We start from the raw sequence: 57,671 nt of genomic DNA, 5'->3' as shown, positions 1-57,671 counted from the left end.
TCGCCACCGCAGCTCATCAGCCTCTATGCCCTGACCCTGGCCCACAGCACGCCGTCGCCGGCTGCCCTGGCCCTGATAGAGAAAGTCACGGAAAACGCCCAGGCCCTGCTGACGGGCTAGAGCGTGGCGTCGTCGAAGAGGCGATACCAGAAAATCGCCACTTCCGCGGTGTGCGGGTCGATGCCGCGATAGCGCAAGTGGTCGATGCCGCCCACCACATAACCGCAGCGTTCGTATAGGCGGCAGGCGCCCAGGTTGTTGTTCTGGGTTTCGAGCATGATCCCCGGCAGGTTCTTCTTCTGGCTCCAGAACTGCGCCACGTCCAGCAATGCCTTGGCCACCCCGTGGCGCCGCGCCGGAGCGTGGACCGCCAACTCGTCGATATGGGCAAAGCCGTTCCAATTGGTGCTGATGACCAAGTGCCCCACGGGGCAGTCGTCCAGGTGCGCGACGAAAATCGCGCTGTCGGCGGCGCCGCGAAAGCTGTCGAACTCCTGTGGGTCGATGCCGTAGCACTTGCGGTAGGGGCTGACGTTCTCCAGGGGCCACTGCTCCACCGGCAAGCCGACCTGGGCCAAGCCGTGGGCGTGTACGTGGAAGCTGAAATCGCTGCCCCAGACATAGGGCGCGAACTCCTCGCCCGCCACCCGCACCGCGAGGCCAGGGTGCTTGGGGTTGATAACCGGTTGCATAAGCGTGAAGGTCCTCACGGGCGGGGCGCTCGACGGCCTGTTACTTCAGGGTAGATCACGCCCGATGCCCGTCAGCCCTTGGCCTCTTCCAATTGCGTCCAGAGCGCTGCTGCGCCCGCAGATTTGGCGATGGCCTCCAGGCGCACGCGGTGTTCGGCCAGGTCGGTTTCGCTGGCGCGGATGATGCGGGTGGCCGGGCGGTCGGCCGGCAGGCGGCGAATTTCACTGGGCCGGTTGCCCGAGCCTTCGGAACCGTTGCCATCGGAGGCGTTGCCCGCCAGGGACAGGCTGGTCTGCCCGCCCGTCATGGTCAGGTAGACGTCGGCCAGGATCTCGGAGTCGAGCAGCGCACCGTGCAGTTCGCGGCCCGAGTTGTCCACGCCATAGCGTTTGCACAAGGCGTCGAGGCTGTTGCGCTGGCCCGGGTGGCGCTCACGGGCCATCAACAGGGTGTCGAGGATGGTGCAGTGCTGGGTGATGTCGGCGCGGTCTTTCTGCCCGGCCAGGGCGAACTCGTTGTTGATGAAGCCGACGTCGAACGCCGCGTTATGGATAATTAGCTGCGCGCCCTTGATGAACTCGAAGAATTCATCGGCCACTTCAGCGAAACGCGGCTTGCCCACCAGGAACTCGTTGGTGATGCCGTGGACCGCAATGGCGCCTTCGTCGCTTTCGCGATCCGGTTGCAGGTAGACGTGGAAATGCCGGCCGGTCAGGCGCCGCCCGAGCAACTCGACGCAGCCGATTTCCACGATGCGGTGGCCATCGGTCACCGGCATGCCGGTGGTTTCGGTATCGAGTACAACGGATCTGGTGGCCATCAGGGTTCAGCTCTCAACGGTTCAATCGTGCAAAAAAAGGGCGATGTTAACACGCAAGGCCGATCAGCTCTGCTTGTAGCCGCGCACATCATCCACGCCACGGTTGGCCAACTGGTCGGCCCGTTCGTTGCCCGGGTGGCCGATGTGGCCACGCACCCACTTCCAGGTGACGTTGTGGCGGTTGACTTGTTCGTCGAGTTGCTTCCACAGGTCAGCGTTCTTGACCGGCGCTTTGGCTGCGGTTTTCCAGCCGCGTTTTTTCCAGTTGGCCATCCACTCGTTGATGCCCTTCATCACGTACTGCGAGTCGGTCACCAGCAGCACGTCGCAGGAGCGCTTGAGTTCTTCCAGGCCGCGAATGGCGCCCATCAGCTCCATGCGGTTATTGGTGGTGTTGGCTTCGCCGCCCCAGAGTTCCTTTTCCACGCCTTTGCACACCAGCAGCGCGCCCCAGCCGCCAGGGCCAGGGTTGCCCTTGCAGGCGCCATCGGTGAAGAGTTCTACGCTATCGCTCATTGCCAATCGATCCAGAAACGCTGGCCTGCCGGTCCGCGACCGACAACGCCAGAGACCGGGCAAGCCCGGTCAAGGTCAGAAAAAGGGGTTATTGCTCGCTGGGGCGGCGGTTGACCTTGGCCATCGGCAGCGGAATCAGCTTGCCCATGGTCTCGCGGCGCACCTGGCGCACCGGGCGCAGGCCGACCACGATCTTGCGCGCCACTAGCAGGTAAAAGCCGCCGCCGGACAACTGCCAGTCGCCGGCCTTGCGCTCCCACCCGGCCAACCGTGCCTGCCACAGCGGGGACGCAAGCGGCGGACGATAGCACCCGAAGCGGCGTTTCTCCAGCGCGAAGCCCAGCAGGTTGAGCCAGTCGGCCACCCGCGACGGCGAGATGCAGCGCGCCTGGCGCAAGCCATCGTGGGCGAACACATGGCGCAAACCCCAGGTGCTCCAGGGGTTGATCCCGACAATCAGCAAATGCCCGCCGGGGCGTACACTGCTGGCCGCTTCGCGCAGCAGGCCGTGGGGTGACAGGCAGAAATCCAGGCCATGCTGCAACACCACCACGTCGGCGGCGTGCTCACTCAACGGCCAGGCCTGTTCCTCGCAGACAATTTCCACCCCGGGCAGCGGCGCGCCCAGGCGAACATTACGCTGCACCTGCGGCGCCACCGGCGGGGTTTGCGCCGAGGGGCCGTAATGCACCAGATAGCCACCGAAAAAACGCCCCAACTCGTCTTCGAGCATGCGTCGCTCTTCATCCAGCAGCAATTGGCCAATGGGGCCCGCCAGCCAGTCACGGGCCGCGCCAATCAATGCCAGCCATTGCGGATCGGCCTGAGCGAAGGCTTTATCGGTCATTGCGTTCTCCAACTCGGCAAGAAGCGTCTAAGATGCGCCAATGTTATCCGCTTGGCGAATTCGACGATGATACAAATCAGTGCCCTGCCCGCCTTTACCGACAATTACATCTGGCTATTGCAGGATCACCGCAGCCAACGCTGCGCCGTGGTCGACCCCGGTGATGCCGCGCCGGTACTGGCCTGGCTCGGGCAACACCCGGATTGGGCACTGAGCGACATTCTTATCACCCACCATCACCACGATCACGTCGGTGGCGTGGCGCAACTCAAGGCCACCACGGGTGCCACGGTCTATGGCCCGGCCAGCGAAAACATCCCGGGGCGCGACGTTGCCCTGAGCGATAACGACCGGGTCACCGCACTGGGCTGGGAGTTCGATGTAATCGCCGTGCCCGGCCACACCCTGGGCCACATTGCCTATTACCATCACGGCCTGCTGTTCTGCGGCGACACCCTGTTCGCGGCCGGTTGCGGGCGCCTGTTCGAGGGCACGCCCGAGCAGATGCACCATTCGCTGTCGCGCCTGGCCGCACTGCCCGAAGGCACGCTGGTGTATTGCACTCACGAATACACACTGAGCAACCTGCGCTTCGCTCAAGCCGTGGAGCCGCACAACCCCGACATCGCCGAGCGCATGACGAAAGCCACCGAATTGCGGGCCGCCGGGCGCATGACCCTGCCTTCCACACTGGCCCTGGAAAAACTCACCAACCCGTTCCTGCGTACCGGCGAAACATCTGTTAAAGAAAAAGCGGACGAACGGAATGGCCAGGATAACCAGGCGCCCAGTGCGGTTTTTGCGGCCCTGCGGGCCTGGAAAGACACCTTCTAGAACGGGCCATCGAGGGGACGGCAACGGGCAATGGTTGACCGCACCCTATGCGCTTTCTAGAATCGCCCGACATTTTTGCCCGGAACTTACTTCCAGCCAATGTCGTCATCTATCCGTAAATCCATCCATTCAGACGCATTGACCCGCCTGGCCCAAGCCATTGCGGTGGCAGTGTCCGCTATCCTGGCGGGCTGCCAAAGCACCAGCCAGGTGCCGCAAACCAACGCGGCCCACATTCCGAATCTGTCCACCCCTATCAAGCAAAAGCCCATCTGGCTGAGCGAGAAACCCAGCCCGCAAGTACCCCAGGATGTCTGGGAACGCATGCGCCAGGGCTTCCAGTTGCAAGACGTCCCCGGCGTGAACCCGCGCATCGAGCAACAGCGCCTGTGGTTCGCCAGCAACCCGTCCTTCCTGGAGAGCGCCGGCGAGCGTGGCAGCCTGTATATCCACTACATCGTCGAACGCCTTGAAGAACGCAACATGCCGCTGGAACTGGCCCTGCTGCCGGTGATTGAAAGCGCCTACAACCCCATGGCGTACTCCAGCGCCAACGCCGTCGGGCTGTGGCAGTTCATTCCGTCCACCGGGCGCTACTTCAACCTGCGCCAGACCCGTTTCTACGATGGCCGGCGCGACATCACCGCCTCGACCACCGCCGCCCTCGACTACCTGACGCGCCTGCACGACATGTTCAACGGCGACTGGTTGCTGGCCCTGGCGGCCTACAACTCCGGCGAAGGCACCGTCAGCCGCGCTATCGAGCGCAACGAAAAACTCGGCCTACCCACCGACTACTGGAACCTGCCGCTGCCCCAGGAAACCCAAGCCTACGTGCCCAAATTGCTGGCCCTGTCGCAAGTGGTCCTGGCCCCCGAAGCTTACGGGGTGAACCTCAACCCCATCGCCAACGAGCCCTATTTCCAGGTCGTCGAGATCAACCAGCGCATGGACCTCTCCAAGGTCGCGGCAGTGGCCAACATCGACGAAGACGAACTGTTCCAGCTCAACCCGGCCTTCAAACAACGCACCACCATCGACGGCCCCCAGCACTTGCTGGTGCCCACCTCCAAGGCGCAGTTGTTGACCACCAGCCTGTCAACCATGCGCCCCGAGGAACTGATAAGCCAACGCACCTTCAAGCCAGTGTTCGACAACCTCGACAGCGGCCCGCGCCTGACCCGCAACTATCGGGTCAAGCGTGGCGACAACCTGGCTTCCATCGCCAAGGCCAACAAGGTCCAGGTCAAGGACCTGCAACGCTGGAACAAACTCAGCGGCCACAACCTGAAAGTCGGCCAGACCCTGGTCATGCAGGACACCGGCCGCAAAACCACCACCCTGGCCGCCAACAACAAGAAGCAGACCCGCTACAAGGTCAAGCAAGGTGATTCGCTGTACATCGTGGCCAAGCGTTTCAACGTCGAGATGCAACACCTCAAGCGCTGGAACCCACGGGTCGGCCAGGCGCTGAAACCAGGGCAGATGCTCACGGTCTACTCGCCACATTGAGGCCTTGGCCTGCCATCCGTCGCAAGGCCCCGCAGGCCTTGCCGGCGGCTTGGCTGGCAGCGATGCGCAGCGCTTTGATCCCCCACCTTTTTCCTGCCGATACAAGCTGTTACTGTGCCAGGCTAAAGCCCAAGCCGCATGGATCGAATTTCTGACTTGATGCGCCCTGTCCTCCTGCTTCTTATCAGCCTGGCCTTGAGCTTTCCCGCAAGCGCGACCATCAGCGAAAGCCACGGCTATGCGCAGTTCGGCACACTCAAGTACCCGGCCAAATTCACCCATTTCGATTGGGTCAACCCGTCTGCGCCCAAAGGCGGCACGTTGCGGGTGATGGCGTTCGGCACCTTCGACACCCTCAACCCCTATACCTTCAAGGGCACCAGCCCGGTGTCCACGGCCAATTTCCTGCAATACGGCATCAACGAACTCAACGAGCCCCTGATGGTCGGCACCGGCCAGTACGCGCCGTCGGGCGACGAGCCGACTTCCAGCTACGGCCTGATCGCCCAGTCGGTGGAATACAGCGAAGACCGCAGTTGGGTGGTGTTCAACCTGCGCCCTGAAGCGCGTTTTCACGATGGCAAGCCGATCACCGCCTATGACGTGGCGTTTTCCTATCGTCTGCTGCTCAAGGAAGGCCACCCGCAGTACCGCACCAACCTGCAAGAAGTGTTGCGGGTCGATATCCTCACTCCCCACCGCGTGCGTTTCGTGTTCAAGCGCGCCGGTAACCCGCTGTTGATCTTGCGCCTGGGGGAACTGCCGGTGCTGCCCCAGCACTACTGGAAAGACCGAGACTTCAAGGCCACCACCTTCGAGCCGCCCCTGGGCAGCGGCCCGTATCGGGTCCGCGAGGTGCAGCCGGGACGGCGTTTAGTGTACGAACGGGTTAGGGATTACTGGGGCAAGGACCTGCCGGTCAACCGTGGCAAGTACAATTTCGACCGCGCCGAAGTAGAGTTCTACCGCGACAGCGATGTTGCTTTCGAGGCGTTCAAGGCCGGTGAATTCGACATCTACATCGAGCACCAGGCCAAGAACTGGGCCAATGGCTATCGCTTCCCGGCGGTGGCGCGCGGCGACGTTATCAGGGCCCAGATCCCCCACCAAATCCCGACCCAGACCCAAGGCCTGTTCATGAACAGCCGCCGCAGCGCTTTTGCCGACGCCAAGGTGCGCGAGGCCCTGGGCCTGATGTTCGATTTCGAGTGGACCAACCGCACCCTGTTCAGCGACGCCTATCAACGGGCCATCAGCTACTACCCCAACAGCGAATTCTCCGCCAGCGGCGTGCCGGTGGGCCACGAGTGGCTGCTGCTCTCGCCCTACCGCAGCCAATTGCCGGCCAGCCTGTTCACCCAGCCCTTCAGCCTGCCGCGCACCGACGGCCGTGGCATCCCCCGCGACACCCTGCGCCGTGCCCTGGGCCTGCTGGGCGAGGCCGGTTGGAAACTCAACGGCCAGCGGCTGGTCAACAGCAGCGGCCAGCCGTTGAACCTGGAGATCCTGTTGGTCAACCCGAACCTGGAGCGCATCCTGCAGCCCTACACCGAGAACCTGGCGAGCATCGGCATCAACGCCCAACTGCGCACGGTGGACCGCGCCCAGTACAAGCAGCGCCTGGACCAGTTCGATTTCGACATGATCCTCATGACCCTCGACCAGACCTTAAGCCCCGGCCTTGAGCAGTGGCAGTACTTCCACTCCAGCCAGGTCGCGGTCAAGGGCAGCAAGAACTACGCCGGCGTGGCCAACCCGGTGGTCGACCACTTGCTGGAACAACTGCTCGCCGCCCAGACCCGCGATGCGCAACTGGCGGCCGGCCGGGCCCTGGACCGGGTCCTGCTGTGGCAGCACTACATCATTCCCAATTGGTACATCAACTATCATCGCCTGGCGTACCGCAACCGGTTCGCCTTCGTCGCCACGCCGCCCTATAGCCTGGGCCTGAGCGCGTGGTGGCTGAAGTCTTCGGAGAAAGTCCAATGATGCCTTTGCGTACCCTGATTGGCCTGCTGTTCGCGGGCGCCGCGCTGTTTGCCCACGCCGCCCCGCAACACGCCCTCACGCTCTACAACGAGCCGCCGAAATACCCCGCCGACTTCAAGCACTTCGCCTACGTCAACCCCGACGCCCCCAAGGGCGGCACCTTCCGCCAGGCCGGTTTCGGCGGTTTCGACAGCCTCAACCCGTTCATCAGCAAAGGCGTGCCGGTGGACGGCATCGGCGAGGTCTACGACACCCTCGCCAAGCAAGGCCTGGACGAGCCCTTTACCCAGTACGGCTTGATCGCCAGCAAGATCGAAAAAGCCCCCGACAACAGCTGGGTGCGCTTCTACCTGCGCCCCGAAGCGCGCTTCCATGATGGCCACCCGGTGCGCGCCGAAGACGTGGTGTTCAGCTTCCATACCCTCATCAAGAACGGCGGCCCGCTGTATCGCGGCTACTACGCCGACGTGGAAGAGGTGATAGCCGAAGATCCCCTCCGCGTGCTGTTCAAGTTCAAACACAGCAACAACCGCGAGCTGCCGCTGATCCTGGGGCAAATCGCGGTGCTGCCCAAGCATTGGTGGGCCACCCGCGATTTCACCAAGGGCAACCTGGAAATCCCCCTGGGCAGCGGCCCCTACAGGATCACCCAGGTCAAGGCCGGGCGCTCGGTGCGCTACGAGCGGGTCAAGGACTACTGGGGCAAGGACCTGCCGGTCAACCGGGGTTTCTACAACTTCGATGTGATGACCATCGACTACTACCGCGACAACACCGTCGCCGTCGAAGCCCTCAAGGCCGGGCAGTTCGACTACTGGCTCGAATCGGTGGCCAAGACCTGGGCCAACGCCTATAACATCCCCGCCGTGAGCGAAGGCCGCTTGATTAAGGAGCAGATCCCCAACGGCAACCCCACCGGCATGCAGGGTTTTGTCTACAACCTGCGCCGCCCGGTGTTCCAGGACGTGCGGGTGCGCGAGGCGCTAAGCCTATTGCTGGATTTCGAGTGGACCAACAAACAACTGTTCAACGGCGCCTACGTGCGCACCCGCAGTTACTTCGACAACTCGGAGATGGCCGCCACCGGCCGCCCCGACGCCGCCCAACTGGCGATCCTCGAACCCCTGCGCGGGCAAATCCCCGAGCAAGCGTTTGGCGATGCCTTCCAGAACTCTGTCACCGATGGCAGCGGCATGATCCGCGCCCAGCAACGCAAGGCCTATCAACTGCTGCAAGAGGCCGGTTGGCGCATCGTCGACGACAAAATGGTCGATGCCAGCGGCAAACCGGTGAGCCTCGAGTTCCTCCTGGTGCAGACCGATTTCGAGCGCATCCTGCTGCCGTTCAAGCGTAACCTCAGCGACCTGGGCATCGACCTGGTGATCCGCCGCGTAGACGTCTCGCAGTACATCAACCGCCTGCGCTCGCGGGACTTCGACATGATCGTCGGCGGTTTCCCGCAATCGAACTCGCCAGGCAACGAACAGCGCGAATTCTGGAAGAGCGAAGCCGCCGACAACCCCGGCAGCCGCAATTTCATGGGCCTCAAGGACCCGGCCGTAGACCGAGTGGTAGAGCAACTCATCAACGCCGACTCGCGGCAGAGCCTGGTGGCCCACACCCGGGCGCTGGACCGCATCCTGCAATGGGGCTACTACGTGATCCCCAACTGGCATATCAAGACCTGGCGCGTGGTGTACTGGAACCACATCGGCCACCCCAAGGTGCCGCCAACCTACGACATCGGCACCGACACCTGGTGGATCAAGCCCGACGCCGCGCCGGCACCGGAAGTGCAGACCCAGGTACAAGCCACCACCGCCGAGGGGGCGCACTAACATGCTGGCCTATATCGCTCGGCGCCTGCTGCTGATTATCCCGACCCTGTTCGGCATCCTGCTCATCAACTTCGTCATCATCCAGGCCGCGCCTGGCGGCCCGGTGGAACAGATGATCGCCAAGCTCGAAGGCTTCGACGGCGCCACCAGCCGCATTGCCGGCGGCGGCTCGGAGGTGTCGGTGGCCGGTTCCAGCTACCGTGGCGCCCAGGGCCTGGACCCGGCGCTGATTAAGGAAATCGAGCACATGTACGGCTTCGACAAATCGGCGCCGGAACGCCTGTGGATCATGGTCAAGAACTACGCGCGCCTGGACTTTGGCGACAGCTTCTTCCGCGACGCCAAGGTCATCGACCTCATCAAGGAAAAAATGCCGGTGTCCATCTCCCTCGGGCTGTGGAGCACGCTGATTATGTACCTGGTGTCGATCCCCCTGGGGATCGCCAAGGCCACCCGCCACGGCAGCCATTTCGACGTGTGGACCAGCTCGGCGATCATCGTCGGCTACGCCATCCCCGCATTCCTGTTCGCCATCCTGCTGATCGTGGTGTTCGCCGGCGGCAGTTACCTGGACTGGTTCCCGCTACGTGGCCTGACCTCCAACAACTTCGAGGAACTGAGCTGGGGCGGCAAGATCCTCGACTACTTCTGGCACCTGGCCCTGCCCGTCACGGCCCTGGTGATCGGCAACTTTGCCACCATGACCCTGCTGACCAAGAACAGCTTCCTCGACGAAATCAACAAACAGTACGTGATTACCGCTAAGGCCAAAGGCCTGAGCAACCATCGGGTGCTCTACGGCCATGTGTTCCGCAACGCCATGCTGCTGGTGATCGCCGGGTTCCCCTCGGCCTTTATCGGGATTTTCTTCACCGGCTCGCTGCTGGTGGAAGTGATCTTCTCCCTCGACGGCCTCGGCCTGATGAGCTTTGAAGCGGCGATCAACCGCGATTACCCGGTGGTCTTCGGCACCCTGTTCATCTTCACCCTGCTGGGCCTGGTGGTGAAACTGATCGGCGACCTCACCTACACCCTGGTCGACCCTCGTATCGACTTTGAAAGCCGGGAGCAGTGAGATGACCCTATCGCCCCTCAATCGCCGCCGTTTCGAGCGTTTCAAGGCCAATAAGCGCGGCTGGTGGTCGCTGTGGCTGTTCCTGGTCCTGTTTGGCCTGAGCCTGGGCGCCGAGTTGATCGCCAACGACAAACCCCTGGCGGTGCACTACGACGGTGGCTGGTACTTCCCGGCCCTCAAGCGCTACCCGGAAACCACCTTCGGCGGCGAATTCCCGCTGGAAGCCAACTACAAGAGCCCCTACATCCGCGAACTGCTCAAGGCCAAGGACGCCTGGACCCTGTGGGCGCCGATCCCATTCAGCTACCAGAGCATCAACTACGACCTCAAAGTGCCCGCCCCCGCGCCGCCCTCGGCAGACAACTGGCTAGGCACCGACGACCAGGGCCGCGATGTGCTGGCGCGGGTCATCTACGGTTTTCGCGTGTCGGTGCTGTTCGCCCTGACCCTGACCGTGCTCAGTTCCATCATCGGCGTGATCGCCGGCGCCCTGCAGGGCTTCTATGGCGGCTGGGTCGACCTGGCCGGGCAGCGCTTCCTGGAGATTTGGTCCGGGCTACCGGTGTTGTATCTGCTGATAATCCTCGCCAGCTTCGTGCAGCCCAACTTCTGGTGGCTGCTGGGCATCATGCTGCTGTTTTCCTGGATGAGCCTGGTGGACGTGGTGCGCGCCGAGTTCCTGCGCGGGCGGAACCTGGAATACGTACGCGCCGCCCGGGCCCTGGGCATGCGCAACGGCGCGATCATGTTCCGCCACATCCTGCCCAATGCCATGGTCTCGACCATGACCTTCATGCCGTTCATCCTCACCGGCGCCATCGGCACCCTCACCGCCCTGGACTTCCTCGGTTTCGGCCTGCCGCCCGGCGCGCCGTCCCTGGGCGAACTGGTGGCCCAGGGCAAATCCAACCTGCAAGCGCCGTGGCTGGGCATCAGTGCCTTCGCGGTGCTGGCGATCATGTTGAGTTTGCTGGTGTTTATCGGCGAGTCCGCTCGCGATGCCTTCGACCCGAGGAAGTGAAATGAATCAGGACAATCTGATCGAAGTACGCGACCTGGCCGTCGAATTCGTGGTGGGCGAGCAGTGCCAGCGCGTGGTCCATAGCGTCAGTTTCGATATCAAACGCGGCGAAACCCTGGCCCTGGTGGGCGAAAGCGGTTCGGGCAAGTCGGTCACCGCCCACTCCATCCTGCGGTTGCTGCCCTACCCCTTGGCGCGCCACCCCAGCGGCACCATCCATTACGCCGGCAAAAACCTACTGACCCTGGACGAAAAACCCCTACGGCAGATTCGCGGCAACCGCATCGCGATGATTTTCCAAGAACCCATGACCTCGCTGAACCCGCTGCACTGCATCGAAAAGCAGATCAACGAAGTGCTCGGCCTGCACAAGGGCCTCACCGGCAAGGCCGCCACCCGGCGCACCCTGGAGTTGCTGGAGCTGGTGGGCATCCCCGAGCCCCACAAACGCCTCAAGGCCCTGCCCCACGAACTCTCGGGCGGCCAGCGCCAACGGGTGATGATCGCCATGGCCCTGGCCAACGAGCCGGAGCTGCTGATCGCCGACGAGCCGACCACCGCCCTGGACGTCACCGTCCAGTTGAAAATCCTCGAACTGCTCAAAGAGCTGCAAGCGCGCCTGGGCATGGCCCTGCTGCTGATTAGCCATGACCTCAACCTGGTGCGGCGCATCGCCCACCGGGTGTGCGTGATGCAGCGCGGCTGCATCGTTGAGCAAGCGCCGTGCGAGGAACTGTTCCGCGCGCCCCAGCACCCCTACACCCAGGAACTGCTGGCCGCCGAACCCAGTGGCGGCCCCGTAGACCACCTCCCCGGCGCGCCACTGCTGGAGGTGAACGACCTCAGGGTCTGGTTCCCGATCAAGAAAGGCTTTTTGCGCCGCACGGTCGATTACGTCAAAGCGGTGGACGGCATCCACTTCAGCCTGCCCCAGGGCCAGACCCTGGGCATCGTCGGCGAAAGCGGCTCGGGCAAGTCCACCCTGGGCCTGGCGATTTTGCGCCTGATCGCCAGCCAGGGCGGCATCCGCTTCGAGGGCCAGGCCCTGGACGGCTTGACCCAGCAGCAAGTGAGGCCCCTGCGCCGGGAAATGCAGGTGGTGTTCCAAGACCCCTTCGGCAGCCTCAGCCCGCGCATGTGCGTGAGCGAGATCGTCGGCGAAGGCCTGCGCATCCACAAGATCGGCACGGCGGCCGAGCAGGAAAAAGCCATTATCGAGGCCCTGGTGGAAGTCGGCCTCGACCCCCAGACCCGCCACCGCTACCCCCACGAATTCTCCGGCGGCCAGCGTCAGCGCATCGCCATCGCTCGCGCCCTGGTACTCAAGCCCCGGTTGATCCTGCTGGACGAACCCACTTCGGCCCTGGACCGCACCGTGCAGCGCCAGGTGGTGGAACTGCTGCGTTCGCTGCAACGCAAGTACAACCTGACCTACCTGTTCATCAGCCATGACCTGGCGGTGGTCAAGGCGTTGAGCCATCAGTTGATGGTGGTCAAGCAGGGCCAGGTAGTGGAGCAAGGCGAAGCCCAAGCGATATTCGCCGCGCCCCAGCATCCTTACACCCGGCAACTGCTCGAAGCGGCGTTCCTAGTGCCGGCCTCCTGACTGGCCGGGCTTAGGCCCTATATAGATACGTCCTGCTGGCTTGGGTTTGCGGCAAAGATGAGACGCCATCGAACATGATGGCGTTGATTCCCCACCCAGCCAAAGGACACCCCATGCAGGCAACCATCCCCGCCACTGACGCCGCCAGTGCCCCTTTCATAAGTAACTTTCGCCCGCTCTTCAGCCCCAGGTTCATCAGCCAGAACGATGCGGCCATGTATGTGCATGCCTTGATGGCGGTGTACGACCCTGAACAAGTCGAACAAGGCGGCTTCATTTTCAAACTGGCCGACCAGCACTATGTCGCGACCCTGCCTATCAAGGGCAAAAAATTCAGTTTTGAATTGAGCAGCATTTTCCCCCCGCACCCCTCCGGCCACGTCACGGTGCCGGAGGGTGTCGAGATCTGTGCCGCCTACCATTCCCATGTGGATGTTGCGTTCAGTGTCATGTGGTCGTCGTTTTTTTCACTGCCGGATCTCTCCAATGCCATTCGCTACAGGGCTTTGATTCCGTCGTTCTTGGTGTCCCACCCCAAGAGTGGCTCGCTGCTCAAATACAGCGCCCATGATCTACCGGCCACCCAGGTGCTGCTCGAAAGGCTCCACCCCCAGGACGAATTAACCATTGCCCTGGAAAAGGAAATGCGCAAAGGGCGCCTGGACATGACCGATCTGGTGCGCCTGGTCGCGACGACCGGCAAGCTGGAGGTACTTGCCCCCGGCCAGATCTGGGGAAGCGTGGGCACCCTTTCACCTCAATGGAAAATGCCCAGCAGCACCTCTGAGCTGGTGGCCGCGCCGTACCTGGGGCCGGTGTTCAACAGCCAGTTGGCGGCATTCCTCGACTTGGAAACCCTTGTACTAGACACCTCCCAGCCATGCGCAGGGCTTATCCTCAAACACGTCCAACAGGAAAAATACCTCTACACCCGCCCGGTGACGGTGCGTGATAGTGGTTTTTCGCTGGCCAGTTTCTTGCCCCAGAGCGAGTCCGGCGAGCTGGCGCTGCCTGCGCACTATGAGATCGACGCCCTCTATCACACAGTGTCCGGCTTGCCTGCGGATATGGAGTGGCCAGCCCTTGAACTTGAGCAGAATTTTTTCAGCCCCGCCGACATGTTCCACTGCCTGTCCCGGGCCGCCGTGTACCCGGGGCTGCCCACCTACCTGCTGACCCCCAGCAACGCCAGCCTGAAATACACCCCGGCCCCCGGCCCCCTGCAAGATCAGCTCTTCGCCCTGCTCAACCCGTTCGGTGGCCCCCGCACCCGGTTGCAATTGGCCTTGAACAACGGAACGTCCACCCACCTCGATTACGTGCATCAGGTGATTGCCGCCGGTACCTTGCAGGTTGTGACCACCAGCCCCTTATGGCGCAACCGCGGCCCCGTGGCGGGCGATTGGCTACCGCTGCAAGCAGACGCAGAGCCTGACCCGCCGCAAGACTATTACCAGGGCGAGCAACTGGTGTTCGGCCCGATGTTCGATCACTCCGACGATGCCGTGGAATTTCAAGCCGCCAAGTTCGTGAGTTTTAGCCGGTTTACCGGTATTACCCTCAAGCACCCGCAGAAGAAAACCGTGCTAGCGGCGACGGTTTTTGCCGAACAGACGCTGACTTACCCGCGCCAGCGGATATTTTCCCCCGTCGCGCAAGAGCGCCCGGCAGAGGTGGAAGGGTTCGAGCCCGACGGCATCTACTTCACCAGCGGCGTCGCCTTCCCCATTGACCCGGCGTCGGCTGAACTGCTGCCCGCCAACTTCTTCGAGCCCCAGGCCCTGGCGTTCTTCTTTGACGTACGACGCGACAGCTTTAACGCCACCGCTGCCTACTGGGCGGGCCGCGACGGTGCACTGCTGCGCTACCGCGCCAGTAACAGTGCGGCCGAGCAGGCGTTGATCCAACGCCTGCAACCGGATACGCAAACCGGCATCAGCCCACTAGAGGCCGAACTCGCCACGCAGCAACTCGATACCCTGGGCTTCGCCCGCCTAGTGGCTGCGGCTGGGGAGCTTAGGGTGCTCAAGACCAGCAGCCAGTGGAAGGAACGCGGCCCGGTGCAGTTCGACTAAGACTGCAAAAGCAAACCAATATCATTTGCACCGCCGTCGGGCATTTGCTTTAATCGCGACCCATTCCCATTCGCACTCATGGCTTCGCGCCAACGGACACGTGCCCTTGATGACGGTTGCCGACAGTTCACAGGCCCACACCCTCTACGCCACCCATCACCGGTGGCTGTACGAGTTGCTGCGCCGGCGCCTGAGCAATGCGTTCGATGCCGCCGACCTGGCCCACGACACCTTCCTGCGGGTGCTCAAGCGCCCCCAGGCGTTCAATGGCGAAGTGCACGAGCGCTCGTACCTGGCCACCATCGCCCGGGGGCTGTGCATCGACCACTGGCGCCGGCGGCAGCTGGAACAGGCCTGGCTCCAGGCCCTGGCCCTGCAGCCGCCGGCCCTGCAACCGTCGCCTGAACAACGGGCGATCATCGTCGAAACCCTGCACGAGGTGGACGCCATGCTCCAGCGCCTGCCCCAGCGGGTCAGCGATGCCTTCGTGCTGGCCCAGTTGCACGGCATGCCCTACCGGGACATCGCCAGCACCCTTGGCGTATCCGAGCGCATGGTCAAGAAGTACCTGGCCCAGGCGCTGATGCACTGCGCCATCCTCGAGGCCGAACTCGACGGCCTGCTGATCGAGTAAGCCCCACGTGCCCGCCGCCCCCTTGAAAAAACTCAGCCACGCCAGCCTGCAAGAAGCCGCCCAGTGGTACGTGCAACTGCATGACCACGGCGCCAGCGACCAGCAGCGCCAGCATTGGCAGACCTGGCTCGCGGCCAGTGGCGAACACCAGGACGCCTGGCGCTACGTCGAGCGTGTCAGCCAGCGCTTCGCGCCCCTGCAAAGCGATGCTGGGCAACAGGCCGCCAGCCACGCCCTGCGCAGCTCCCCCCGTGGCAGTACACGGCGCCAGGCCCTGAGCAGCCTGTTGGTGCTCGGCGGTGCCAGCCTGCTGGGCTGGAGCGCTTGGCGCGCAGGCCTGCCCGACAGCCTGCAACGCCTGAGCGCCGACCTCGCCACCGGCACCGGGCAAACCCGCGAAACCGTTCTGAGTGACGGCAGCCGCATCTGGCTCAACGCCCTCAGTGCCCTGGATGTGCGCTTTAGCCCAGCGCAGCGCCTGCTGCGCCTGCACCTGGGGGAAGTGTTGATCGATACCGCCAAAGACCCGCTACGGCCGTTTCTGGTGCACACCGAACACGGCCAACTGCGCGCCCTCGGCACCCGCTTCAGCGTGCGCCAGGAGCAGGGCCGCACCCTGCTCAACGTCTTCGCTGGGGCGGTAGAGGTGCGCACCGCCCGAGGCCAGGTGCAGGTGATCGACAGCGGCCAGCAAGTGGCCTTCGACGCCAACGGCCTGCACCCGCAATCCGCCGCCACCCCGGCCCGCGAAGCCTGGCGCCATGGCGTGCTGCTGGCCGACAACCTGCCCCTGGGCCAGTTGCTGGCCGAATTGAGCCGCTACCGCCCCGGCCACCTGGGGTGCGACCCGGCCGTGGCGGCGATGCCGGTGATGGGCTCCTTTCCCCTGCGCGACACCGACCAGGCCCTGGCCCTGCTGCAAGCGGCGTTGCCGATCCAGGTCGAAACCGCCCTGCCCTGGTGGGTCAGCGTCGGCCCCAAACGGGGCTGATGGATTTTTTCAACCTGCGGTTCCCTTTTTGGTTGTTCGTTCGGTTAACCCCACAGACGCACTTCAATTGCCGATCGAACCGATCCAAAGGGAACTCCATGTCGCCACGTTTTCGTTTTGCCCTGCGCCCGCTTGCGCTGGCCATCCCTGCCGCCCTGCTGAGCCTGTCGCCGGTGTTCAGCGCCCACGCCCAGGCTGCCAGCGAACAGGCGAGCACCCCAGCCCGCCAATACGCCATCGCCCCCGGCTCGCTGGTCAGCGTGCTGAACAGCTTCGCCGAGCAAAGCGGCATCTTCATCGCCGGCCACAATGACCTGGCCAGCGACAAGCGCAGCCCCGGCCTCAACGGCCGCTACACCCCGTCAGAAGCCCTGCAACGCCTGCTCCAGGGCAGCGGCCTGCAAGCCCAGCCCCAAGCCAACGGCGGCTACGTGCTGCAACGCGCGCCGCAGAGCGGTGGCCCGCTGGAACTGGGCGCCACCACTATCTCCGGGCAAGGCCTGGGCGCCACCACCGAAGACACCCACGCCTACACCACCGCCAGCATGTCCTCGGCCACCGGCCTGGCCCTGTCGATCCGCGAAACACCGCAAACCGTCACCGTTATCACCCGCCAGCAGATGGAGGACCAAGGCAGCACCAGCATCGCCGACACCCTGCGCCGCGCCCCCGGCATCAGCGTGCAGAACTACGACAGCGAACGCTGGGAGTTCTCCACCCGCGGCATGCCCATCACCAATTTCCAGTACGACGGCGTCAACTCCACCTATGACGGCGTGTACGACTACGGCACCACCAGCACCGACATGGCGATCTTCGACCGCGTCGAAGTGACCAAGGGCGCCACCGGCCTGATGACCGGCGCCGGCGACCCCTCGGCCACGGTCAACATGATCCGCAAGCGCCCGACCCGCGACTTCAAGGCCTCGATCACCGGCACCACCGGTTCCTGGGACAACTACCGGGGCGAGGGCGATATCTCCGGCCCGCTGACCGACAGCGGCAACGTGCGCGGGCGCTTCGTCGGTGTGTACCAGGACCGCAGCGGCTACATCGACAACTACCAAAACACCAAGGACATCGCCTACGGCATCCTTGAAGCCGACCTGACCCCCGACACCCTGCTCACCCTGGGTTTCGACCAGCAGAACACCCGCTCACGCGGCGCCTCCTGGACCGGGTTCCCGATGTACAACAGCGACGGCTCGCGCACCCACTTCTCGCGCTCCTTCAACCCGGCCACCGACTGGAGCCGCCGCGACTTCAAGAACCAGACCGCGTTCGCCTCCCTGGAGCAAAAACTGGCCAACGACTGGTCCCTCAAGGTCAGTGTCGATCGCAAACAACGCGAGCACGACACCCTGCTTGGCTCCGCCAGCGGCGGCAACCCGGACCCGGTCACCGGCGACGGCATGTTCATGTACATGGGCAAATACAAGGGCGAGGAGGTGCAGAACAACCTCGACGTCAAACTCGACGGCCCCTTCAGCCTGCTGGGCCGCGAGCATCAGTTGATGGTGGGGTTCACCGCCCTCAATTCGCGCCAGGATGTGCCCTCCTATGGCTCGGTGTACCCGATGGTCGGCGGCAGCATCAACGACTGGCACGGCGAATTCCCCAAGCCGTACATCCCACGCTCCGGCGACGTCGATATCGTCGAGCGCCAGACCGGCGCCTACCTGGCCACGCGCCTCAAGCCCACCGATGATTTGTCGGTGATCCTCGGCACCCGGGTCAGCAACTTCAAGGGCTCGGACCACACCCGCTTCGACGACCCGGCCAAGGTCGACACCCGTACCGGCTACCACCAGACCAGCGTCATCACCCCCTACGCCGGTGTGGTCTACGACCTCAACGACACCTACTCGGTGTACGGCAGCTACACCAACATCTTCCAGCCGCAAATGAGCAAGGATGCCGACGGCGGCGTGCTCGACGCGGTCGAGGGCGATGCCTACGAGGCGGGCATCAAGGCCGAATACTTCGACGGCCGGGTCAACGCCAGCTTCGCCGTGTTCCACATCGAGCAGGACAACGTCGCCCAACTGGTCAGCGGCTACGACACCGACGCCATCTACAAGGCCGCCAAAGGTGCCACCACCAAGGGCTTCGAGTTTGAAGTGGCCGGCGAAGTGCTGGACGGCTGGAATCTCTCCGCCGGCTACAGCTACGCCCACACCCGCGACGCCAAAGGCGACTACGTATACGGCTCGGTGCTGCAAACCACCGCCCCCGAGCAGTTGGTGCGGGTGTTCAGCACCTATCGCCTGCCCGGCGCCTGGGACAAGCTCACCGTGGGCGGCGGCGTGAACTGGCAAAGCGAGTTCTTCGGCAACGTGTTCCAACCCAACCCCAGCGATACCGTCAACTTCGGCCAGTACACCAAGATCACCCAGGACAGCTACTACCTGGCCGACCTGATGGCACGCTACCGCTTCAACGAGCACCTGAGCACCACCCTCAACGTGAAAAACCTGTTCGACCAGAAGTACTACACCGGCATGGGCAACTTCGGCACCGGGTTCTACGGCGACCCGCGCAGCCTGCAACTGACCACCAAGTGGGACTTCTGATCTAGGCCCCCCGTAGGCGCCTGGCCTACCAGCGATAGCGGTCTTGCGGCCGTCATCGCGGGCGGGCCCCCTCCCACAGAGGCCGAGTGCCACAGGGCCGGCTCGACAGGGTGTGGGTGGCGCCGGCGGGGTATCCCTCGCGATTTACCCGCGCCACAAGCCCGCACAAGGCCTAAACTGCCAGCCTGCCTTGCCCTTGGAGCGCCCACCCATGCCCCGCATTCGTTTGCACAACCGCGACCAGGCCCCGCGTTTCTGGCGCGACCCGGCGTTGGCGTTCATCCAGGCCCGCGGCATCACCGATGGTCGCCAGGCCTGCTACGCCCGCCATTCCCATGCACACTTCTCCATCGGCGCGATCACCGCCGGGCACAGCACTTACCTGCATGAACACCAGCAATTTCGGGTCAGTGCTGGCACGGTGGTGCTGATGAACCCGGGCGAGGTGCACGCCTGCAACCCGGTCAACGACCAGCCCTGGTCGTACCGCATGCTCTACGTTGACACCCAGTGGCTCGCCGCCCTGCAGCAGCGGTTGGGGTTCAGCCGCGACGGCGCCTTCCAGCCTTTCGCCGTGACCCACAGCGAGGACCCCAGCGTGTATGCCGGGCTCAACGCGCTGTACGACTCCCTGCTGGACGAACACCTGAGCAGCACGCAAAAACAGGACGCCGCACACACCTTCTTCACAGCCCTGCATCAACGCCTGGCCACGGCCCAAGCCCCGCTGACGGCGCAGGACAACCACCTGGCGCAGGTCGCCGACTACATCCGCGCGCACTGCCAGCACGCCTTGAAACTGGACGACCTCTGCGCCCTGAGTGGGCTTTCCAGTTCCTACCTGATCCGCCGCTTCAAGCAGCGCTACGCCATGACGCCCCACGCCTTCCTGATTAACTGCCGCATCCAGCGCGCCGAAGAACAACTGCGCAACGGCCACGCCATCGCCGAGGTGGCCCTGGCGGCCGGGTTCGCCGACCAGGCGCATTTTCAGCGAGCCTTCAAGCAACACCTGGCGGCGACGCCGGGGCAGTACCGCAGCTGATTCAACCCAGCAGCAAGTACAAGGCACAGGCCACCAGCAGCAACGCCATGGTCCGGTTGAACAGGCGCATGCCCCTCGGGTTGTTCAGGTAACGGCGCAGGAAGGTGCCGGCGTAGGCCCAGCACGCCACCGACAGGTAGCACACCACCAGGTAGATCAGGGCAAAGTGCCAGACCAGCGCGGTTTCGCCATTGGCCACAAAAGCCCCCATCCCCGCCACACACGCGAGCCAGGCCTTGGGGTTGAGCCATTGCATCAGCGCGCCATACGCCATGGACGGCGCCCGGTTGGCCTCTTTGGCACTGATCTGGCCGTCATCCATCGCCAACTTGAAGGCCAGGTACAGCAAAAACGCCACCCCGGCCCACTCCACCGCACGGGTCAAAAAAGGCCACAGGCTCAGCACTTCATGCAGGCCCAGGCCCATCAGCACCAAGAGCAGGACAAACCCCAAGGTCGCCCCGGTGACGTGGCGCAGGCTGGCGCCAAAGCCGAAGCGGGCACCGCAGCTCAGGGCAACGATATTCACCGGGCCAGGGGTGATGGAAGAAGCCAGCGCAAACGCGGCCATGGACAGGGTCAAACTCATTGCAGGCTCTCTTATTGTGTTGAAAGAGGGGCCGAGCCTAAGGGCGCACCTACAGGGCGTATTGAAGAAAATGCGTCTAGCCCGCGGGCCTCGCGGTTTGGCTGAAAAAAAACCTGCAATTTCTCGGCAAAACTACATACAAACCCCAATGATCCCGCCACAATCAGGCACTTTCGAGCCAAGTGGTCTCAAATAGCCACCACCGGTCGAAGCAGCTGTACTCACGCCCCCAGGGGCACACGCAAGACGGACACGTGAGTTTGCCTAGGGACGGGAATGGGATGCTTCGACACTCCAGCTGTATGCGCGCCGTGGTCACTCAACCGCCCGCCCCTGCCTACCGGCCACCCTGGCCCAATCCGCTTTTGCAGCAAGCCCGACACGCCTTAACAACAATTAAAAAACTCTGTACTGGAGAACGTATGTTGCGTCCTGCCAACGTGGTAGCCGCTCGCGCGGCCTCGGCATTCCTGAGCCTTTTTTCACTCAAGCAACGCCCGCGAGCCACAAGCCGCAAGGGCTTGGCGCACCTGTTCGCCTGGCTGAGCCTGGCGCTGCTGGCCCTGGCGGCAAGCCCGGCACTGGCCGGCCCCAGCACGCTGTGCCCCGATCAGTACATTACGGTGGCCTCGGGCGAGTCGAAGGAAGTCGACTTGACGTACTGCAATGGCGATGGCTTTGGCTTGATCGATAACAACGCGCAGGCCTCCCACGGCAAGATCACCGGCCTTATCAACAACGGCGACAACAAGGCGCTCTATACCAACTATGGCGACGGCGCCACCTCCGACTTCTTCATCTTGTTCGACGAACTCAGTGGCGAAGTCAGGGTTTTCGTCACCATTCTGCCCGCCACTTCGTCCATGACGATAACCCCGTCCAGCCTGCCCACGCCGGCGATCAGCGCAGCTTTTTCCACCACCCTGGCCACCAGCGGGGGCGTTGCGCCCTATACCTATGCCATCACCGCAGGCGCCTTGCCCGCCGGTTTGAGCTTGAACACCGCGAGCGGCACAATCTCCGGCACCCCCGTTGCCACAGGGTCCTTCAGTTTCAGCATCAGAGTGACCGACTCGACCCCCGCCACACCGCAGACCTTGACCCAGGCCTATTCCTTCACGATCAACCACCCCACGGTGCTGGTCACGGTCGATACCCCACCAGCGGCGGGATTGTCGACCCCCTACAACCATCAGTTCAGCGCCACGGGCGGCACCGCGCCTTACACCTTCAACGTTCAATCCGGCTCCCTTCCACCGGGCCTTTCAATGTCGCCTAGCGGCCAGTTGTCCGGCACACCGAGCACCCTGGGGAACTACAGCTTTTCCCTCAGAGCCCTAGACAGCAGCGGCGGCCTCGGACCGTATGCCGGGGCCCAGAACTTCAGCGTGCAGGTCAATGCGGGCTCCGCACCGGTTGCCGGGGCGTCCAGCGTCACGGTCGCCGCAAACAGCACGGCCAACCCGATCACTCTCAATCTCTCCGGTGGCGGCCCCACCAGCGTGGCCGTGGCCTCGGCGGCCAGCCATGGCACGGTAACGGCCAGCGGCACCAGCATTACCTACACCCCCACCGCAGGCTATTCCGGCCCCGACAGCTTTACCTATACGGCCACCAACACCTTCGGCACGTCCAGCCCCGCCACCGTGACCATTACCGTCAGTGCCTCCGTGCCTGGGACCCCGACCATCGGCACCGCCACCGCAGGCAACGCAAGCGCTTCGGTGGGCTTCACGCCCCCCGCCAGCAACGGGGGTAGCCCGATCACCGGCTATACCGTCACCTCCAACTCAGGCGCCTTCGCCACCGGCACGGCCAGCCCCATCACCGTCACCGGCCTGAGCAATGGCACGGCCTACACCTTTACCGTCACCGCCACCAACGCGATGGGCACCGGCGCTGCGTCGGCAGCGTCCAACAGCGTCACGCCAGTGGCACCGCCGGTTGTGACCGGCCTGTCCCCCACCAGCGGACCGACAGCCGGCGGCACCACGATGATACTCACCGGTACGAACTTCAGCGGCACTACGGCAGTCACCTTTGGCGCCACTGCGGCTACCGGATTTACGGTTAATAGTGCGACTCAAATCACGGCGACTGCCCCGGCGGGAACCGGCACGGTCGATGTGCGCGTCACCACCGCGGGCGGCACCAGCGCCACCAGTGCCGCAGACCAGTTCACCTATGTGAATGCGCCGACAGTCAGTGCTGTTTCCCCCAGCAGCGGGCCTAGAACGGGCGGCACTACGGTAGTCCTCACCGGCACTAACTTCGCCGGTACTACGGCGGTCACCTTCGGCGCCACCGCGGCTACCGGGTTCACGGTTAATAGCGCGACTCAAATCACCGCCACCGCCCCGGCAGGAACCGGCACGGTCGACGTGCGCGTCACCACTACCGGTGGCACCAGCGCCACCAGTGCGGCGGATCAGTTCACCTATGTGGGGGCACCGACCGTCAGCAGCATTTCCCCCAGCAGTGGCCCCGCAACAGGCGGCACCACGGTAACGCTGACCGGCACCAATTTCAGCGGCACCACGGCGGTCACTTTCGGCGCCACCCCTGCTACCGGGTTCACCGTCAACAGCGCCACCCAAATCACCGCCACCGCGCCAGCAGGAGCGGGCACGGTAGACGTGCGCGTCACTACCACGGGCGGCACCAGCGCTACCAGTGCGGCGGATCAGTTCACCTACGTCACCGCGCCAACGCTGACATCCATCAGCCCCAGCAGTGGCCCCGCAACAGGCGGCACCACGGTAACGCTGACCGGCACCAACTTCAGCGGCACCACGGCGGTGACCTTCGGCGCCACTGCGGCCACGGGGTTCACGGTCAATAGCGCGACTCAAATCACCGCCACCGCGCCAGCAGGAGCGGGCACGGTCGACGTGCGCGTCACCACCACCGGTGGCACCAGCGCCACCAGTGCGGCGGATCAGTTCACCTATGTGGGTGCACCGACCGTCAGCAGCATTTCCCCGAGCAGTGGCCCCGCAACAGGCGGCACCACGGTAACGCTGACCGGCACCAATTTCAGTGGCACTACGGCTGTCACTTTCGGCGCCACCCCTGCTACCGGGTTCACCGTCAACAGCACCACCCAAATCACCGCCACCGCCCCGGCAGGAACCGGCACGGTCGACGTGCGCGTCACCACTACCGGTGGCACCAGTGCTACCAGTGCGGCGGATCAGTTCACCTATGTGGGTGCACCGACCGTCAGCAGCATTTCCCCGAGCAGTGGCCCCGCAACAGGCGGCACCACGGTAACGCTGACCGGCACCAACTTCAGTGGCACTACGGCTGTCACTTTCGGCGCCACTGCGGCCACGGGGTTCACGGTTAATAGCGCGACTCAAATCACCGCCACCGCGCCAGCAGGAGCGGGCACGGTAGACGTGCGCGTCACCACCACGGGCGGCACCAGTGCTACCAGCGCGGCAGATCAGTTCACCTATGTGGGGGCACCGACGGTCAGCGCTATTTCCCCCAGCAGTGGCCCTGCAACGGGCGGCACCACGGTAACGCTGAACGGCACCAACTTCAGCGGCACCACAGCGGTCACCTTCGGCGCCACCGCCGCTACCGGCTTCACAGTCAACAGCGCGACTCAAATCACCGCCACCGCGCCAGCAGGAACCGGCACGGTCGATGTGCGCGTCACCACCACGGGCGGCACCAGCGCTACCAGCGCGGCGGATCGTTTCACCTATGTGGGTGCACCGACCGTCAGCAGCATTTCCCCGAGCAGTGGCCCCGCAACAGGCGGCACCACGGTGACCCTGACCGGCACCAACTTCAGCGGCACCACGGCGGTGACCTTCGGCGCCACCGCCGCTACGGGGTTCACGGTCAACAGCGCCACGCAAATCACCGCCACCGCCCCGGCCGGAACGGGCACGGTCGATGTGCGCGTGACCAGCCTAGGTGGCACCAGCGTCACCAGTGCGGCAGACCAGTTCACCTACGTCACCGCGCCAACGCTGACGTCCATCAGCCCCAACAGCGGCCCCACGGCGGGCGGCACTTCGGTGACCGTCAACGGCAGCGGCTTCACGGGTGCCACAGCGGTCAGCTTTGGGGGCAATAGCGCGTCGGCCTTCACGGTCAACAGCGCTTCGCAGATCACCGCGACCGCCCCGGCGGGCTCGGGCACGGTGGATGTGCGCGTGACTACCACCGGCGGCACCACGGCCACCAGTGCGGCAGACCAGTTCACCTATGCCAACGCGCCGACGATCGCCTCCCTTGCCCCCGCTGTCGGCCCCACCACGGGCGGCACGGTGGTAACCCTCAGCGGCGGCGGTTTCACGGGCGCCACGGCGGTGAATTTCGGTGGCAATAGCGCGTCGGCCTTCACGGTCAACAGCGCCAGCCAGATCACTGCCACCGCACCGGCCGGTACCGGCACGGTGGATGTGCGGGTGACCACGCCGGGCGGTAGCAGTGCCCCGGCGCAATTCACTTACATCAATGTCGCCGTCGGCCCGGTGAGCGCCACTGTCGCCTATGGCAGCAGCGCCAACCCGATCGCCTTGAACCTGGGCAGCTTCGTGCCGACCTCGGTGACCGTGGCCAGCGCCGCCGCCCATGGCACGGCCACGGCCAGCGGCACGGGCATCAGCTACACGCCAACGCCGGGCTACGCCGGCACTGACACATTCACCTACACCGCCACCAATGCGGCGGGCACGTCTGCACCGGCCACCGTCAGCATCACGGTGACTGCACCCGTGCAAACCACCACCGCCTCGGGTGGCTGGTCCACCGGCGGCGGCCAGGCCTATAGCCAGACCCTGACCTGGCACGGTGGCGCGGCGCCCTATTCCGCGTTCAACGTCAGCGGCCTGCCAGCGGGGTTGAGCATGACGACCACTACCGCCACCAGCCTGACGATTGCCGGTACACCGACCCAAACAGGTACGTTCACCGTTACCGCCACGGCCACCGACAGCAGCACCGGCAGCGGCCCGTTCGCGGCGCCCGCGACCTTCACCTTGACCGTCGGCGCCGCACCGCCGCTCACCCTCACACCGGGCGCATCGACGCTCAACGCGACCCACGGCAGTGCCTTCACGCAAGCGTTCTCGGTCAGCGGCGGTATCGCGCCTTACACCCTGGCCCAGGGCGGCAACCTGCCCGCCGGTGTGAGCTGGAATGGGGCGACGGCGACGCTGTCGGGCACCCCGAGCCAAAGCGGCAGTTTCGCGATCACCCTCACCGCCACCGATGGCAGCACCGGCACACCCGGTACGGTCACGCAGCACTACACCCTGCAAGTGGCCGATGAAACCCCGGTGGCGCCGTCGCAAGCGGCCAACAGCGCCGGCCCGGGGCAACCGGTGGAGGTGGATTTGACCAACAACGCCAGCGGCGGCCCGTTCATCGCCGCCAACCTGCTGACCTCAGTACCCGCGAGCGTGGGCCGTGCGTCCATCCATGAAGCGGGCGCTGGCGCGGCCAACCTGCGCGCCGCACCGGCCCGCGTGGCGGGCAAGCGCTTCGTTCTGCGTTTTGTGCCCAACCCGGACGCCAGCGGCGTGGTGAACCTGAGCTACACCCTGAGCAACGCCAGCCTCACCTCCAGCCCAGGGCTCATCAGCATCAGCCTGAGCGCGCGCAGCGATCCGTCCAAGGATGCCGAGGTACAAGGTTTGCTCAACGCCCAGGCCAACAGCAGCCGACGCTTCGCCAGTGGCCAGATCAACAACTTCCAGCAACGCCTGGAGGCCCTGCACAGCGGCAATGTCAGCCCGTTCAGCAACGGCTTCACCTTGTCGACAGCCAGCCTAAAGCGCCAACGGCTGAACGATGACCCCACCGGCATCGAACAGTGGCTGCAGATCAAAAACGCCAAGATGCAGGCTGAGCCGTCCCTGCGCACCACCCCGTCGAGTGAGCAGATGCCGGCCCTGGGCAACCAGCCCGGTGACGCGCCCACCTCGCCCCTGGCGTTCTGGACCAGCGGCACTATTAGCATCGGTGACGACGCCAAGCGCTCTGCCGACAAGGAGCAGAAGTTCGTCACCTCCGGCCTGTCCGTGGGTGCCGACTACCGCTGGGCGCCCAACCTGACCCTGGGCGTGGGCCTGGGCTATGGCCACGACAAAACCGATATCGGCGACAACGGCAGCCGCAGCCAGGCCGACAGCTACAGCGTGGCGGTGTATGGCAGCTATCGGCCGATCGAAAGCATCTACCTGGATGGGGTGCTGGGCTACCAGCGCCTGAGCTTCGACAACCGCCGCTATGTCACCGACAACGCCGGGGTGGTCAATGGCAAGCGCGACGGTAACCAGACCTTCGCTTCCTTGACGGCCGGCTATGAGTACCGCGAAGCACAATGGCTGCTCTCGCCTTACGCGCGCCTGGACTTGGCCGATGGCAAGTTGGACCGTTACCGCGAGCGCGGCGACGATATTTTCGCCCTCAGCTACGACGAGCAAAAGGTGAAAACCACCAGCACCAGCCTGGGCCTGCGCAGCCAGTACGCCACCAGCACTGCCCTGGGTGAAGTCACGCCAAGCCTGCGCCTGGAGTACCAGCACGACTTCCAGGGTGCCGGCGATGCCTCGATGCGCTATGCCGAAAACGGCAGCACGCTGTACCGCGTCAGCCTCGCGCCCCTGCGCATGGAGTACCAGTTCACCCTCGGCTCCGGCGCGCAGCAGACCCAATCAATGCTGTTCAACCTGGGCAAACCCTTCTAGGCCCGGCGAACGAGCACAAAAAAGCCTCGCAGATGCGAGGCTTTTTTGTTCATGCCCAGCGCTTACCAGTTGTAGCGAACGCCGACGTTGGCACCCCATGGCTGCTTGATCTTGTCGCCCTGGCTGAAGTCGAAATCGGCATGCACTTGCCACTTATCCGACAGGGACATGGCAACACCGGTGCCCACTTCGAAGCGCGAACCCGACAGGTCGTTGTTGAACTGGTTGTCGTTGACCTGCACGTGGTTGTTCTTGGCGAACTCCTGCACCACTGCACCGCGAATGTAAGGCTGCACCACCTTGCCATCGCTGAGCTCGAAGTTACGGCCCGCGGTCACACCCAGCTTGCCCAGCAGGGAGCGGGTGTCGCCGCCTTCGGCTTTCATGCCGTTGTCCAGGTCGTAGTCCTTGCCCTTGATGACCACGGCCGAGAGTTTGGCAAAGGGTTCGACGAAGTAGTTGTCTTCAAGCTTGATATGCCGCCCCACTTCCGCCGAGGCGCCGATACCGGTGTTGTTGTAGCTGCCCTTGGTGCGGGCGCCGTCGCTCAGGCCTACTTTCGCCTCGTTGTCGAAACGGTTGAGTTTGACCACGCCATCGAAGTAGTAACCGCTGGCGTCGTCCATCCAGGTGGCGTAGGTACCCAGGTAGTAGCTTTTCACCGTACCGGAAGTGCCGTGGGTCACGTCGATGTCCGAGTTGCTATGGCCGGCCAGCACACCCACCAACCAGTTGCCGTCGCCATAAGGCAGCGCAGTGTCGGCACCGATGGAGAAGCCTTGCTGGGTCTGCTTATAGGCCACGCCCGATTGCGCGTCGACGTCCTGCTTGCTGCCATAGCCACGGGCCCACAGGCCAGCGGCGGCGCCGTTGAAGCGCAACTCGCCCATGCGGCTGCGCAAGGTGCTCAACTCGCCGTACCACACGGTCGGCGCGGTGTTGAACAGGGCCAGTACGGAACGGGTACCGGGGCTGATTTCCTTAGTGGTGGGGTCCAGATACCAGTCGGTAGCGCCGCTATTGCTGGCGTTGGCCAACTCGTAGGACCAGGTGCCCACATCCACACGGCCGCCCACCAGGGAGAATTGCGCGTCACCGGCCGCCGTATGCACGACATGCAGCTTTTGCGGGTCTAGCGCGTCAGTCCCCGAAGCGTTGACCAACAGGCCATGGTTACCAGTGGCCTCGCCCGTGACATTGAGGAAATCCCGCTCACCGGTGCCGAAGTCAGCCTTGATCGCGAAAGTGCCTTCACCGGACAGCGAACCGGTGTTCAGTTGGTAGTAAGTCTTGGCCGCGTTCTTGGTCGCCGCAGGTGCGCCAAAGGTCACGGTGCCACCATCCATGGTCAACGCACCTACAGTGTCGTTGCCGGTCAGGGTCCAGTTCGACTGGCCGTTGACGGCCACGGTGCTGACCTTGTCCAGGCGCCCGGTGAACTGCGAGTGATCGTTCAGGGCCACAGTGGCGGTGCTGCCGTCTTCCACCAGCACATCGCCAGTCATCTGGCCCTGGTTGAAGGTCAGGTTGGCGGTGCTGTTGCCGGTCAGTTGCACATTGCCTTCGAGGTGGCTGTTGGCGACGTTCATGGCCGCGGTGGAGGCTTCGCGCACTTCCAGCAGGTTGCCGTTGCTGCTAATCAGGGTCGAGTTGTTGTAGACATCGATGGTGCCCTTGCCACCAAAAGACACGTCGATTGCCGGGCCGGCGACGCCCTCTACGCTGGAGTTATCCAATACCAAGTAAGCGTCGAGGCCCAGCCCTTCGGTATCCGACTCCAAGCGCGCACCTGCGAGCGTGCCGCGAATCTGGCTGCCTACCGCTTCGATCTTGCCGCCGTAGAAACTCAGCCCGACACCGAACTCACCTGTGCCGCTGATCTTGCTATCGACCAGCTTGGCTTCACTGGCACCCCCAACTTCAACGCCGGCCCAGACACCGGTAATTTCGCTATTGGTAATCACCCCCTTCGCACCTGCCGGGGAAGCGGGATTGTAGATAAACCCCAGGCCAGCGAAATCACCGTTGAACACGGCATTGGCGATAGTGGCAGTACTGTTATTGATTTCCAGCGCCGAGTGGCCATTCCTCCCGGTAAAGGTTCCGCTCGTCACATTAATAGCGGAGTTGTTGGTGACGGTAGTCTCAAAAACCGTGCCGCCATGCACATTCAATTGGCCGCCATTGATGACGTGGTAAGGGGCTGCAGGGGTGGCCGCATCAACGGTCTTGGTTCGGCCATCGATGATTTCCGGCGGGAGCTCGGCGTGGGCCAAGGGGCTAAGCAACAATACTGGGGAAAAAGACAACAGCCCGATGGCGCGGGCCAGCGGCAACATAGGACAGGTAAAAGAGGTGACTGACATAGTGAATTACCTTTCGCGGTTCAATGAATACACTTATCTCCGATCAGACGACTCGGAGTCGGCGGCGGAGAATACGCGGAACAAAACACTTCGAATGTAGGAAAAATCCACTACGAGCGACAGAAAACACCCAGAGATACAAAAAATCAGGATCATTCCCATAACAGCCAACTGCAACGGAGTACAGTCCGTATTCCTGCCTTCCAACATTGCGCAGCGCCATGACGCGCTACCTCTACATCCCACTTCATCCACAAACGGCAAAAAACCACGAAAGGTATTTGCCCTTCGTGGCCTTGATTAAAAACACCTAATCCTTTCCCTTTATTTGCATGTATTAATAGAGCCCGGAGCAAAACATGCCTTTCCGTCAGCCCAAACCATTACCACCTCGGTTTCAAACTTATCAGACATTTCAACCCGGCCGTTTATCATCACCGAATAACTAACAGTTGCCTGGCCGTCGTGGGTTTCTTCAAATGCAGCGGCGTAGGGAATGAATAAATCAAAGCCGTCGCGGGCCTCCGCCTGCGTTATATGACGAGGCACAGTAAACGGCAAAGAAGGACGCGGCACGTAATTACCCAAATCATTATCCCACCTTCCACCTTCATACTTGAACGTTAATATATCCCCCGCTTTGAGTTCCGTACTACCTGGAACACTCACTTTCATACCGTACCCCCCCGCTCCCGGCATAAGTTCCAGCTCACAGCAGGTGACAAACCAAACACCGAAATCATTATCAAAAGTGGCACGCGTAAACTTAGGAACGGGAAGAGCAACCACATTAATATAAACATCCACGTTCTGTACAAGCGAAGGATTAAAGTTATCCCCTGTATTCGGGTGGGTAATACGGTACTGAACCTTGACCTCTGGGTCATTGCCCGTTGCCTCTACGAGATCCCAATTTATAAGAAAATTAAGGGCCGTTTCATTGCCAAGCATATGGAGAACCCCACGCCCCAACCCCGGCACCGGTATGTTATTCCAATACAATTGCACCACATCACCGGCTTTAACGCCGGTATAAATAGGAGCCGTCGCTGTCACATCCTGGCCGCGGTCGATATTGATAATTTCATTTTCTACCGTAGATGCACCCCCCCTGACGATAACCGCAGGCAGTTCTGGATTGCCGATTCCTGGGTCGATGGGAATGTTCGGCTCATCTGGAGATTCCGGACCCGGCTTACGTAAATCAACAGCAACCGACGTCTTCTGAGGGGCAGGATACGAGTTAAACCGGCGCACAATGTAATAGCTCACCTCCGAAGTTTTCGGCCCTAATCCTGTACTCGCAACCGCTGAAAACGGCACCTCGACAATAACAGGAAAAGCAGTAATTAATTGAGGCACCTGTAGCAGGTTATCCCATGTAACCATGAGTTCATCAACACCAAACATTGGATTATCATAAGTTTCAAGCACGACACTCACATGGGTATTGGCATCAATATAATTGACTGATCCATCATCGGCTTCCGGTATCCGCAACGGCGGGAGATTTTCCGGAATAGGGTTAATCTGGATTTGAAGATGCGAAGGATCCGAAAAAGGCCCTTCATTTCCAACACGGTCACGCCATTGATAATAAAGAATTCTTGAACCTTCATCGTGGCTATAGATGTCACCACGGTGCAACTTGAATTCCACCTCCTGATCTCCGACCCCACCGATAAAAACCTCTCGAATAAAGGTCCCTGGAATACTGCTGCCGTAGAACACTTTAATACTGTCACCACTTTTTTTATCAGTCGGCAAATCCACTTTGAAGGTAAATTCCTCTTGCGCCTCCAGCAAGCTCTTATTAATAATCCCATTCTGAATTTCCGGAGGATGCTTCATCGCCTCACCGCTGGTACCATGATGGGGAGGAGACTTATCTACATACACTTGAGTCCTGCCATTCTCAACTTCACTCGGAGCACTAGAAGATCCGTAACTTACAAAATAACTCAAGGTGAAGACCCTTTCATATCGCGTCTCGTCAGCAGGCAACTTTAAAGTCTGCGGATACGTAATGGGAGTACGAAGGTTCAGTACGTCACCGTACTTCGTACCGTTGATTGCAAGTTGCACCCTAACATTACGATTGGGCGTCGTACTCCCAGGCCAAACAATATTATTGAACACCACATTCCGTTCGCTTCCCTGTAAAACCTTAGGCAATTTGTTTGGCTCATCGCCGGGTATATTGGGCAACGCACCCTCTATCACCAAGTCCTCATCCGCCAAGCTTTTGCGCCGACGCAACTCACTCAAGGTTTCACGGCCGGGGTTTACTTTTACCTTAGTCATTTCAAACGCTCCATTGTAGAAACAAAGAAACACTACCAACCAATCCGGCCCACTCACACCCGCAGAGGTGGCGTTACATGACACTCATTAGTGGGTGAACACACACAACCGCTGGGCCAGGTGTGATTGATAATGACATGGACATAAGTTGAACTGCCGACCGCCCCAGTGGTTTTCAACAAGCGATAGTAAATAACGGCAGAGCCATTATCCTGCATGGGCTTAATCAACTTTTCCCAATCACTTACAATAAAGTCAAAACCATACTGCGCCTCATGCGCACTCAACTTATGGGGAATTTCGGCATCAGTACCATCGATGGGATCGCTGCCATTGGAGTTGCGGCAGCCCTGCCACACCAAGGTGATGAGATCGTTTTCAGCGAAGCGTACATCCGGCTTGATTTGAACCCTGATACCCTGCCAAGGCCGAGGCACCGTATCACACTCGATTTTATGGAAGAAACTTTTATCCCGGAAAACGGGCTCCTTGAGATTCTCGATAACGATAATAGATACATTAACCGGCGTAGTTAATGACAACTGCTGATTGACACCATTATTAGTGAGGTAGCGCACCGGCAAGTGGGCATTGTTTTTATCCAGCTCTATAAATTCCCAGGCAATAACGAACTCTTCAATAATATCGCCGCCGCCATCTCCGAATTTTACGGTGTAGGTATACACCGGTGTCGGGATAGCGCCCCAATACAACTCAATGGTTTCACCGGGAATCGGGTTGTCATATAGCCTGAGCGTCGCCTTGGCTGGCAGGCCAAAATCGGCACCTGTCAGCATATTGGGGATATTCGAGGCCAGCCCGCGAACCTCGATCAGGGCCAGTTTTTTATTGAGCAGTGCAGGCGCGTCCACGTGGTCCTGGCCGGCAATGGTGAAGTCATAGGGCACCGCGATGGTCGGCGAGGGTGGCGTGTATACCCCATTACGCCGGACTCTGTAGTTCACCATTGCATTGGCCGGGCCAAGCCCCTGGGCGCTGAGAGCAAGCCACGGAACAGGGACCTCCAACGGCAACCCTCCCCCCGTCTCCACGTGGACTTCGTGCAGGGGCGAGCCATCCCAGCTCACTGCTATCCAGTCCTCGGGCTCTGCCGGCAGGTACGGGTCGATGACCACAAAAACCAGGTCGCGCGCGTGTTGGCGGTCAATCAGGCCTCGAGTCGAAAGCGGCACCCACGGCGGTGGAAGGCTGCCAGGCAACGGGGTCAGGTTGACTTGAATGCTGGCTGCATCCGAGGTCTCGGTATTGGTGTTACCTGCCCTGTCCCTGAGCCGGTACTGCGCAAAATGCAGCCCTTGGCCCTGGCTGCGGATCACCGCAGCGTCCAGAAAGAAGCTCAGTTGCTTGTTGTTGACGTCACCCTGAGTCAGGGTGTAGGTGCCGACCGGGACAGGCGTTGCCGGGTTATTGGGATCATCGGTGAAGTAGAAAATGACCACATCGCCAACCTGGGCATCGGCGTGCCACGGGATTTTCAGCCAAACCCCGCCATGATCCACCAGGTATTGCTCGGTGACGATGCCGCCTAACTCATCGGGAAATACGGGTGCTAGGGGCTTCTCGCCAAAGTTTGGGGATTTCAGATCGATGGAAACTCGGGTTCTGAGCGACTCCTTGGGGGCGGCCTCCCACGAGCCAAGACGAACAGTGATAGAGGCTGAGTACGCCCCCTCGGTGCTCAGGAACTCCACAGGTACGTGCATCCGTTGAGGGAAGACCACCTCAGTTATGGAGGGGTAACTCCTGCGAGCCACTTCGCGAAATGCGCCGCCCTGATGTGTGAACCCCAACACCACCCAGTCCGTGCGATTGGGCCCGGTAGACCTTTCCCAACTGTCGAACTCCACCTCCAGGGGGACGAGCGTGGAGTTGCGGTGTATCAGCCCGGTAGGGTCGCCCGGGTCCATGATGGCCGGCACCCGAGGTGGGGCGAACGCGTCTCGGGGGCCAATAGGCGCATTATCCTGGGTTGGGGTGCTGTTGGAACCTTTGCGTGTAGCCACTTCGACCTCCCTCCTTCAGACCCGGGTACTGCGGTGCACCTGGCCTTCGACGATTCGCGGCCCCAGGGGCCTGGATGGCTTTATTCGATACCCTCCACACCCCCCTGACTACTGTCAGAAGTTACAGGTTTTCGTGCCGCTGGTCGGAATTCGCCCTGTTCACAATCAGCCCCAGGAACCCTCGCGCCTTACAGTCTTTGACAGTTTCCCGACAAAGCTCCTGAAGTTTTCCGCCCCGCCCCGCCCTAGCATCAACGCACCCTCTCCTGCGGATGCCGCCATGCCCACGCCCCTGCGCACCCTGTGTTTATCGCTGTATTGCTGTTGTTGGATGCTGCCCGCAGAAGGCCTGCGGGCCGCGGACGAGCAACCACACCGCAGCCCCCAACACGTCGGGCTGGCGGATAGGCAAAAAGAGTGGGATGAGACCACCTTCGGCTTGGCCACCCACGTGGGCGCCACGGATCGGCGTAGGGATCGCGAGGGGTTGCTTCAGGGCACGTCAGCGCGGCACGGCATGGGCTCAATCAAGCCCCGGCCCTTTGCCGGGCCCGGGGGGCGCTATCGCCTCGGCCCGGTGGTCGTGCCCGCCCTGTAGGAAGCGGGCTTGCCCGCGCTCGGGCGCGAAGCGGGCGCACCACCGTCGAGGGGCGCTGCGCACCCCGGCGCGGGCGAGCTCGCTTAACTACTGGTGCAGCCAGGTCATGCGAAACGAGGCGCCACCCCAGGGGGAATCGAGCACTTCGACCTCGCCACCGTGGGACTGAGACACCCGCCGCACCAGCGCCAGCCCCAGGCCAAAACCACCGGTGCGGCGGTCGCGGCTGGCGTCGAGGCGCGAGAACGGCTCGAAGATCTTCTCCCGCCCGGCCAGCGGCACGCCGGGGCCGTCGTCGTTGACCAGCACTTCATAACCATCGCCAAGGCGCACCAGCGATACCTCCACCCGCCGTTCGGCGTAGCGGATGGCGTTGCGCAGCAGGTTTATCAGGGCTCGGGCCATGAAGCGCGGCTCGATGCGCACCCACTCCACCTGGCAGGCGCCAATGGACAACTGCACCCCCGCCGCTTCCGCCTCCAGGGCCACGCTGCCGACTACGCTGTCAAGCCAGCTCTGGGCCTGGATGTCTTCGCGGCTGATGACCGTGGCGCCACGCTCCAGGCTGGCGTAGGTCAGTAGCTCAGAGACCATTTCCTCCAACTCGCCGAGGTCGGCGTACATGTCATTTATGAGTTCGCTGTGCTTGCGCGGGTCGGCCTGTTGGCGCAACTGATCGAGCTCGAACGACAGCCGCGCGATGGGGGTGCGCAACTCGTGGGAAACCGCGTTGGTCAGCTCCCGCTGATGGGCGATCAAGCCTTCGATGCGCTCGGCCATGTGGTTGAAGTGCCCCGCCAACTCGCGCACGCTGGAGCGTCGCGAGAGCTGGATGCGCGCACTCAGGTCATTGTCGCCAAAGCGCTGGGCGCCGAGGCGGATCAACTCCAGGTCGCGCCAATGCGGGCGCACCCAGAAATACAGGACCAGCGCCAGGCACACCCCCAGGAACAAGTACGCCCAGAGATACAGCCACTTGGGCTCTTCGGGGAGTTTGATGCTGAGCAACTGCGCGCCGCCATCGATGTTCGCGACAAACTCGCTGAAGTCGCCGCGCACCACCACTTGGTCTTCGGCCAACAGCCCCTGTTCGCGGGTGCTGAGGCTCAGGTCGCTGGCCCCTACCAGTTCCAAGCGCAGGCCGTAGTGGGGTTGCAGCTCGGCCAGGCGTTGCGCCCGCGCCGCGCCGGTGACTGGGCGCAGTTGTTGCACCAGGCCATAGGCCGGGCCGCGCAGGGCTTCGCGGTTATAGGCTTCGTTGGCTTCGGGCAGCAGCTCGGAGAAGGTGTAGTTGACCGCCATGATGGCGCCCGCCAGGCCGATGGCTAGCACGATGTACAGGCGTAAAAACAGGCGCAGCATCTAGACCTCCCAGGCAAACGGATTGAACAGGTAACCCTTGCCCCAGATGGTCTTGATGCACACCGGTTCGCGAGGGTTGTCGTTGAGTTTGCCGCGTAGTTTGCTGATGTAGACGTCCACGCTGCGGTTGAGGCCGTCGAAGGCGATGCCGCGCATGCGGTTGAGGATGTCGTCGCGCGAAAGAAGCGTGCCCGCCGCACTGGCCAACAGCCACAGCAGCTCGAACTCCATGGTGGTGAGGTCGATCACCTGTGCGCCCAGACGCACTTCGCGGCAACTGCGGTCGATCACCAGGCGCCCGAATTCCAGGGCGCCGCGCACGCTATCCTGGGGCACCTGGCGGCGCTGTAAGGCGCGTAACCGGGCCAGCAACACGGGCGGCTTGATGGGTTTGATGACGTAGTCGTCGGCGCCGGACTCCAGGCCCAGGATGTGGTCCAGGTCATCTTCCTTGGCGGTGAGGATGACAATCGGAATGTCGGAAATGGCACGGATCTCGCGGCACACATGCAGGCCGCTTTGCCCCGGCAGCATCAGGTCGAGCACCACGACCCGGGGCTTGAACTCCAGAAAGGCCGCCAGCGCCACGTCACCGCGGTGCACGGCCCTCACCTCAAAACCATGCTGGGTGAGAAAGTGCGCGATCAACGCCGCCAAGCGCTCGTCGTCCTCCACCAGCAGGACTTTGCCAACTCCCAGGTTTTCCATAACGCCCAACCACAGCCCTTGATCCGAAGAGGCTGCAGTATAAGGGTCAACGCTTGGCAAAATGCCGTCGGCATTGGCCAAAACGGCGTGGGTTGCCGGGTTTGGCCATAACTTTCATGTTTTTAAGAGTTTTTAACAGTTGCCCGGCACGCCGCTGTGGAAGCGGAACTCGACGTCGGGCGACTCGATCAGCTCCCGTTCGGCGGCCCGCACCCGCTCGATGACCTGGGCGATGTCGGCCGCGTCGCCGTACTGGTAGGCCAGTTTCAGATAGCCCTGGAAGTGCCGCGCTTCACTCTTGAGCAGGCCGAAGTAGAACGTGCCCAGCTCTTCGTCCAGGTGCGGCACCAGGGCCTCGAAACGCTCGCAACTGCGGGCCTCGATAAACGCGCCCACCACCAGGGTATCCACCAGTTTCACCGGCTCGTGACTGCGCACCACTTTGCGCAGGCCCGAGGCGTAGCGCCCGGCCGACAACTGGCGCAAGCCGATCTTGCGTTTTTTCATCAGGCGCATGACCTGCTCGTGGTGCACCAGCTCTTCACGGGCCAGGCGCGACATCAGGTTTATCAAGTCGACATGGCTGTGGTACTTGGCGATCAGGCTCAGGGCGGTGCTGGCGGCCTTGAATTCGCAGTTCTTGTGGTCGATGAGCAGGGTTTCCTGGTCCGCCAGCGCTGCTTGCACCCAGGCATCCGGCGTGCGGCAGCCGAGAAATTCGTGGATCTCGGGCAGGATCATTGAGCCACCTGCGTCAGAAAAGATACGGGGCAAGGCAGGGCAGCGGCGACGTCAAGAATCGGCAACATGGGGCTCACGCAGTAGGGGTTCACGGGCAAAGGCGCCGATTATACCGGCCGGGCCGCAGACCACCAGCGGCCGGGCTTGATGTGTATCAACATCCGGATGCGCGCGCAGCATCTATAGTTGCTGCACTAACGTCCTGTCACTTTTCTGGAGAACCCGACCATGCAAGCCATCCGCAGCATCCTGGTGGTCATTGAGCCCACACCGGCCGAGAGCCTGGCACTTAAACGCGCCAAGTTGATTGCTGGCGTCACCCAAGCCCATCTGCATCTGCTGGTGTGCGACAAAAAACATGACCACGGCGCGCTCCTGGCCGTACTCAAGGCCCGCCTGGTGGAAGAAGGCTATAGCGTCACCACCGAACAGGCGTGGAAGGAAAGCCAGCACGAAACCATCATTGACGTGCAACAAGCCGAGGGCTGCGGGCTGGTCATCAAGCAGCATTTCCCCGACAACCCGCTGAAAAAAGCCCTGCTGACTCCGGCCGACTGGAAACTGCTGCGCTACTGCCCCACCCCGGTGCTGCTGGTCAAGACCGCGACGCCGTGGACCGGCGGCACCATCCTGGCGGCCGTGGACGTGGGCAACACCGACGGCGAGCACCGCACCCTGCACAGCTGCATTGTTGACCATGGCTTCGACATCGCCTCCCTGGCCAAAGCCAAGTTGCACGTCATCAGCGCCCACCCTTCGCCCATGCTGTCGGCGGCGGACCCGGTGTTCCAACTCAAGGAAACCATCGAAGCCCGCTATCGCGAGCAGTGCCGCGCGTTCCAGGCCGAGTTCGATATCGATGACGACCACCTGCACATCGAGGAAGGCCCGGCCGATGTGCTGATCCCCCACAACGTCAACAAGCTGGACGCCGCGGTGCTCATCATCGGCACCGTGGCCCGCACAGGGTTGTCCGGCGCGCTGATCGGCAACACCGCCGAAGTGGTGCTCGACGCCGTGAACTGCGACGTGCTGGTGCTCAAGCCTGAGGACGTGATGGGGCATCTGGAGGAGGAAGTGGCCCGCCACTAGCAAGTGCGGTGCCAAGCAGGCAAACCACGGGGGCAAGCGTCGCGACGCTTGCCCCCGTTGCGTTCAAGGCTCAGCGCGCAAGAGCATCCTTGAGAAAGCCCGGGGCGATGTAACGCTCGTAGTGGGCCTCGGAGAGCAGGAAAAATTCCCGGTCGATGGCATCGCGCAGCTCCGGCAGGTTCCAGTCGCGAAACTCCGGCAGCAGCACCATCCCGTAGGCATCCAATTGATTGATGACCCGCGCACCGCGGGCGATCAACTGGTAGGCCCAGCAGTACTCGGACTGATGGGGCACGAAGCGGATCTTGCGCTGTTCCAGCTGCGAACGCAGGCAAGCGGCGTCGAAAACCTCCAACTTGGAGGCCATCACCTGCACCAGCAGTTGCTCCAGGCGCAGCCACACCGCGCGTTTCTCTTCCTCGTTGTAGCCGTTCCAGTGGATCACTTCGTGGTGGAAACGCTTGCAGCCACGGCACACCAAATCACCGTAAACAGTGGAGCAGAGGCCGACGCAGGGGGTCTTGATGGTCTGATTGGGCATAGGTAGGCAGGACGCGGGGAAGCAAAACAGGTCGGCATGTTAGCCCTTTGTCTAACATTCATCACCCCTCAAACTTGAGGGCCTAACTTACCTTTAGATTTTTTTTGCCGTAGAATCGGCCAGCCTTTTAAGGCGCCAATAGTCCGTTAGAAGCTGTTTTCAAAGCGTCACGAGCACAGTTGATCCTAAAGAACGGTGTTGGCGAGGAGTCTTTCCAGCGGGGAAAGCTCTGCGCCAACCCTCATCAGCCCGTTCGGCAGGCGTAAAACTTTGAAAGCAGCTTCTGTGAGGAATACCGGTAGCGCAGGCTTTGCGGCCCAAAAAGCCCCCAGGCGCTGCGCACCGGCTATTTCTGGATGAGCGTCCCGGACCGGGACCACTGATGAGGGTAATAACTGTGCTTGAAGCCTACCGCAAACATATCGAAGAGCGCGCCGCCCTGGGTATCGTTCCCCAGCCGCTTAACGCCGAACAAACTGCAGGCCTGGTCGAGCTGCTGAAAAATCCCCCCGCTGGCGAAGAAGCTTTCCTCGTTGACCTGATTACCAACCGCATTCCACCAGGCGTTGACGAAGCTGCCTACGTCAAGGCTGGTTTCCTGTCGGCCCTGGCCAAGGGCGAAGCCACTTCCCCGCTGATCGACAAAAAGCGTGCAGTCGAGCTGCTGGGCACCATGCAGGGCGGCTACAACATCGTCACCATGGTCAACCTGCTGGACGACGCCGAACTGGCGCCCGTGGCCGCAGCCCAGCTCAAGCACACCCTGCTGATGTTCGATGCGTTCCACGACGTCGCGGAAAAAGCCAAGAACGGCAACACCCACGCCCAAGGCGTGCTGCAATCCTGGGCTGACGGCGAATGGTTCAAGAACCGTCCGACCCTGGCTGACAAGATCAGCCTGCGGGTGTTCAAGGTCACCGGCGAAACCAACACCGACGACCTGTCCCCTGCCCCGGACGCCTGGTCGCGCCCCGACATCCCGCTGCACGCCCTGGCCATGCTGAAAATGGCCCGTGACGGCATCGTGCCGGACGAGCAAGGCGTGACCGGCCCGATGAAGCAGATCGAAGAAATGCGCGGCCAGGGTTTCCCTATCGCCTACGTCGGTGACGTGGTCGGTACCGGTTCCTCGCGTAAATCGGCAACCAACTCGGTGCTGTGGTTCTTCGGCGACGACGTGCCTTACGTGCCGAACAAGCGCGCTGGCGGCTTCTGCTTCGGCAGCAAGATCGCTCCGATCTTCTACAACACCATGGAAGATGCTGGCGCACTGCCGATCGAATTCGACGTTTCCAACATGCACATGGGCGACGTGATCGACCTGTACCCGCACGCTGGCAAAGTCACCAAGCACAACAGCGATGAAGTGCTGACCACCTTCGAAATGAAGACCCCGGTCCTGCTCGACGAAGTCCGTGCTGGCGGCCGTATCCCGCTCATCATTGGCCGTGGCCTGACCGAGAAGGCCCGTACCGAACTGGGTCTGCCACCATCGGACCTGTTCAAGAAGCCAGAAGCCCCGGCGCAAAGCACCAAGGGTTTCACCCTGGCGCAGAAAATGGTCGGCAAGGCCTGCGGCGTGACCGGCGTACGCCCCGGCACCTACTGCGAACCGAAGATGACCACCGTCGGTTCCCAGGACACCACGGGCCCGATGACCCGCGACGAACTGAAAGACCTGGCGTGCCTGGGCTTCTCCGCCGACCTGGTGATGCAGTCCTTCTGCCACACCGCGGCGTATCCAAAGCCGATCGACGTGACCACCCACCACACCCTGCCTGACTTCATCATGACCCGTGGCGGCGTGTCCCTGCGCCCGGGCGACGGCATCATCCACAGCTGGCTGAACCGCATGCTGCTGCCGGACACCGTCGGCACCGGCGGCGACTCCCACACCCGTTTCCCAATGGGCATTTCGTTCCCGGCCGGTTCCGGCCTGGTAGCGTTCGCCGCCGCCACTGGCGTGATGCCACTGGACATGCCGGAATCGATCCTGGTGCGCTTCAAAGGCAAGATGCAACCGGGCGTCACCCTGCGTGACCTGGTGCACGCCATTCCTTACTACGCGATCCAGGCTGGCCTGCTGACCGTAGAGAAGAAAGGCAAGAAGAACGCCTTCTCCGGCCGCATCCTGGAAATCGAAGGCTTGGACAACCTGAGCATCGAACAGGCTTTCGAGCTGTCCGACGCCTCGGCCGAACGTTCGGCTGCCGGTTGCACCATCAAGCTGTCCAAAGAGTCCATCACCGAGTATCTGAGCTCCAACATCACCCTGCTGCGCTGGATGATCGGCGAAGGCTACGGCGATGCGCGCACCCTGGAACGTCGCGCTCAAGCGATGGAAGCCTGGATCGCCAACCCGGAACTGATGGTGGCCGATGCCGACGCCGAATACGCCGAAATCATCGAAATCGACCTGGCCCAGATCAAGGAGCCAGTTCTCTGCGCACCTAACGACCCGGACGACGCCCGCCTGCTGTCCAGCGTGGCTGGCGAGAAGATCGACGAAGTGTTCATCGGTTCGTGCATGACCAACATCGGTCACTTCCGCGCTGCCGGTAAGTTGCTGGAGCAGGTCAAGGGCCAGTTGCCAACTCGCCTGTGGCTGTCGCCGCCGACCAAGATGGACGCTCACCAACTGACCGAAGAAGGCTACTACGGCATCTACGGCAAGGCTGGCGCGCGCATGGAAATGCCGGGCTGCTCGCTGTGCATGGGTAACCAGGCACGGGTTGAGCCGAACGCCACAGTGGTCTCCACTTCCACCCGTAACTTCCCGAACCGTCTGGGCGACGGCGCCAACGTCTACCTGGCTTCGGCCGAGCTGGCGTCGGTGGCCTCGATCCTGGGTCGCCTGCCGACCGTCGAGGAATACATGGTCTACGCGAAGGAAATCGACACCATGGCCAGCGATGTCTATCGCTACCTGAGTTTCGACCAGATCGCCGAGTTCCGTGAAGCCGCAGCGAATGCCAATATCCCGGTCATTCAAGCCTAAGGCTTAACCGCTGTAGAAAACGCCGCGCACCGCCAGGTACGCGGCGTTTTTTTATGCCTGGCGTTTGAGCGCTGCCTGCACCGCATCGTCCACGCTCAGGCCACTGAGCATCACACCGTCGCGCTCGGCCTCGGGCAAGGCGAGCAGGCCCTGTTTGGCCCGGTGCTTGAGCCGCGCCAGCACCAGGTGCTTGCCCTCCTCGCCGACCCGGGCGAAGAACTCGGCCAGGGCCTCGATACTGGTGCCATCAAGGTTGGAGGACTCCTCAAGGCTGAGAATCACCGTGTGTACCGGTTCGGGCGTGTGGCGGATCAGGCGCAGGGCATTGCCCAGGATGCGCTCCACATTGGCGAAGAACAGCTGCTCCCCCGGCCGCAGCACCAGCACCCCCGGCACTTCCCGCGCCTGCGGGTGGCGGCCGAGGTCAACGTAATCATGGCCGCCCCCCATCTGCCCCAGGGCCTGGATATCCGCCGCCGACATCTGCCGCAGCATCAGTACCACGCTGATCGCCACGGCCATCAGCAGACCATCCAACACCCCCAGCACCAACACCGCCACCACCGCGCAGATCACCAGCAAGCGATCGCGGCGCCAGACGAAGTAGCGCCCCAGCGGCTTGAGGCTCAAGCCTCGGGACAGCGCGTGGATGACCACGGCGGCCAGCACCGGCTCCGGTGTCAGGGCGATCCACGGCAGCATCGTCAGCACGATGAACAACACCACCAGGGCCGCCACCGCGCCGGCCAGGCGCGACGTCGCCCCGGCCGCTTCATTGGCCGAGGTCACCGAGTACCCGGCGCCCACCGGCATGCCATGGAACAGCCCGGACAGCAGGTTACCGGCGCCCAGCGCCCACAAGTCACGGTTCGAGGACACCCGGTCACCGTGTTTGAGGGCGAAGGCGCTGATGGAGCCATAGGACTCGGCGTACAGAATCATCACCATGGCAAAGCCCAGCTCGCCGAGGCGCAACCAGTCAAAAAATGGCAATACCGGCAGGGAAGGCACCTCCAGGCTCAGCTCGATCACCCCGATCAACTTCACGCCGTGGGCCGGTAAATCCAGCCAACGCCCCGCCGCAATGCCCGCCATCAACACCAGCAAGCCCCCTGGCAGGCAGCGCACCCGGGCGAACAGCCATAACAGCGCCAACGCCACCCCGGCCACCGCGGCCCCGGCCCAGTTCCACTGCGGCCATTGCTCCAGCAGTTGCGGCAGGAACCGCACCAGGTTGCCGTTGCTCAACGGCACATCAACGATGCTCGCCACTTGTTTGAGGATGATGGTCAGCGCCAGGCCAAAGGCGAAACCGCGCAGCACCGGTTTGGCGATGAACGCCGTGACGCTGCCCAACTTGAGCAGCCCGGCCAGCAGGAAAAACACCCCCGTCACTAGCACCAAGGCCACCGCCAAGGTCATGCGCAATGCCGGATCGCCACCGGCCAAGCTCGCCGTCGCCGCCGCCAGCACCGCCGCCGAAGACGACGTGGCGCAGACAATGGCAAAACGACTGCCACCAAACAGGCCATAGCACAGCAACCCGGCAAACAAGGCGATCACCCCGGCCTGGGGCGGCAACGCAGCGATGGTCGAATAGGCCACGGCCTCGGGCAGCAGCAACCCGGCCACCGACAAACCGGCCAGCAAATCGCCGAGGCGGCGCTGACGCACGGTCGCAGGAGGATGGGCAACGGGTAACAAGGTGGTGGGTTTGGGCGGGGTCGACACGCTGGGGGGACGCCTGGCTGGAAGGTGACTAAAACCACCCAGCATAGCGGCTTACGGCCACTAGGCGTTGATGCTCATCAACCGTTGCGCAGGATGTGGGTGTCAGCTGTGGCGAGGTTGCTCGCGATGGCGGTCTTTCATTGAACATAGATGTCGGCTGAAAGGGCGCTATCGCGAGCAGGCTCACTCCCACAGAGTGGTGGGAATATTGCTTACGCCGTTAACGAATAAATCAACGCCGAAATCGCCACCAACCCCACCAGGGTCACGAACACGTTGGACGCCTGGCCACGGTACTTGGCCATGGCCGGCACCTTGCGGATGGCGTACATCGGCATCAAGAACAGGATGGCGGCGATGATCGGCCCGCCCAGGGTTTCGATCATGCCCAGAATGCTCGGGTTGAGCGTGGCCACGATCCAGCACACCACCAGCATGAACGCTGCGGTCATGCGGTCCAGGGTCTTGGGCGCCGGGCGTCGGCCGCTCTTGACGATCAGGCCCTTGAGGCCTTCGCTGGCGCCGATGTAGTGGCCCAGGAACGACTTGGAAATGGCCACGAAGGCAATCAAGGGCGCAGCGAAAGCGATGGTCGGGTTGCTGAAGTGGTTGGCCAGGTACGACAGGATCGACAGGTTCTGCGCCTTGGCCTCGGCCAATTGCGCCGGCGACAGGGTCAGCACGCAACTGAACACGAAGAACAGCACCATCGCCACCATTAACAGGTGGGCGCGGGACAGGATCTGCGAACTGCGCGGCTCGGCCTGGGCGCCATAGCGGCGCTTTTGATCCACCGCGAACGCCGAGATGATCGGTGAATGGTTGAACGAGAACACCATCACCGGAATCGCCAGCCACAGGGTGTGCAGCAGCGCCGAGGGCGCAGGCACGGTGGAGGCAGTCTCCAGGATGCCGCCATTCCAGTGGGGAACGAGAAAAACCGCCAGAAACAGCAGCGCGACAATAAACGGATAAACCATCAGGCTCATGGCTTTGACGATCACCTCCTCGCCGCAGCGCACCACTGCCAGCAGGCCGAGAATCAGCACAAACGACAGCACCGCCCGGTGCGGCGGCATGATGTGCAACTGATGCTCCATGAAGCTGCCCACGGTGTTGGTCAGCGCGACGCTGTAGATCAGCAGGATCGGGAAAATCGCAAAGAAGTACAGCAGGGTAATCAGTGCGCCGGCCTTGATGCCGAAATGCTCCTCAACCACCTCAGTAATGTCAGAGCCCTCACGGCCCGACAGCACGAACCGGGTCAAGCCACGGTGCGCGTAAAAGGTCATGGGGAAGGCCAGCAGCGCGAGGATCAGCAACGGCCAGAAACCGCCCAGGCCAGCGTTGATCGGCAAAAACAGGGTGCCGGCGCCGATGGCCGTCCCAAACAGACCCAACATCCACGTGGTGTCCTGGCGATTCCAGGCACTGATGCTGACAGGTAAAGCCGCGTCAAACGGTGGGTTGACGCTATTGGCTTGATCTTTCATCCGGTCGGATCTCCGCATTCCGGTCATTTGCCACACAGCCGAAGCGAGTCGGAAAAACCCGACAGGCAGCGCCCCGGCCGTAACAGGGCCGCGATTCTGGGGGATTCATCAACAGAAGCAAAGACTTAGCTGAGCAACGGTTAGGCGGATCAGGCCAACGGTCGCGTTTGTGTACGTCCATGACGACGACAGCCAAATGCCACTAGCGGCTGCGCCAAGATGCAGGCCCCACGCGGGGCGGCAGCCGCGCGTAACCGCGTCTACCATTGCCAAACACCGGCCAAGCCAGCAGTCTGGCGCCCTTGCCCCACAGCCTTGCCCACAGGAGCGCAGCATGCCCAACACCGTTCTGGTCCTGGTTGAAACCATCAATGACTACCTGCCGATTCTGGAGCACAGCGGCTTTCACCTGATCCTCGCGCCCACCCCGGCCGAGCGGGCCCAGGCGATCCAGACCCACGCCGGGCAAATCCGCGCGGTACTCACCCGCGGCCCCCTGGGCCTGACGGGCGAAGAGATGGCCGCCCTGCCCCACCTGGAAATCATCTGCGTGATCGGTGCCGGCCATGAGCAGGTTGACCTGCAAGCCGCCAGCAACCGCGGGATCGCGGTCACCAATGGCGCCGGGGTCAATGCCTCGTCAGTGGCCGACCACGCCATGGCCCTGCTGCTGGCCTTGGTGCGCGACATTCCCCGCGCCGACGCCGCCGTGCGCCGGGGCGAGTGGCCGAAAATCATGCGCCCGTCCCTGGCCGGCAAACACCTGGGCATCCTGGGCCTGGGTGCCGTGGGCATGGCCATCGCCCAGCGCGGCGCCAAAGGCTTTGAAATGAGCGTCAGCTACCACAACCGCCAGCACCGTAGCGACGTGCCCTACGATTTTTGCTCCACGCCCACGGAACTGGCGCGGGCCTCGGATTTTTTGATCGTCGCCACACCCGGCGGCCTGGGCACCCGCAACCTGATTAACAAGCAGGCCCTGGATGCGCTCGGCCCCAACGGCTTTCTCGTCAACATCGCCAGGGCCAGCGTGGTGAACACCGGCGAACTTATCAGCGCCTTGGAACAACGACGCATCGCCGGGGCGGCGCTGGATGTGTTCGACGACGAGCCTCTGGTGCCCGAGGCCCTTAAGGTATTGAGCAACGTCGTGCTCACCCCACACGTGGCCGGGCTGTCGCCGCAAGCGACCCAGGCGACGGTGGAACTGGTGGGTAAAAACCTGCTGGCGCACTTCGCCGGGCAACCTTTGCTCACCCCGCTGGCGTTGCCGGCGAAGGCTTGAAACAGCCTTGCCGGACAATTCAAACGCCCGTATCAAAAACAATGATTACCCGGCAACACCCACACCTATAAAGGCCTCTCGTGGTTGTGGGGGCCCGGCGGGCACATTAGATTAGCCAATAGTCTCTGGCATCCAAAATAAGCAGAAGGGATAAGCATGACGCTTACTGACCAGTCCACCCCCATTCGCCCCGGCGAAGAACTCGATGTCAGTCTCATCGACCCCTACCTCAAGGCGCACATTCCCGGCCTGAGCGGCACCCCACGGATCAGCCAGTTCCCGGGCGGCGCCTCAAACCTCACCTACCTGCTGGAATATCCCGGCCAGGAATTCGTGCTGCGCCGCCCGCCGTTTGGCCACAAGGCCAAGTCCGCCCACGACATGGGCCGCGAGTTCCGCATCCTCAACCAACTCAAGGACGGCTTCCCGTATTGCCCCAAGGCTTACGTGCACTGCACCGACGAAGCGGTGATCGGTGCCGAGTTCTATGTGATGGAGCGGGTCAACGGCATCATCCTGCGCTCGGAACTGCCCCCGGAGCTGGGCCTGGACGCCAGCAAGACCGAGGCCCTGTGCAAAAGCTTTATCGACAAGTTCGTTGAGCTGCACCGCGTCGACTACCGCGCCTGCGGCCTGGCGGACCTGGGCAAGCCCGAAGGCTATGTGGAGCGCCAGATCCGCGGCTGGAGCGAGCGCTACGACAAAGCCCTGACCCCCGACGCGCCCAAGTGGGAAGCGGTCAAGGCCTGGCTCAAGGACAAAATGCCCGCCGACCACCCGACCTCCAGCATCGTGCATAACGACTACCGCTTCGACAACGTGATCCTCGACCCCCACAACCCGATGCAGATCATCGGCGTACTGGACTGGGAACTCACCACCCTGGGCGACCCACTGATGGACCTGGGCAACAGCCTGGCCTATTGGATCGAAGCCGGCGACCCGGCGCCCGTGCAGTTGATGCGGCGCCAGCCCAGCCACGCGCCCGGCATGCTCACTCGCCGGGAATTTGTCGATTACTACGCCGAACGCGCGGGCATTCGCATCGATAACTTCGATTTCTACTACACCTACGGCCTGTTTCGCCTCGCCGGCATCGTGCAGCAGATCTACTACCGCTTCTTCCACGGCCAGACCCAGGACAAACGCTTCGCGCAGTTCATTTCGATGAACAAGTTGCTGGAGCACATGAGCCTGCAAGTCATCGCCAAATCCAGCCTCTGATCGACGGCTTATAACAAGGAAAAACCATGTCCAAGACTCAGTTGTTCGACCTCGATGGCAAGATCGCTTTCGTCTCCGGCGCCAGCCGCGGTATTGGCGAAGCCATCGCCAAACTCCTGGCCCAGCAAGGTGCCCACGTGATCGTGTCGAGCCGCAAGCTCGAAGGCTGCCAACACGTTGCCGACGCGATCATCGCCGATGGCGGCAAAGCCACCGCCGTGGCCTGCCATATCGGTGAAATGGAACAGATCGGCCAGGTCTTCGCCGGCATCCGCGAGCAGTTCGGGCGCCTGGACATCCTGGTCAACAACGCGGCCACCAACCCACAGTTCTGCAACGTGCTGGACACCGACCTAGGCGCGTTCCAGAAAACTGTCGATGTGAACATCCGTGGTTACTTCTTCATGTCGGTGGAAGCCGGCAAGCTGATGCGCGAAAACGGCGGCGGCAGCATCATCAACGTCGCGTCCATCAATGGCATCTCACCGGGCGTCTTCCAAGGCATTTACTCGGTGACCAAAGCAGCGGTCATCAACATGACCAAGGTGTTTGCCAAGGAATGCGCGCAGTTCGGCATCCGCTGCAACGCCCTGCTGCCGGGCCTGACCGACACCAAATTCGCCTCAGCCCTGGTGAAAAACGACGCGATCCTCAACACTGCCCTGGCCCAGATCCCCCTCAAGCGCGTGGCGGCCCCCAGCGAAATGGCCGGCGCCGTGCTGTACCTGGCCAGCGACGCTTCCAGCTACACCACCGGTGTGTCGTTGAACGTGGATGGCGGTTTCCTTTCCTAAAAACGCCTCCTAACGTGCGGCCGTGTACAGCATGTACGCGGCCAAGCCCAGGCACAGGCTGGCGAACCCCACCTGCAACAGCCGCGCCGGCACCCGCCCGGACACCCCGCGGCCCACCAGCATGCCCACGATGGCCGCCGCGATAAACGCGCCACCCGTGGCGTCGATAACCACCCCGGCCCGCAGCGCCCCCACCACCCCGACCGCCGAAATCAGGCAGATCACCATGAGCGACGTGGCGACGATGCCGCGCATCTGCACATCGGTCAGTTGCTTGAACGCCGGCACGATCAGAAACCCGCCGCCCACCCCCAGCAACCCCGACACCACGCCGGTCACCGCCCCCAACGCCGCCAGAGTGGCCGAGCATTTGGCGGTCCAGGCCAGGCGCCCCGTCTGCTGGTTGAGCAGGCAGTTTTTCTGCCCCCAGGATGCGCTGCCGTGGTCGCTCGGCCCGGGCGCCGGCGCCTCACGGCGCAACATGCGCCAGGCCACCAGCATCATCAGGAGGCTGAACAGGCCCATGAGGATTTTTTCCGGCAGGCGATGGGCCAAGTAGATGCCAATGGGCGAACACAGCGCGCCGAGCAAGGCAATCAACAATGCGGCGCGGTAACGCACCAAGCCGTGGCGTAAGCCATCCAGGGCGCCCACCGCCGCCGCACTGCCCACCGCCAGCAACGCCACGGGCGCGGCTTGGGTCATGCTCCAACCCAGGCCCAGCACCAAGGCCGGCACCGCCAGAATGCCGCCGCCGGCGCCGGTCAGGCCCAGCACCAACCCCATCACCCCACCCAACAACATCGCCAGCATATAAAACCCGTAATCAGTGGCCGCTCCGGTGATCCGGTCGCGAATCGGCGACAGGATACTGCCCAGGCATCAACAGAAACACCCTGGCACTGGTCAGCAGCGCGCGCACTTCACTACCCTTGCGCAATCTTCTGAAAAGGTTCGCCCCTATGCCTGCCCAAATCCAAGCCTTTTTCGACAAAGACACATCGACCTTTTCCTACATTGTGTTCGAGTGCGATGGCAGCGAATGCGCCATTGTCGACCCTGTCCTCAACTACGACCCCGCTTGCGCCCGCACGGCCACTACCCAGGCCGACCGCCTCATGGCCTTTGTTCACGAACACCGGTTGCGTGTGCAGTGGTTGTTAGAAACCCATGCCCACGCCGATCACCTGTCCGCGGCGCCCTACCTGCGGGCACACCTGGGCGGCAAGATCGCTATCGGCCAAGGCATCACCCAGGTCCAAAGCGTGTTCAAGACGTTGTTCAACCTGAAGCCACCCTTCGCCGTCGATGGCTCGCAGTTCGATCACCTGTTCGGCGCCGATGAGGATTTCCGTATCGGCAATCTGCGCGCCCGAGCGCTGCATGTGCCCGGCCATACCCCGGCGGACATGGCGTACCTGATTGAAGACGAGGCGATTCTGGTAGGCGATACCCTGTTCATGCCCGATGCGGGCACCGCCCGTTGCGATTTCCCCGGCGGCAGCGCCAAGCAGTTGTTCGCCTCGATCAAACGCTTGCTGGCCTACCCGGCCGCTACCCGCCTCTATGTCTGCCACGACTACCCGCCCACCGAACGCACTGCATGCCACCAAACCACGGTGGGCGAGCAGCGCCAGCACAACATCCACGTGCGCGATGACATCGATGAAGCGACATTCGTCGCCATGCGCACCCAGCGCGACGCCACCCTAGGCATGCCAGCACTGTTGCTACCGGCCGTGCAGGTCAACATCCGCGCCGGACATTTGCCGGTAGCGGAAGACAATGGCGTCGTTTACCTGAAAATTCCGCTCAATCGCCTTTGAACGGCTTGCCTAGCCTTCCACCGTCAACCCATTGGCCGGCAACGGCAACGCGGTTTTATAGCGCACCTGCTTGAGGGCAAAACTGGAGCGGATATTGGCCACCCCCGGCACCTTGGTCAGAAAATCCAGCATGAACCGCTCCAACGCCTGGATGGTCGGCACCAGCACCCGGATCAGATAGTCCGGGTCGCCGGCCATCAGGTAGCACTCCATGACTTCCGGGCGGTCGGAAATCGCTTCCTCGAAATGCTGCAACGCCTCTTCTACCTGTTTCTCCAGGCTGACGTGGATAAACACATTGACGTGCAGGCCCAACAGCTCGGCGTCTAGCAGCGTCACTTGCTCGCGGATCAAGCCCAGTTCCTCCATCGCCTTGACCCGGTTAAAGCATGGGGTGGGCGACAGGTTGACCGACCGGGCGAGGTCGGCGTTGGTGATGCGGGCGTTCTCCTGAAGGCTGTTGAGAATGCCGATATCGGTACGATCCAGCTTGCGCATGAGACAAAACCACCTGTTTTTTATGTTTATGCAGATTTTTTATCTGCAAATCACCTCCAACGCAACGAAACACAGATAAATATTCTCCTGCCCCCGGCCTATGATTGTTGTAGGACAATATTTCGCCTACCCGGCGAAGGACTGTCAGCTAAGCGCGCCCACTACAAGAAATTCACAAGATAGAGCGTAGAAAGCCATGACCCAGCAGTACGAACCGCTGCGCCTGCACGTTCCCGAACCCTCCGGCCGTCCCGGCTGCAAAACCGACTTCACGTACCTGCGTCTGACCGATGCCGGCACCGTGCGCAAACCTGCCATCGACGTCGAACCCGCCGACACCGCCGACCTGGCCAAGGGCCTGATCCGGGTGCTTGACGACCAGGGCAATGCCTTGGGCCCATGGGCCGAAGGCGTGCCCGTGGAGATCCTGCGCAAGGGCATGCGCACCATGCTCATGACGCGGATCTTCGACAACCGCATGGTGGTGGCCCAGCGCCAGAAGAAAATGTCGTTCTACATGCAGAGCCTCGGCGAGGAAGCCATCGGCAGCGCCCAGGCCCTGGCGCTCAATGTCACCGACATGTGCTTCCCCACCTACCGCCAGCAAAGCATCCTGATGGCCCGCGAAGTGCCGTTGGTGGACCTGATCTGCCAGTTGCTGTCCAACGAGCGCGATCCGCTCAAGGGCCGCCAACTGCCGATCATGTACTCGGTGCGTGACTACGGCTTCTTCAGCATCTCCGGCAACCTCGCCACCCAGTTCGTACAAGGCGTGGGCTGGGGCATGGCCTCGGCGATCAAGGGCGATACCAAGATCGCCTCGGCCTGGATCGGCGACGGCGCCACCGCCGAATCGGACTTCCACACCGCCCTCACCTTTGCCCACGTCTACCGGGCGCCGGTGATCCTCAACGTGGTCAACAACCAATGGGCAATCTCCACCTTCCAAGCCATCGCCGGTGGTGAAGCCACCACCTTCGCCGGCCGTGGCGTGGGCTGTGGCATCGCCTCGCTGCGGGTCGATGGCAACGACTTCATCGCGGTCTACGCCGCTTCCGCCTGGGCCGCCGAACGGGCGCGGCGCAACCTGGGGCCGACCCTGATCGAGTGGGTGACTTACCGCGCCGGCCCGCACTCGACCTCGGACGATCCGTCCAAATACCGCCCCGCCGACGACTGGAGCCACTTCCCGTTGGGCGACCCGATTGCCCGCCTCAAGCAGCACCTGGTGAAAATCGGCCAATGGTCGCAGGAAGAACACGCGGCGGTCAGCGCCGAACTCGAAGCCCAGGTGATCGCCGCGCAAAAAGAGGCGGAGCAGTACGGCACGCTTTCCGGCGGGCAGATCCCGAGCGCGGCGAGCATGTTCGAGGATGTCTATAAAGAGATGCCGGAGCACTTGAAGCGCCAGCGTCAAGAGTTGGGGATCTGACATGAACGATCACAACAACCAAATCGAGCTGGAAACCGCCATGACCACCACTACCATGACCATGATCCAGGCCCTGCGCTCGGCCATGGATGTGATGCTTGAGCGTGACGACAACGTGGTCGTGTTCGGCCAGGACGTGGGCTACTTCGGCGGCGTGTTCCGTTGCACCGAAGGCTTGCAGACCAAGTACGGCACCTCCCGGGTGTTCGACGCGCCGATCTCCGAAAGCGGCATCATCGGCGTTGCCGTGGGCATGGGCGCCTATGGCCTGCGGCCGGTGGCGGAAATCCAGTTCGCCGACTACGTGTACCCGGCCTCGGACCAGATCATTTCCGAAGCGGCCCGCCTGCGCTACCGCTCGGCGGGCCAGTTCACCGCACCGATGACCATGCGCATGCCCTGCGGCGGCGGCATCTACGGCGGCCAGACCCACAGCCAGAGCATCGAAGCGGTGTTCACCCAGGTCTGCGGCCTGCGCACCGTGATGCCCTCCAACCCCTACGACGCCAAGGGCCTGCTGATCGCCTCCATCGAAAACGATGACCCGGTGATCTTCCTGGAGCCCAAGCGCCTGTACAACGGCCCGTTCGACGGCCACCACGACCGCCCGGTAACGCCGTGGTCCAAACACCCCGCCGCACAAGTGCCGGACGGCTACTACACGGTGCCACTGGATGTGGCTGCCATCACCCGCCCAGGCAAGGACGTGACCATCCTCACCTACGGCACCACCGTCTATGTCTCACAAGTGGCGGCCGAAGAATCCGGCATCGACGCCGAGGTCATCGACCTGCGCAGCCTGTGGCCGCTGGACCTGGAAACCATCGTCAATTCGGTGAAAAAAACCCGCCGCTGCGTGATCGTCCACGAAGCCACCCGCACCTGCGGTTTCGGCGCCGAGTTGGTGGCGCTGGTGCAAGAGCATTGCTTCCACTACCTGGAAGCGCCCATCGAGCGTGTCACGGGTTGGGACACGCCCTACCCCCACGCGCAGGAATGGGCGTATTTCCCTGGGCCGTCCCGCGTGGGCGCGGCTTTGCATCGGGTCATGGAGGTTTAAATGGGTACGCACGTCATCAAGATGCCGGACATCGGCGAAGGCATCGCGGAAGTAGAACTGTCGGTGTGGCACGTCCAGGTCGGCGACATGGTGGTTGAAGACCAAGTGCTGGCCGATGTCATGACCGACAAGGCCATGGTCGACATCCCCTCCCCGGTGCACGGCAAGGTCATCGCCCTCGGCGGCCAGCCTGGCGAAGTGATGGCCGTGGGCAGCATCCTTATCAGCATCGAGGTCGAAGGCGCGGGCAACGTCAAGGATGCGCCGCCCGCCGCGCCCGCCAAGGTTGCGCCGGTCGAAACCGCGCAAGCGGCACCGACGCCAGCGCCCGCAATGGCGGCCCCACTGGCCAAACCCGCAGCCCCCGTCAGCCGCCCAGCGCCACAGGCGCCCGTGGCACGTAGCGCCGACGAGCGCCCGTTGGCCTCGCCGGCGGTGCGCAAGCATGCGCTGGACGCCGGCATCCAGCTACGCCTGGTCCAGGGCAGCGGCCCCGCCGGGCGCATCCTGCACGAAGACCTCGACGCCTACCTCGCCCAGGGCACGGCCCGCGCCGCCACCCCGGCGGCGTACGCCGAGCGCCATGACGAGCAGCAGATCCCAGTGATCGGCATGCGCCGCAAGATCGCCCAGCGCATGCAGGACGCCACCCAGCGCGCCGCTCATTTCAGTTATGTCGAGGAAATCGACGTGACCGCCGTGGAAGAGCTGCGCGCCCACCTCAACGAAAAACACGGTGCCAGCCGCGGCAAGCTGACCTTGCTGCCGTTCCTGGTGCGTGCCCTGGTGGTGGCCCTGCGCGACTTCCCGCAGATCAACGCCCGTTACGACGACCAGGCCCAGGTCATCACCCGCCTCGGCGCGGTGCACGTGGGCGTCGCCACCCAGAGCGACGTGGGCCTGATGGTGCCGGTGGTGCGCCATGCCGAAGCCCGCAGCCTGTGGGACAGCGCCGCGGAGATCGCACGCCTGGCCAACGCCGCGCGCAACGGCAAGGCCAGCCGCGATGAGCTGTCGGGGTCGAGCATCACCCTGACCAGCCTGGGCGCGTTGGGCGGCATCGTCAGCACCCCGGTGCTTAACCTGCCGGAAGTGGCCATCGTCGGCGTGAACAAAATCGTCGAACGGCCGATGGTTATCAAAGGCCAGATCGTGGTTCGCAAAATGATGAACCTCTCCAGTTCCTTCGATCACCGGGTGGTCGACGGCATGGACGCGGCGCTGTTTATCCAGGCCATCCGTGGCCTGCTCGAGCAACCCGCCAGCCTGTTTGTGGAGTAAGACATGCAACAGACGCTCAATACCACGCTGCTGATTATCGGCGGCGGCCCTGGCGGCTATGTGGCGGCCATCCGCGCCGGCCAACTGGGGATCACCACCGTCCTGGTCGAAGGCCAGGCCCTGGGCGGCACCTGCCTGAACATCGGCTGCATCCCGTCCAAGGCCTTGATCCACGTCGCCGAGCAACTGCACCAGACCCGCCAGCACAGCCAGGGCTCGGCCCTGGGCATCCAGGTCGCGGCGCCCACCCTGGACATCGGCAAAAGCGTGGAGTGGAAGGACGGCATCGTCGATCGCCTGACCAGCGGCGTCGCGGCCCTGCTGAAAAAACACAAGGTTCAGGTCATACAGGGCTGGGCGCGGATTGTCGACGGCAAGACCGTCGAGATTGAAGGCGCCAACACACGCATCCAGTGCGAACACCTGCTGCTGGCCACCGGCTCGAAAAGCGTCAACCTGCCGATGCTGCCCATTGGCGGGGCGATCATTTCGTCCACCGAAGCCCTGGCGCCCACCTCGGTGCCCAAGCGCCTGGTGGTGGTCGGCGGTGGCTACATCGGTTTGGAACTGGGCACGGCCTACGCCAAGCTCGGGGCCCAGGTCAGCGTGGTCGAGGCCCAGGAGCGCATCCTACCAGCCTACGACGGCGAACTGACCCAGCCTGTGCACGAGGCACTGAAGAAACTCGGCGTGAAGCTCTACCTCAAGCACAGTGTCGAGGGCTTCGACGCCCAGACCAACACCCTGCAAGTGCGTGACCCCCAGGGCGAACGCCTGAACCTGCCCACCGACCAGGTGCTGGTGGCCGTGGGCCGCAAAGCCAACACCCAAGGTTTCAACCTCGAAGCCCTGGACCTGGCGATGAACGGCTCATCGATCAAAGTCGACAACCGTTGCCAGACCAGCATGCGCAACGTCTGGGCCATCGGCGACCTCAGCGGAGAACCGATGCTCGCCCACCGCGCCATGGCCCAAGGCGAGATGGTCGCGGAAGTGATCGCCGGCAAACACCGCGAGTTCAACCCCACCGCCATCGCCGCCGTGTGCTTCACCGACCCGGAACTGGTGGTGGTCGGCCAAACCCCGGACGAAGCCAAGGCCGCCGGGCTGGACTGCATCGTCGCCAACTTCCCGTTCGCTGCCAACGGCCGGGCCATGAGCCTGGAATCCAAGGCCGGGTTCGTGCGGGTGGTGGCACGGCGCGACAACCATGTGATCCTCGGTTGGCAAGCGGTGGGCGTGGGCGTCAGCGAGCTGTCTACGGCGTTCGGCCAGTCCCTGGAAATGGGCGCGCGCCTGGAAGACATCGCCGGCACCATCCACGCTCACCCCACACTGGGCGAAGCGGTGCAGGAAGCCGCCCTGCGGGCACTGGGGCACGCGCTGCACATTTAGTCAGTGTTGAGCGTGTGGGAGCGAGCCTGCTCCCACACAGCCGCGCAATGGAGTATCGTTGCGCCCATCCAGCAAAAACCAGAAGCCTGCTTCGACCAGGCGGATGTCAAGTGATAGAGGGTGTCATGGGTAACGAAAGCATCAATTGGGACAAACTGGGTTTTGACTACATCAAGACTGACAAACGTTTTCTGTCTTACTTTCGCGACGGCGAGTGGGACAAAGGCACCCTGACCGAAGACAACGTGCTGCACATCAGCGAGGGCTCCACTGCCCTGCACTATGGCCAGCAATGCTTCGAAGGCATGAAGGCCTACCGCTGCAAGGACGGCTCGATCAACCTGTTCCGCCCGGACCAGAATGCCCTGCGCATGCAACGCAGCTGCGCGCGCCTGCTGATGCCGCATGTGCCGACCGACGCCTTTATCCAGGCCTGCAAGGACGTGGTGCGCGCCAACGAGCGCTTCATCCCGCCGTACGGCACCGGCGGCGCGCTGTACCTGCGCCCGTTCGTGATTGGCGTGGGTGACAACATCGGCGTGCGTACCGCACCCGAGTTCATCTTCTCGATCTTCTGCATCCCGGTGGGCGCCTACTTCAAGGGCGGCCTGACCCCGCACAACTTCCTGATCTCCGGCTACGACCGCGCCGCCCCCAACGGCACCGGCGCCGCCAAGGTCGGCGGCAACTACGCCGCCAGCCTGATGCCCGGCTCCCAGGCGAAAAAAACCGGCTTCGCCGATTGCATCTACCTGGACCCGCAGACCCACTCGAAAATCGAGGAAGTCGGCTCGGCCAACTTCTTCGGGATCACCCATGACGACAAGTTCGTCACGCCGAACTCGCCGTCGGTCCTGCCGGGCATCACCCGCCTGTCGTTGATCGAACTGGCCAAATCGCGCCTGGGCCTGGAAGTGATTGAAGGCGACGTATTTGTCGACAAACTGGCCGATTTCAAAGAAGCCGGCGCCTGCGGCACCGCTGCGGTCATCACGCCCATCGGTGGCATCAGCTACAAGGATCACCTGCACGTGTTCCACAGCCAGACCGAAGTCGGCCCTGTGACCCAGAAGCTCTACAAAGAGCTGACCGGCGTACAAACCGGCGACATCGAAGCGCCAGCAGGCTGGATCGTCAAGGTCTGATCTTCCCAGCGTTAAAAAGCCCACCCCTTCTAGCGAAGCGGGTGGGTTTTTTTTGACTCCAAGTTGCCCCCGTGGGCGCTCTGTCTCTGCTCCAGGCTCCTGCCCTCACCCCACGGGCAGCATGAGCATTTTCGGATTGCTCCTACTCGTGCATGGCCCCCGTCCGACATGTGGTTTCACTTTCCCCATGCTCATATTTGTGCGCTCAGGCGAACCGCTATCCCTTTCCCGTAGATGAGCGTCCGTCGCCCTCAGCCACACAAGGACGCCCCCGATGAGCAACCCCACCTACGCCGTAATCGCCGAACTGCGCACCCGGCTTGTGCCGAATCGGCCGAGCGATCGACTGATCGCCATCCCTCGGGATATGCCCGGCATCGTGATTTTCTTGCATGGCGTCAA

Annotated in this window: 42 protein-coding genes (1 of these 42 running past the window's edge); 26 read left to right on the top strand and 16 right to left on the bottom strand. The window is 62.8% G+C overall.

Annotated elements, in window-relative coordinates; all coding sequences use genetic code 11:
- Positions 1-120, top strand: the final stretch of a protein-coding gene (locus tag AC19YR_RS03010) for a LysR substrate-binding domain-containing protein (RefSeq protein WP_500597077.1). It extends 774 nt beyond the left edge of the window; the window shows 120 of its 894 coding nt (coding positions 775-894); the start codon falls outside the window, past its left edge; it ends in the stop codon at positions 118-120.
- Here the strand turns inward: AC19YR_RS03010 and AC19YR_RS03005 are convergent.
- From AC19YR_RS03005 to AC19YR_RS02990, 4 genes are all read right to left on the bottom strand, one after another.
- Positions 117-692 carry a GNAT family N-acetyltransferase gene (locus tag AC19YR_RS03005; RefSeq protein ID WP_095108574.1) on the bottom strand — a complete coding sequence of 192 codons (576 nt, stop codon included), beginning with the start codon at positions 690-692 and terminating at the stop codon, positions 117-119. The two genes, AC19YR_RS03010 and AC19YR_RS03005, sit on opposite strands and share 4 nt — an antisense overlap.
- 71 nt (positions 693-763) lie before the next feature.
- Positions 764-1,513: a DNA polymerase III subunit epsilon gene (dnaQ, locus tag AC19YR_RS03000; RefSeq protein WP_095108575.1), complete on the bottom strand. Its 750-nt coding sequence runs from the start codon at positions 1,511-1,513 to the stop codon at positions 764-766.
- Between the two features lie 63 nt (positions 1,514-1,576).
- Complete coding sequence (gene rnhA, locus AC19YR_RS02995; protein ID WP_095108576.1) at positions 1,577-2,029, bottom strand: ribonuclease HI; 453 nt, start codon at positions 2,027-2,029, stop codon at positions 1,577-1,579.
- A gap of 88 nt (positions 2,030-2,117) precedes the next feature.
- Positions 2,118-2,876, bottom strand: a complete 759-nt coding sequence (locus AC19YR_RS02990) for a class I SAM-dependent methyltransferase (RefSeq protein WP_095108577.1) — start codon at positions 2,874-2,876, stop codon at positions 2,118-2,120.
- 66 nt (positions 2,877-2,942) lie between these two features.
- Here AC19YR_RS02990 and gloB point away from each other — a divergent pair, with 66 nt between their 5' ends.
- The 12 genes from gloB (at position 2,943) to AC19YR_RS02930 (ending at position 20,069) form a co-directional block, all read left to right on the top strand.
- Complete coding sequence (gene gloB, locus AC19YR_RS02985; RefSeq protein ID WP_500597075.1) at positions 2,943-3,710, top strand: hydroxyacylglutathione hydrolase; 768 nt, start codon at positions 2,943-2,945, stop codon at positions 3,708-3,710.
- Positions 3,711-3,809: 99 nt separating this feature from the next.
- Positions 3,810-5,222, top strand: coding sequence for a transglycosylase SLT domain-containing protein (locus tag AC19YR_RS02980; protein ID WP_095108579.1), 1,413 nt, complete (start codon positions 3,810-3,812; stop codon positions 5,220-5,222).
- Positions 5,223-5,381: 159 nt separating this feature from the next.
- Entirely contained in the window at positions 5,382-7,211 is a 1,830-nt protein-coding gene (locus tag AC19YR_RS02975; RefSeq protein ID WP_500597073.1) for an extracellular solute-binding protein, read from the top strand.
- On the top strand, positions 7,208-9,049 hold the full coding sequence (locus AC19YR_RS02970; protein ID WP_500597072.1) for an extracellular solute-binding protein: 1,842 nt from the start codon (positions 7,208-7,210) through the stop codon (positions 9,047-9,049). Before AC19YR_RS02975 ends, AC19YR_RS02970 begins: the two co-directional genes overlap by 4 nt.
- A gap of 1 nt (position 9,050) precedes the next feature.
- Entirely contained in the window at positions 9,051-10,124 is a 1,074-nt protein-coding gene (locus tag AC19YR_RS02965) for a microcin C ABC transporter permease YejB (protein ID WP_095108582.1), read from the top strand.
- Position 10,125: 1 nt separating this feature from the next.
- Positions 10,126-11,145 (top strand): ABC transporter permease, encoded by a 1,020-nt coding sequence (locus tag AC19YR_RS02960; RefSeq protein ID WP_095108583.1) that lies wholly within the window; start codon positions 10,126-10,128, stop codon positions 11,143-11,145.
- 1 nt (position 11,146) lies between these two features.
- Complete coding sequence (locus AC19YR_RS02955) at positions 11,147-12,751, top strand: ABC transporter ATP-binding protein (RefSeq protein WP_095108584.1); 1,605 nt, start codon at positions 11,147-11,149, stop codon at positions 12,749-12,751.
- Between the two features lie 113 nt (positions 12,752-12,864).
- On the top strand, positions 12,865-14,826 hold the full coding sequence (locus tag AC19YR_RS02950) for a DUF4329 domain-containing protein (RefSeq protein WP_500597069.1): 1,962 nt from the start codon (positions 12,865-12,867) through the stop codon (positions 14,824-14,826).
- A 109-nt stretch (positions 14,827-14,935) separates the two neighbouring features.
- Positions 14,936-15,460 carry a sigma-70 family RNA polymerase sigma factor gene (locus AC19YR_RS02945; RefSeq protein WP_500597068.1) on the top strand — a complete coding sequence of 175 codons (525 nt, stop codon included), beginning with the start codon at positions 14,936-14,938 and terminating at the stop codon, positions 15,458-15,460.
- Between the two features lie 7 nt (positions 15,461-15,467).
- On the top strand, positions 15,468-16,451 hold the full coding sequence (locus tag AC19YR_RS02940) for a FecR domain-containing protein (protein WP_500597067.1): 984 nt from the start codon (positions 15,468-15,470) through the stop codon (positions 16,449-16,451).
- 98 nt (positions 16,452-16,549) lie between these two features.
- Positions 16,550-19,024, top strand: coding sequence for a TonB-dependent siderophore receptor (locus AC19YR_RS02935; RefSeq protein WP_095108588.1), 2,475 nt, complete (start codon positions 16,550-16,552; stop codon positions 19,022-19,024).
- Positions 19,025-19,235: 211 nt separating this feature from the next.
- Complete coding sequence (locus tag AC19YR_RS02930) at positions 19,236-20,069, top strand: helix-turn-helix transcriptional regulator (protein WP_500597066.1); 834 nt, start codon at positions 19,236-19,238, stop codon at positions 20,067-20,069.
- A 1-nt stretch (position 20,070) separates the two neighbouring features.
- On the opposite strand, the gene AC19YR_RS02925 is transcribed toward AC19YR_RS02930, so the two are convergent.
- The gene (locus AC19YR_RS02925; protein WP_095108590.1) at positions 20,071-20,658 is read right to left on the bottom strand and encodes a LysE family translocator; all 588 of its coding nucleotides are present in this window, start codon (positions 20,656-20,658) and stop codon (positions 20,071-20,073) included.
- 422 nt (positions 20,659-21,080) lie between these two features.
- On the opposite strand from AC19YR_RS02925, the gene AC19YR_RS02920 reads away from it, so the two are divergent.
- On the top strand, positions 21,081-27,371 hold the full coding sequence (locus tag AC19YR_RS02920) for an IPT/TIG domain-containing protein (RefSeq protein ID WP_500597065.1): 6,291 nt from the start codon (positions 21,081-21,083) through the stop codon (positions 27,369-27,371).
- A 62-nt stretch (positions 27,372-27,433) separates the two neighbouring features.
- On the opposite strand, the gene AC19YR_RS02915 is transcribed toward AC19YR_RS02920, so the two are convergent.
- The 3 genes from AC19YR_RS02915 to AC19YR_RS02905 all read right to left on the bottom strand — a co-directional run bounded on the left by AC19YR_RS02915 (position 27,434) and on the right by AC19YR_RS02905 (position 33,969).
- Entirely contained in the window at positions 27,434-29,737 is a 2,304-nt protein-coding gene (locus tag AC19YR_RS02915; RefSeq protein WP_500597063.1) for an autotransporter outer membrane beta-barrel domain-containing protein, read from the bottom strand.
- 324 nt (positions 29,738-30,061) lie between these two features.
- Positions 30,062-32,041 carry a hypothetical protein gene (locus tag AC19YR_RS02910; protein ID WP_141234019.1) on the bottom strand — a complete coding sequence of 660 codons (1,980 nt, stop codon included), beginning with the start codon at positions 32,039-32,041 and terminating at the stop codon, positions 30,062-30,064.
- A gap of 53 nt (positions 32,042-32,094) precedes the next feature.
- Complete coding sequence (locus AC19YR_RS02905; RefSeq protein ID WP_500597061.1) at positions 32,095-33,969, bottom strand: hypothetical protein; 1,875 nt, start codon at positions 33,967-33,969, stop codon at positions 32,095-32,097.
- A 376-nt stretch (positions 33,970-34,345) separates the two neighbouring features.
- On the opposite strand from AC19YR_RS02905, the gene AC19YR_RS02900 reads away from it, so the two are divergent.
- Positions 34,346-34,663 carry a hypothetical protein gene (locus AC19YR_RS02900; protein ID WP_500597059.1) on the top strand — a complete coding sequence of 106 codons (318 nt, stop codon included), beginning with the start codon at positions 34,346-34,348 and terminating at the stop codon, positions 34,661-34,663.
- Between the two features lie 87 nt (positions 34,664-34,750).
- On the opposite strand, the gene AC19YR_RS02895 is transcribed toward AC19YR_RS02900, so the two are convergent.
- The 3 genes from AC19YR_RS02895 to AC19YR_RS02885 form a co-directional block, all read right to left on the bottom strand.
- The gene (locus AC19YR_RS02895; protein WP_500597058.1) at positions 34,751-36,025 is read right to left on the bottom strand and encodes an ATP-binding protein; all 1,275 of its coding nucleotides are present in this window, start codon (positions 36,023-36,025) and stop codon (positions 34,751-34,753) included.
- Complete coding sequence (locus AC19YR_RS02890) at positions 36,026-36,733, bottom strand: response regulator (protein ID WP_095111140.1); 708 nt, start codon at positions 36,731-36,733, stop codon at positions 36,026-36,028.
- A 132-nt stretch (positions 36,734-36,865) separates the two neighbouring features.
- The gene (locus AC19YR_RS02885; protein WP_500597057.1) at positions 36,866-37,474 is read right to left on the bottom strand and encodes a MiaE family protein; all 609 of its coding nucleotides are present in this window, start codon (positions 37,472-37,474) and stop codon (positions 36,866-36,868) included.
- Positions 37,475-37,702: 228 nt separating this feature from the next.
- Here AC19YR_RS02885 and uspL point away from each other — a divergent pair, with 228 nt between their 5' ends.
- A complete protein-coding gene (uspL, locus tag AC19YR_RS02880) occupies positions 37,703-38,566 on the top strand; it encodes a universal stress protein UspL (RefSeq protein ID WP_095111138.1) in 864 nt (287 codons plus the stop codon).
- A gap of 70 nt (positions 38,567-38,636) precedes the next feature.
- Here uspL and AC19YR_RS02875 read toward each other — a convergent pair whose 3' ends face one another.
- Positions 38,637-39,107 carry a DUF1289 domain-containing protein gene (locus AC19YR_RS02875; protein ID WP_095111137.1) on the bottom strand — a complete coding sequence of 157 codons (471 nt, stop codon included), beginning with the start codon at positions 39,105-39,107 and terminating at the stop codon, positions 38,637-38,639.
- A gap of 397 nt (positions 39,108-39,504) precedes the next feature.
- On the opposite strand from AC19YR_RS02875, the gene acnB reads away from it, so the two are divergent.
- Positions 39,505-42,105 (top strand): bifunctional aconitate hydratase 2/2-methylisocitrate dehydratase, encoded by a 2,601-nt coding sequence (gene acnB, locus AC19YR_RS02870; RefSeq protein WP_095111136.1) that lies wholly within the window; start codon positions 39,505-39,507, stop codon positions 42,103-42,105.
- 51 nt (positions 42,106-42,156) lie between these two features.
- On the opposite strand, the gene AC19YR_RS02865 is transcribed toward acnB, so the two are convergent.
- Both AC19YR_RS02865 and AC19YR_RS02860 read right to left on the bottom strand, forming a co-directional pair.
- Positions 42,157-43,809 (bottom strand): SulP family inorganic anion transporter, encoded by a 1,653-nt coding sequence (locus tag AC19YR_RS02865; protein ID WP_500597206.1) that lies wholly within the window; start codon positions 43,807-43,809, stop codon positions 42,157-42,159.
- Between the two features lie 239 nt (positions 43,810-44,048).
- Entirely contained in the window at positions 44,049-45,329 is a 1,281-nt protein-coding gene (locus tag AC19YR_RS02860; RefSeq protein WP_500597056.1) for a serine/threonine transporter, read from the bottom strand.
- A gap of 334 nt (positions 45,330-45,663) precedes the next feature.
- Between AC19YR_RS02860 and AC19YR_RS02855 the strand changes: the two genes are divergently transcribed.
- From AC19YR_RS02855 to AC19YR_RS02845, 3 genes are all read left to right on the top strand, one after another.
- Positions 45,664-46,614 carry a 2-hydroxyacid dehydrogenase gene (locus AC19YR_RS02855; protein ID WP_095111134.1) on the top strand — a complete coding sequence of 317 codons (951 nt, stop codon included), beginning with the start codon at positions 45,664-45,666 and terminating at the stop codon, positions 46,612-46,614.
- 156 nt (positions 46,615-46,770) lie between these two features.
- Entirely contained in the window at positions 46,771-47,838 is a 1,068-nt protein-coding gene (locus AC19YR_RS02850) for a phosphotransferase family protein (protein ID WP_500597055.1), read from the top strand.
- A 26-nt stretch (positions 47,839-47,864) separates the two neighbouring features.
- The gene (locus AC19YR_RS02845; protein WP_095111132.1) at positions 47,865-48,632 is read left to right on the top strand and encodes an SDR family oxidoreductase; all 768 of its coding nucleotides are present in this window, start codon (positions 47,865-47,867) and stop codon (positions 48,630-48,632) included.
- A 9-nt stretch (positions 48,633-48,641) separates the two neighbouring features.
- Here the strand turns inward: AC19YR_RS02845 and AC19YR_RS02840 are convergent, their stop codons facing one another.
- Entirely contained in the window at positions 48,642-49,445 is an 804-nt protein-coding gene (locus AC19YR_RS02840) for a sulfite exporter TauE/SafE family protein (RefSeq protein ID WP_500597054.1), read from the bottom strand.
- Between the two features lie 149 nt (positions 49,446-49,594).
- Between AC19YR_RS02840 and AC19YR_RS02835 the strand changes: the two genes are divergently transcribed.
- Positions 49,595-50,458, top strand: coding sequence for an MBL fold metallo-hydrolase (locus AC19YR_RS02835; RefSeq protein WP_500597053.1), 864 nt, complete (start codon positions 49,595-49,597; stop codon positions 50,456-50,458).
- A gap of 9 nt (positions 50,459-50,467) precedes the next feature.
- Here AC19YR_RS02835 and bkdR read toward each other — a convergent pair whose 3' ends face one another.
- On the bottom strand, positions 50,468-50,956 hold the full coding sequence (bkdR, locus tag AC19YR_RS02830; RefSeq protein WP_095111129.1) for a Bkd operon transcriptional regulator BkdR: 489 nt from the start codon (positions 50,954-50,956) through the stop codon (positions 50,468-50,470).
- 196 nt (positions 50,957-51,152) lie between these two features.
- On the opposite strand from bkdR, the gene AC19YR_RS02825 reads away from it, so the two are divergent.
- The 5 genes from AC19YR_RS02825 to AC19YR_RS02805 all read left to right on the top strand — a co-directional run bounded on the left by AC19YR_RS02825 (position 51,153) and on the right by AC19YR_RS02805 (position 57,269).
- Complete coding sequence (locus AC19YR_RS02825; protein ID WP_095111128.1) at positions 51,153-52,388, top strand: 3-methyl-2-oxobutanoate dehydrogenase (2-methylpropanoyl-transferring) subunit alpha; 1,236 nt, start codon at positions 51,153-51,155, stop codon at positions 52,386-52,388.
- Position 52,389: 1 nt separating this feature from the next.
- Positions 52,390-53,448, top strand: coding sequence for an alpha-ketoacid dehydrogenase subunit beta (locus AC19YR_RS02820; protein ID WP_095111127.1), 1,059 nt, complete (start codon positions 52,390-52,392; stop codon positions 53,446-53,448).
- Positions 53,449-54,729, top strand: coding sequence for a dihydrolipoamide acetyltransferase family protein (locus tag AC19YR_RS02815; protein WP_500597052.1), 1,281 nt, complete (start codon positions 53,449-53,451; stop codon positions 54,727-54,729). It begins immediately after the preceding gene.
- 3 nt (positions 54,730-54,732) lie between these two features.
- Entirely contained in the window at positions 54,733-56,124 is a 1,392-nt protein-coding gene (gene lpdA / locus AC19YR_RS02810; protein ID WP_500597050.1) for a dihydrolipoyl dehydrogenase, read from the top strand.
- 125 nt (positions 56,125-56,249) lie between these two features.
- Positions 56,250-57,269, top strand: coding sequence for a branched-chain amino acid aminotransferase (locus AC19YR_RS02805; protein ID WP_095111124.1), 1,020 nt, complete (start codon positions 56,250-56,252; stop codon positions 57,267-57,269).
- The last annotated feature ends 402 nt before the right edge of the window (positions 57,270-57,671 follow it).

The organism is Pseudomonas sp. MF08817, from assembly GCF_059862705.1.
The sequence above is the reverse complement of the archived record's forward strand: the minus strand, read 5'-3'. Positions and strand labels throughout refer to the sequence as shown.

Excerpts from the sequence above, each read along its gene's own strand:
- AC19YR_RS03005 (WP_095108574.1), bottom strand. The coding sequence starts at position 692 with ATGCAACCGGTTATCAACCCCAAGCACCCTGGCCTCGCGGTGCGGGTG.
- dnaQ (WP_095108575.1), bottom strand. The coding sequence starts at position 1,513 with ATGGCCACCAGATCCGTTGTACTCGATACCGAAACCACCGGCATGCCG.
- rnhA (WP_095108576.1), bottom strand. The coding sequence starts at position 2,029 with ATGAGCGATAGCGTAGAACTCTTCACCGATGGCGCCTGCAAGGGCAAC.
- AC19YR_RS02990 (WP_095108577.1), bottom strand. The coding sequence starts at position 2,876 with ATGACCGATAAAGCCTTCGCTCAGGCCGATCCGCAATGGCTGGCATTG.
- gloB (WP_500597075.1), top strand. The coding sequence starts at position 2,943 with ATGATACAAATCAGTGCCCTGCCCGCCTTTACCGACAATTACATCTGG.
- AC19YR_RS02980 (WP_095108579.1), top strand. The coding sequence starts at position 3,810 with ATGTCGTCATCTATCCGTAAATCCATCCATTCAGACGCATTGACCCGC.
- AC19YR_RS02975 (WP_500597073.1), top strand. The coding sequence starts at position 5,382 with ATGCGCCCTGTCCTCCTGCTTCTTATCAGCCTGGCCTTGAGCTTTCCC.
- AC19YR_RS02970 (WP_500597072.1), top strand. The coding sequence starts at position 7,208 with ATGATGCCTTTGCGTACCCTGATTGGCCTGCTGTTCGCGGGCGCCGCG.
- AC19YR_RS02965 (WP_095108582.1), top strand. The coding sequence starts at position 9,051 with ATGCTGGCCTATATCGCTCGGCGCCTGCTGCTGATTATCCCGACCCTG.
- AC19YR_RS02960 (WP_095108583.1), top strand. The coding sequence starts at position 10,126 with ATGACCCTATCGCCCCTCAATCGCCGCCGTTTCGAGCGTTTCAAGGCC.
- AC19YR_RS02955 (WP_095108584.1), top strand. The coding sequence starts at position 11,147 with ATGAATCAGGACAATCTGATCGAAGTACGCGACCTGGCCGTCGAATTC.
- AC19YR_RS02950 (WP_500597069.1), top strand. The coding sequence starts at position 12,865 with ATGCAGGCAACCATCCCCGCCACTGACGCCGCCAGTGCCCCTTTCATA.
- AC19YR_RS02945 (WP_500597068.1), top strand. The coding sequence starts at position 14,936 with ATGACGGTTGCCGACAGTTCACAGGCCCACACCCTCTACGCCACCCAT.
- AC19YR_RS02935 (WP_095108588.1), top strand. The coding sequence starts at position 16,550 with ATGTCGCCACGTTTTCGTTTTGCCCTGCGCCCGCTTGCGCTGGCCATC.
- AC19YR_RS02930 (WP_500597066.1), top strand. The coding sequence starts at position 19,236 with ATGCCCCGCATTCGTTTGCACAACCGCGACCAGGCCCCGCGTTTCTGG.
- AC19YR_RS02925 (WP_095108590.1), bottom strand. The coding sequence starts at position 20,658 with ATGAGTTTGACCCTGTCCATGGCCGCGTTTGCGCTGGCTTCTTCCATC.
- AC19YR_RS02920 (WP_500597065.1), top strand. The coding sequence starts at position 21,081 with ATGTTGCGTCCTGCCAACGTGGTAGCCGCTCGCGCGGCCTCGGCATTC.
- AC19YR_RS02915 (WP_500597063.1), bottom strand. The coding sequence starts at position 29,737 with ATGTCAGTCACCTCTTTTACCTGTCCTATGTTGCCGCTGGCCCGCGCC.
- AC19YR_RS02910 (WP_141234019.1), bottom strand. The coding sequence starts at position 32,041 with ATGACTAAGGTAAAAGTAAACCCCGGCCGTGAAACCTTGAGTGAGTTG.
- AC19YR_RS02905 (WP_500597061.1), bottom strand. The coding sequence starts at position 33,969 with ATGGACCCGGGCGACCCTACCGGGCTGATACACCGCAACTCCACGCTC.
- AC19YR_RS02900 (WP_500597059.1), top strand. The coding sequence starts at position 34,346 with ATGCCCACGCCCCTGCGCACCCTGTGTTTATCGCTGTATTGCTGTTGT.
- AC19YR_RS02895 (WP_500597058.1), bottom strand. The coding sequence starts at position 36,025 with ATGCTGCGCCTGTTTTTACGCCTGTACATCGTGCTAGCCATCGGCCTG.
- AC19YR_RS02890 (WP_095111140.1), bottom strand. The coding sequence starts at position 36,733 with ATGGAAAACCTGGGAGTTGGCAAAGTCCTGCTGGTGGAGGACGACGAG.
- AC19YR_RS02885 (WP_500597057.1), bottom strand. The coding sequence starts at position 37,474 with ATGATCCTGCCCGAGATCCACGAATTTCTCGGCTGCCGCACGCCGGAT.
- uspL (WP_095111138.1), top strand. The coding sequence starts at position 37,703 with ATGCAAGCCATCCGCAGCATCCTGGTGGTCATTGAGCCCACACCGGCC.
- AC19YR_RS02875 (WP_095111137.1), bottom strand. The coding sequence starts at position 39,107 with ATGCCCAATCAGACCATCAAGACCCCCTGCGTCGGCCTCTGCTCCACT.
- AC19YR_RS02860 (WP_500597056.1), bottom strand. The coding sequence starts at position 45,329 with ATGAAAGATCAAGCCAATAGCGTCAACCCACCGTTTGACGCGGCTTTA.
- AC19YR_RS02855 (WP_095111134.1), top strand. The coding sequence starts at position 45,664 with ATGCCCAACACCGTTCTGGTCCTGGTTGAAACCATCAATGACTACCTG.
- AC19YR_RS02850 (WP_500597055.1), top strand. The coding sequence starts at position 46,771 with ATGACGCTTACTGACCAGTCCACCCCCATTCGCCCCGGCGAAGAACTC.
- AC19YR_RS02845 (WP_095111132.1), top strand. The coding sequence starts at position 47,865 with ATGTCCAAGACTCAGTTGTTCGACCTCGATGGCAAGATCGCTTTCGTC.
- AC19YR_RS02840 (WP_500597054.1), bottom strand. The coding sequence starts at position 49,445 with ATGCTGGCGATGTTGTTGGGTGGGGTGATGGGGTTGGTGCTGGGCCTG.
- AC19YR_RS02835 (WP_500597053.1), top strand. The coding sequence starts at position 49,595 with ATGCCTGCCCAAATCCAAGCCTTTTTCGACAAAGACACATCGACCTTT.
- bkdR (WP_095111129.1), bottom strand. The coding sequence starts at position 50,956 with ATGCGCAAGCTGGATCGTACCGATATCGGCATTCTCAACAGCCTTCAG.
- AC19YR_RS02825 (WP_095111128.1), top strand. The coding sequence starts at position 51,153 with ATGACCCAGCAGTACGAACCGCTGCGCCTGCACGTTCCCGAACCCTCC.
- AC19YR_RS02820 (WP_095111127.1), top strand. The coding sequence starts at position 52,390 with ATGAACGATCACAACAACCAAATCGAGCTGGAAACCGCCATGACCACC.
- AC19YR_RS02815 (WP_500597052.1), top strand. The coding sequence starts at position 53,449 with ATGGGTACGCACGTCATCAAGATGCCGGACATCGGCGAAGGCATCGCG.
- lpdA (WP_500597050.1), top strand. The coding sequence starts at position 54,733 with ATGCAACAGACGCTCAATACCACGCTGCTGATTATCGGCGGCGGCCCT.
- AC19YR_RS02805 (WP_095111124.1), top strand. The coding sequence starts at position 56,250 with ATGGGTAACGAAAGCATCAATTGGGACAAACTGGGTTTTGACTACATC.